Raw genomic sequence first — 57,671 nt, forward strand, 5'->3', positions numbered from 1 at the left:
CGAGTGACTCTGCGCCGAAAATGTACCGGGGCTAAACGTGCCGCCGAAGCTGCGGGATGACCGTTGGTCATCGGTAGGGGAGCGTTCTAAGGGCAGAGAAGCCAGACCGGAAGGACTGGTGGAGCGCTTAGAAGTGAGAATGCCGGTATGAGTAGCGAAAACAGAGGTGAGAATCCTCTGCGCCGAAAGCCTAAGGGTTCCTGAGGAAGGTTCGTCCGCTCAGGGTTAGTCGGGACCTAAGCCGAGGCCGAAAGGCGTAGGTGATGGACAACAGGTTGAGATTCCTGTACCACCTTCTTCCCGTTTGAGCGATGGGGGGACGCAGGAGGATAGGGTGAGCAGGCGGCTGGAAGAGCCTGTCCAAGCCGTGAGGCTGATCTGCAGGCAAATCCGCGGATCATAAGGCCAAGCGGTGACGGCGACGGAGTGATCCGGAAGTCCCCGATTTCACACTGCCAAGAAAAGCCTCTAGCGAGGGAAGAGGTGCCCGTACCGCAAACCGACACAGGTAGGCGAGGAGAGAATCCTAAGGCGCGCGGGAGAACTCTCGTTAAGGAACTCGGCAAAATGACCCCGTAACTTCGGGAGAAGGGGTGCTCTTTGGGGTGAAGAGCCCTGAAGAGCCGCAGTGAAAAGGCCCAAGCGACTGTTTATCAAAAACACAGGTCTCTGCGAAGCCGAAAGGCGACGTATAGGGGCTGACACCTGCCCGGTGCTGGAAGGTTAAGGGGAGCGCTTAGCGGAAGCGAAGGTGCGAACCGAAGCCCCAGTAAACGGCGGCCGTAACTATAACGGTCCTAAGGTAGCGAAATTCCTTGTCGGGTAAGTTCCGACCCGCACGAAAGGTGTAACGACTTGGGCGCTGTCTCAACGAGAGACCCGGTGAAATTATACTACCTGTGAAGATGCAGGTTACCCGCGACAGGACGGAAAGACCCCGTGGAGCTTTACTGCAGCCTGATATGGAATTTTGGTATCGCTTGTACAGGATAGGTGGGAGCCTGGGAAGCCGGAGCGCCAGCTTCGGTGGAGGCGGCGGTGGGATACCACCCTGGCGGTATTGAAATTCTAACCCGCACCCCTTAGCGGGGTGGGAGACAGTGTCAGGTGGGCAGTTTGACTGGGGCGGTCGCCTCCCAAAAGGTAACGGAGGCGCCCAAAGGTTCCCTCAGAATGGTTGGAAATCATTCGGAGAGTGCAAAGGCACAAGGGAGCTTGACTGCGAGACGGACAGGTCGAGCAGGGACGAAAGTCGGGCTTAGTGATCCGGTGGTTCCGCATGGAAGGGCCATCGCTCAACGGATAAAAGCTACCCCGGGGATAACAGGCTGATCTCCCCCAAGAGTCCACATCGACGGGGAGGTTTGGCACCTCGATGTCGGCTCATCGCATCCTGGGGCTGTAGTCGGTCCCAAGGGTTGGGCTGTTCGCCCATTAAAGCGGTACGCGAGCTGGGTTCAGAACGTCGTGAGACAGTTCGGTCCCTATCCGTCGCGGGCGGAGGAAATTTGAGAGGAGCTGTCCTTAGTACGAGAGGACCGGGATGGACGCACCGCTGGTGTACCAGTTGTCCCGCCAGGGGCACCGCTGGGTAGCTATGTGCGGACGGGATAAGCGCTGAAAGCATCTAAGCGTGAAGCCCCCTCAAGATGAGATTTCCCACCGCGTTAGGCGGGTAAGATCCCTCGAAGATGACGAGGTCGATAGGTCCGAGGTGGAAGCGTGGCGACACGTGGAGCTGACGGATACTAATCGATCGAGGGCTTAACCTAGTGAGAAAAGTGAAAGCGCCGCGATTAGCTCTCGAAGCCAAATGTTCTTCACCCGCAGGGGTGCTTGCACCCCGAGGGGGAAGGTTATTTGGCAGAAGAGAGCTAGGCGCTGGAACTGGACAAAGAAAAGCGCAGGCGAGCGGCTTCTTCCAACGGTTATCTAGTTTTGAGGGAATGAAAAAGTCTTGACAACAGGTCAACTTTCCTTATAATAAGACTTGTCCATTGTTGCCTAGTGGCTATGGCGGAGGGGGAAACACCCGTTCCCATCCCGAACACGGAAGTTAAGCCCTCCAGCGCCGATGGTAGTTGGGGCCAGCGCCCCTGCAAGAGTAGGTCGCTGCTAGGCAATGTTTCATTATTCTGCAATAGTTCAGCGACGAGCTTCACATCTTCGAATTCGCTACGAGTTGCCTCGACGCATCTCGCTCCCTTGAATTAGCTGGCAGAGGAAGAGGCAACGAGCACATTGGGAAGATGTGCATGACATATAGTTATTCATCATTCCGCAATAGCTCAGCGGTAGAGCAACCGGCTGTTAACCGGTAGGTCGTAGGTTCGAATCCTACTTGCGGAGCCATTCTTACGCTTCCATAGCTCAGTAGGTAGAGCACTTCCATGGTAAGGAAGAGGTCACCGGTTCGAGCCCGGTTGGAAGCTCCATTTATTTTCCGGCCCGTTGGTCAAGTGGTTAAGACACCGCCCTTTCACGGCGGTAACACGGGTTCGAATCCCGTACGGGTCACTCCATTTCGGCCAGTCGTCCTTTCAAGGGTGATTGGCCGAAATGAAAAGTGTATACTTCCCTGATTGCTGAGATATAATAGCAATTGAATACAGCGTTTCTTTCTCATCGCGTTGGGCTATAGCCAAGCGGTAAGGCAACGGACTTTGACTCCGTGATGCGCTGGTTCGAATCCAGCTAGCCCAGCCATTATTTTTTTGTACATAAAAATGGTCATGAGCCATTAGCTCAGTGACGAGCGTTACATCGTCGAATAGGCATCGAGTTGCCCCGACGCATCTGCTTCCTTGAACAGGCTGGCAGAGGAAGGGGCAGCATACTTAGAGTCTTATCCTAACTATGAGCCATTAGCTCAGTAACGAGCGCTACATCTTCGAGTTTGCTTCGAGTTGCCTCGACGCACTTGGCATCTTTGAATCGGCTGGGAGAGGAAGAGGCAGGTAGAGCTAGGTAGTACCTAGAGTGTATACTCAACCATGAGCCATTAGCTCAGTAGGTAGAGCAACGAGCTTTGCATCATCGAGTTCGCTGCGAGTTGTCCCGACGCATCTTGCTTCCTTGAATATGCTTGTAGAGGAAGGGACATCACTATCCTAGAGTGTTATCCAACTCATGAGCCATTAGCTCAGTAGGTAGAGCATCTGACTTTTAATCAGAGGGTCGGAGGTTCGAGTCCTCCATGGCTCACCATAGCGCGGAAGTAGTTCAGTGGTAGAACACCACCTTGCCAAGGTGGGGGTCGCGGGTTCGAGTCCCGTCTTCCGCTTGGGGCGGGGCCTTAGCTCAGCTGGGAGAGCGCCTGCTTTGCACGCAGGAGGTCATCGGTTCGATCCCGATAGGCTCCATCAAGAGCAGACTGCTTGACAACCAAAAGCAGCCTGCTCTTTTTTGTTATATCGGTATAAATATTCAAAATTTTGTCAAGTTGAGTCATCCCCTTTCTTTCCTCTACAATAAAGACGTAACAGGAACCGGAAAGGAGTGGGAGACAGCATGAAGTCAATTTCAATTATCGGGGTTCCGATGGATTTAGGGCAGACACGCCGCGGCGTTGATATGGGGCCGAGCGCAATGCGTTATGCAGGCGTCATCGAACGTCTGGAACGTCTTCATTACGATATTGAAGATTTGGGAGATATTCCGATTGGAAAAGCAGAGCGGTTGCACGAGCAAGGAGATTCACGGTTGCGCAATTTGAAAGCGGTTGCGGAGGCGAATGAGAAACTCGCGGCGGCGGTTGACCAAGTCGTTCAGCGGGGGCGCTTCCCACTTGTGCTGGGCGGCGACCATAGCATCGCCATTGGCACGCTCGCCGGGGTGGCGAAACATTATGAGCGGCTTGGAGTGATCTGGTATGACGCGCACGGCGACGTCAACACCGCGGAAACGTCGCCGTCTGGAAACATTCATGGCATGCCGCTGGCGGCGAGCCTCGGGTTTGGCCATCCGGCGCTGACGCAAATCGGCGGATACAGCCCCAAAATCAAGCCGGAACATGTCGTGTTGATCGGCGTCCGTTCCCTTGATGAAGGGGAGAAGAAGTTTATTCGCGAAAAAGGAATCAAAATTTACACGATGCATGAGGTTGATCGGCTCGGAATGACAAGGGTGATGGAAGAAACGATCGCCTATTTAAAAGAACGAACGGATGGCGTTCATTTGTCGCTTGACTTGGATGGCCTTGACCCAAGCGACGCACCGGGAGTCGGAACGCCTGTCATTGGAGGATTGACATACCGCGAAAGCCATTTGGCGATGGAGATGCTGGCCGAGGCACAAATCATCACTTCAGCGGAATTTGTCGAAGTGAACCCGATCTTGGATGAGCGGAACAAAACAGCATCAGTGGCTGTAGCGCTGATGGGGTCGTTGTTTGGTGAAAAACTCATTTAATGCATGTGGGCAAAGAGGGTTGGTTGCGGGATTCACGGATATGATGATGATTTGTTCCCGCTGTTTGTGAAAGAGGGGCTGCCATTTGTTTGGCGTCCCCTCTTTTTCAGTTGTATGATACAATAAATATGTTGCATGAAACTTTTCTTGATCGAGCGCCGTAATATACGGTAAGCCGTGAGGCGGGGGTATTGTATTTTATGGATCTATTTATTAAAAAGAGAATTAAGGCGATCCAAAAAGGGGATCAAAACGCATACGCGGATCTTGTCGATTTGTATAAGGACAAGATTTACCGTCTTTGCTATCGAATGTTGGGCAATCGGCATGAGGCGGAAGATGCGGCGCAGGAGGCGTTCATCCGCGCCTACATCCATATTGATACGTACAATCCTGAAATGAAGTTTTCCACTTGGCTGTACCGAATCGCGACGAACTTGACGATCGATAAATTGCGGAAACGGAAGCCGGACGTGTATTTAGATGAAGAGGTCGGAGGCACGGACGGGTTGACGATGCAGGCTCAGCTTCCTTCCCGCGAAACATCCCCGGAGGAGGCAGTGGAAAGCCTGGAGCTGCAAGAGACGGTGCAGCGAGCGATTGAGCAGTTGCCAGAAAAGTATCGAAGCGTGATCGTGTTGAAATATATGGAAGATTTGTCGTTGCAAGAAATCAGCGAGATTTTAGGGTTGCCGGTCGGCACGGTGAAAACGCGGCTGCATCGCGGCCGCGAAGCGTTGCGCAGGCAATTGGGTCATTTATAAGAGGGTGGGAGACTATGGAATGTCCGAAAGAAATCGTGTTGCTCATGCACAGCTATTTTGATGGAGATCTCCAGCCAGAAGGAGAGCAGCAGCTGAAAGAACATTTGCGTTCGTGCGCTGCGTGCGCTGCCCATTTTCACGAGCTGAAAAAGACGGTTGCGTTCCTCCAATATGCCGCCCACGTTGCGGCGCCGCCGTCGTTTGCAGCCAAGGTTATGGAGGCGATGCCGAAAGAGAGAAAGACCGCGCGGCTGCGCCGTTTTCTGCATCATCATCCGCTGCTTACGGCTGCCTCGTTGTTTTTCGCGCTTACTTTCGGCAGCTTAGCCTCTTCATGGGGGAAAGAGGCGCGTTTTCCGTCTCAGCTGATGAACATGTCATCATCCGCGATCATACTGTCATCGTGCCGAAAGGAGAAACGGTCAAAGGAGATATTGTCGTCCGCAATGGCTCGATTCGGATTGAAGGAACGGTTGATGGGGACGTGACTGTGATCCATGGAAAGAAATATATGGCGTCCGCCGGGCAAGTGACAGGGGAAGTGGAGGAAATTAATCAAGTGTTTGAATGGATTTGGTATAATATTAAAGAAAGGTTCAATCGTGCGCTCCAATCGATTGAATGATGGCAGCCATCGTTCGATGGCTTTTTCCGTGGCCATCAACAGATTGGAATTAGAGATAAAGGAAGTGTGAAGATGTCCTTCGAAGAGCTCCCCATCGTGTCATATTTGTTAAAAGTGGTTGATATCCTTGTCGTTTGGTATGTGATTTACAAGTTGATCATGATGATTCGCGGGACGAAGGCCATTCAGTTGTTAAAAGGCATTTTTTTAATTATTTTGGTTCGTTTCGTGAGCAATTACCTCGGATTGACGACGTTGCAATGGCTGATGGATCAGGCGATCATTTGGGGATTTCTCGCGATCATCATCATTTTTCAACCAGAATTGCGGCGCGCCCTTGAGCAGCTCGGCCGCGGACGGCTGTTCACCCGCAATACGGTCAATGAAGAGGAAGAGCGGATGCGAATGGTGGAAGCCATTGTCAAAGCGACCGAGTATATGGCGAAGCGACGCATCGGCGCGCTGATTTCCATTGAGAGGGAAACCGGAATGAACGATTATGTCGAAACCGGCATTATGTTAAACGCTCATGTATCGCCGGAACTGCTCATTAATATTTTCATTCCGAACACGCCGCTTCATGATGGGGCGGTCATTATTCAAAAAAACCAAATCGCTGCGGCGGCCTGTTATTTGCCATTATCGGAAAGTCCGTTTATTTCGAAAGAGCTCGGAACACGCCATCGGGCGGCGCTCGGCATCAGCGAAGTGACGGACAGCGTCACCGTCGTCGTGTCGGAAGAGACGGGAGCAGTATCGTTGACGAAAAACGGCGAGCTGTACCGCGATTTAACGATCGATGAGTTTCGGGAGCTGTTAACGGGGAACTTGCTCCTGCGACGAAGGCGCCTGCTTCTTCCCGTTGGCAGTGGAGGGGGAAGAAACATGGATAAGTTGATGGACCATCCTTGGTTTATTCGCGTTGTCTCCTTATTGCTGGCGATTATGCTGTATATGTCGGCCAATGTCGGGGCGAAAACTGGTGAGACGCGCAACACGTTTGGCCAGGAAGATACGGAAACGTTGGTCGATATTCCGGTGGTCGCTTACTATGATGAAAACAACTTGGTCGTATCTGGCGTCCCGAAATACGTGAACGTTACGCTCCAAGGACCCGCCAGCATTGTCAAGCCGACGGCTCTACAACGAAATTTCGAGGTGTATGTCGATTTAACGGAATTGCCATTAGGGACATACACGGTGCCGATCAAATACAGGGACATCTCCGACAAGTTGAAAGTGACGATTCAGCCTTCCTCGGCCAAAGTGACGATTCGTGAAAAAGTGTCGAAACAGTTTCCGGTCGGTGTTGAATTTTTCAATCGAAACAAAATGCCGGATGGCTATTCCGTTGGAGAACCGACGGTGAAACCAGATGCCGTGACGATTACCGGGGCGAAGGAACGAATCGACGAGATTGCCTTTGTCAAAGCCATCGTCGACTTAGATGGGGCGACGGAAACGCTGACGAGAGAAGCGCGCGTTCGAGTGTACGATCGACGGGGAAATGAGTTGGATATTGAGCCAGAGCCATCGTCGGTGGAAGTAACCGTGCCGGTGAAAAGCCCGAGCAAGACGGTGCCGGTTCAAGTGCAGACAACCGGAGAGCTGCCGGATGGTGTGCATCTTGTCAGCGTCACGCCGGAGCCGGATCGGGTGACGATTTATGGACCGAAGGAAGTGTTGAATCATATTGACAAGCTGGAAGGATTGACCGTTGATTTGGACGACATTACTGATGATGCGACGGTAGAGCTCGACGTTCCGCTTCCCGATGGCGCCAAAAGCGTCAACCCAGACAAAATCAAGGTGCATATTGATGTGGAAAAAGACGTCACGCAAACGTGGAAAGACGTGCCGATCGCTGTCGTCGGCTTGCCGGATTCATACAAAGCTGAATTTGTCAAACCGCTTGAAGGCAAAATTACGGTCCGCCTTGTCGGTCCGCCCGATGTCGTCCGCGGGTTGACAAAAGACGATATTCGTTTGTATGTCGATGTCGGTGGACTTGACACCGGCGAACATCAAGTTCCCATTCAATGGAACCACCCTGAACAAGTCCAATGGCAGCCGTCGGTGGAAACGGCGATGGTCCAGATTAGCGAAAAAGCGGCTGCACAATAAACTGCATAGTAAGGAGAGAGTGAACGAATGGGCAAATATTTTGGCACTGATGGTGTACGAGGAGTCGCAAATCGTGAATTGACGCCAGAGTTGGCGTTTCAAATCGGCCGCTGCGGCGGATACGTGCTGACCAAAAGCGCTGAGCGCCCGAAAGTACTGATCGGGCGCGACACCCGCATTTCCGGCCATATGTTGGAAGGGGCCCTTGTCGCGGGGCTTTTGTCGATCGGGGCGGAAGTGATGCGCCTTGGCGTCATTTCCACGCCAGGTGTCGCCTATTTGACGAAGGCGCTTGGAGCGCAGGCCGGCATCATGATTTCTGCCTCCCACAACCCGGTGCAAGATAACGGCATTAAATTTTTCGGCCCGGACGGGTTCAAGCTGTCGGATGAGCAGGAAGCCGAGATAGAAGCGCTCATCGACAGCGCGGAGGATATGCTGCCGCGGCCGATCGGGGCTGGACTTGGACAAGTCAACGACTATTTTGAAGGCGGGCAAAAATACTTGCAGTATTTAAAACAAACGATCGATGAAGAAGACTTTTCCGGGATGAAAATTGCTCTCGACTGCGCGCACGGGGCGACGTCATCGCTGGCGACCTACCTATTTGCCGATTTGGATGCGGATGTCGTGACGATGGGGGCGTCGCCCAATGGGCTCAACATTAACGAAGGGGTCGGTTCCACCCATCCGGAAGCGTTAGCGGCGTTTGTCAAAGAAAAAGGAGCTGATGTCGGGCTCGCCTTTGACGGGGACGGCGACCGTCTCATCGCTGTCGATGAGAACGGCAACATCGTCGATGGCGACCAGATTATGTACATTTGCGCCAAATATTTAAAAGAAACCGGCCGCCTCAAGCACCAAACCGTCGTCTCGACCGTCATGAGCAACCTTGGGTTTTACAAGGCGCTGGAGGCTCAAGGGATTAAAAGTGTGCAAACAGCAGTCGGCGACCGCTATGTCGTCGAAGAAATGAAGAAGAACGGCTATAATCTCGGCGGCGAGCAGTCCGGACATATCATCTTCCTCGACTACAACACGACGGGGGACGGAATGTTGACGGCGCTCCAGCTTGTCAACATCATGAAAATCAAAGGCAAGCCGCTTTCCGAATTGGCGGGGGAAATGAAAAAATACCCGCAGCTGCTTGTGAACGTCCGGGTGGCCGATAAGGAAAAAGCAATGGAAAACGAACAAGTGAAAAACGTGATCCAGGAAGTGGAGGCAGAGATGAACGGCAACGGCCGCGTTCTTGTCCGCCCATCGGGGACTGAGCCGCTTGTGCGCATTATGGCGGAGGCCCAAACCGAGGAAGCGTGCCGCGCCTACGTTGAGCGGATCGCGGATGTTGTCCGCCGTGAAATGGGAGCGGAATAACCGATTGCTTGGACAACCACCCTATGCATAGACGGAACGTTCCCTTTCGTTTATGCATAGGGTATTTATATAAATAGTTGACGCCGCTGGGAATGTCCTGTAATATTAACGTTGTTGCCTTTTTCTTGAAAGGAGGCGATGGAAGGGCGAAGAGCGGAACATGGTAAAGTGATGGCTTGTCGCAACCGTAGGCATGGCCAACAAAGCAACAAGGTGATTGGTTGTTGCATCGGTTTTAACGATCACAAAGCGCCTGGACTAAGCGTTGGACGGAAGAACGCTTAGTTGACGAGGAGGAGGTTTATCGAGGTTTTCGGCGGATGCCTCCCGGCTGGAGCGATGACAGCCGCAAGTCCTCTCTTAAAACAAAGGGGTGACCCTTTGCACAAAGGGGAGGATGTCATCGCGCGAATATAGACAGGGAGTCTGCCGCCCGTGGATCGGCGAGACCCCGAACATGTTCTTTGACAACTGAACAGGAAAGACGGTTCTCGTTAGCGGCAGCCTCCAAGATGAAAAGGAGGAACATTTGCCATGTGCGGCATTGTTGGCTATATCGGTTATCAAGATGTGAAGGAAATTTTATTGCGCGGATTGGAAAAACTCGAGTATCGCGGCTACGATTCAGCGGGGATCGCCGTATTGAACGAAAGCGGCGTGCATGTGTTTAAGGAAAAAGGACGGATCGCCGATTTGCGCCGCATCGTCGACCCGAACGTCAACGCGACGGTCGGCATTGGCCATACACGCTGGGCGACGCACGGGGCGCCAAGCCGATTGAACGCCCACCCGCATCAAAGCGCTTCCGGCCGTTTTACGCTCGTGCATAACGGTGTCATTGAAAACTATGAAATGGTCAAGCGCGACTACTTGGCCGATGTCACATTCCAAAGCGATACGGACACGGAAGTGATCGTCCAGCTCGTGGAGAAGTTCGTCAACGACGGACTGGCAACGAAAGAGGCGTTCCGAAAAACGCTCTCGCTGCTAAAAGGATCGTACGCCATCGCCATGATCGATGCACAAGACGAAAACACGATCTATGCGGCGAAAAACAAAAGCCCGCTTCTTGTCGGATTGGGCGATGGGTTTAACGTCGTGGCGAGCGATGCGATGGCGATGCTCCAAGTGACGAATCGATTCGTCGAACTGATGGATGGGGAGCTCGTCATCGTCACGAGCGAGAACGTCACGATTCAAACGCTAAACGGTGAAACAGTCGAACGGAAGCCGTTTACGGCCGAACTCGATGCGAGCGACATTGAAAAAGGGACGTATCCGCATTATATGCTGAAAGAAATTGATGAGCAGCCGTTCGTCATCCGCCGCATCATTCAAAAATACCAAGACGAAAACGGCGGATTGACGATCGACCAAGCGATCATCAACGAAGTGCTGAACGCCGACCGCCTGTACATTGTCGCGTGCGGAACGAGCTACCACGCAGGTCTCGTCGGCAAGCAGTTGATCGAATCGTGGGCGAAAATTCCGGTGGAAGTGCATATTGCCAGCGAATTTTCGTACAACATGCCGCTGTTGTCGGAAAAGCCGCTCTTCATCTTTATCTCGCAAAGCGGCGAAACGGCCGACAGCCGCGCCGTGCTCGTGCAAACGAACAAACTCGGCCATAAAGCGATTACGATCACGAACGTCCCAGGTTCGACGCTGTCGCGGGAAGCCGATTATACGCTTCTGTTGCACGCCGGCCCGGAAATCGCCGTTGCCTCGACAAAGGCATATACGGCGCAAATTGCTGTGCTTGCGATTTTGGCCGCCGCGGCGGCGAAAGCGAAAGGCTTTGAGCTGGACTTTGACTTGACGAAAGAGCTCGCCATCGTCGCCAATGTGATGGAAATGCTGTGTGATGCGAAAGAAGAAATGGAGAAAATCGCAAGCGACTACTTGACGCTGACGCGCAACTGCTTCTTCATCGGCCGCGCCGTTGACTACTATGTCTGCCTAGAAGGCGCGCTGAAACTGAAGGAGATCTCTTACATCCAAGCGGAAGGGTTCGCCGGCGGCGAGCTGAAACACGGCACGATCGCCTTGATTGAGGACGGCACGCCGGTGATTGCCCTCGCCACCCAAGAGCACGTCAACTTAAGCATTCGCGGCAACGTAAAAGAAGTCGTCGCCCGCGGCGCGAACCCGTGCGTCATCTCGATGCGCGGCCTGGAAGGCGACGGCGACCGCTTCATCATCCCGGCTGTCCATCCGGATCTTACGCCGCTTGTGTCCGTCGTGCCGTTGCAGCTGATCGCATACTATGCCGCCTTGCACCGCGGCTGCGACGTCGACAAACCGCGCAACTTGGCGAAGAGCGTGACGGTGGAGTGAGCGGTTCGTTGGTCGGAAAGGCTGTTGTTCGTGAAAAATAAAGTTGTATACTGAACAAAGCGGGGGTGTCCCAAAAGGATCGGGACACCCTCTTTCGTTTCTATATATACACACCGACCGCTTCTTCCGCACTATATTTTGTGTCTATCCTGAAAATACCCGAATGCCAAAATGTGCAAGGTTGTAGAATTCAACATAGAGGCATTTTCATCCTTCTGATGGTGACAAAATGTTTTGTCATGGGAGTCTATCCTGAAGACAGACAGCCTTTTGGGTCAGCCCCCATAGCCATCAAGTTAAGAAAACAGGAATAAATATATGCCTGATTTGGCCATCCTTTTGAAGACCTCATAATGTCTTAGAAAGGGTGGTTTTTTTGAAGACGTCCTTATCTCTCCAAGAAGAATGGCATTGTTTTTTAGACGGATTAAGAAGCGTGTTATCGTGCGAAGAACTTGAACATATGGCCCGAGATCATCAATTTATTCAACGAAAGGGGAAATTACGCGCCCATGATTTCGTGGCACTTTGCACATTTCTCCAGGAAGGAGGCGGTCAAAAATCATTGGTGCAGCTTTGCAGTGCTCTAGCTCTCAAGCAAAACACCTCTCTGAGTGCGGAAGGGCTCAATCAACGGTTTAATGAAAAAGCGGTGAGTTTCCTCAAAGCGGTGTTTGAAAAACTGCTCATTCATCAGACTCAGGAAGCCCGTCACTTATGTCAAAGACATTCGCTGTTTCGCCGGATTCGCATTCTCGATTCCACGTCGTTTCAATTGCCTCCTGAAATCCGGGGGATTTACGAGGGATGTACGGGGCCTGGGGTGAAAATTCAGCTAGAATATGAATGGCTAGAAGGGAAGTTTCTCCATGTGGACGTCGAAGATGCCCGTCATCACGACGCCGCCTACGGAGCGTCCCTTCTATCGAGCATCCAAGAGGGAGACCTTTGTTTGAAAGACTTAGGCTATTTTTCGCTTGAGGGATTGCAAGCCATTCATGACGCCGGAGCCTTTTATATTTCACGGCTCAAACACAATGTAGGGATTTACCAAAAAGAAGGGGACCGATTTCGAAAATGGGAACCAGAGGATTTCCTTGCGGTGCTACAACCCGGAGAAACCATGGAACTGGAACATGCGTATGTCAGTGGAAAGAAAGTTCATCAACCGCGGCTCATTGTGTATCGGCTGACAGAAGAACAGGAGCGACAGAAAGAAGGACAATGGAAACAGAAGGCGAAACGAAAAGGGGCCGCGTACGTGACGCGACGCCCCCACCCAATATATGTATATATCACCAATATTCCAGCGATTTATACCTCTTTGCACGAAATTCATACGCTGTATTCTCTTCGCTGGCAAATTGAAGTGGTATTTAAGACATGGAAATCCCTGTTTCACATTCATCGATTCAAACCGATGAAAGGGGCTCGCTTTCAGTGCCACCTGTATGGAACGTTGATTGCCTTATTGATCAGCTCCACTGTCATGTTTAAAATGCGGGAATGGCTCTATCGAAAACAGAAAAAGGAATTGAGCGAATATAAGGCGATGAGTATGATCAAGGAGTTCGGCATGGATTTCTTTCAAGCCTTATGGTGTTCTGAGGCGTTAGTTGTCCAACTCCTTTTAAAACTGTGTGACATCATCGCTCAACACGGAAAAAAATCAAGGCGTTATACAAAAAAGAGCGCTTTAGACATTATCGAGAGTTTGGTAATCATGCCGGTGTCGTAAGAAATTCCCGCCTCATACCATGAAAAAAACCTTCTATAGGGAAGGTGTATTTGGCATGCCTATCTTTATATATTCTCACGGTCACAGCCTCCAAAGATGAAAAGTGAAGCCTTGGAGCTACTCGCTCCAAGGCTTCACTTGATGGCTATGGGGTCAGCCCCTTTTATTGTTTTTTCACTCACATTTCGCACCCTTCCGACGAAAATCGGGAGGATTTTTTGTTCCGATATCGAATGAATCCTTGACACACAAGGAACGTAAAGGAGGGTTTTTATGAAGGATATCCGAATGACGGTGGTCCTTACGTTGTTGTTGCTATTGGTGCTAGTTGGCTGTGCCAAACCGAAAGTGGAGCAAACGGTAAAATTAGGTGGTGCGGTCAAAACGATCGGTGACCTAGTGGTGCTAAACGGAAACAGCAATTTGCCAAAAGGCGCCGTCGTGCAAATTGTGATGAAAGAAATCGAGGGGGGCAAACAGGTACTCGAGGAAAAAGTAAACGTTGGGGAAGACGGAAGTTATTCATGGAGCGCGAAAAGACCGGAGCGAGCTAAGGAATATGAGCTGGATGTGATGTTTTTGCCAGAATTGCAGCCGAAGCACGTAAAAGAGAAGTATGGCGAAAAGGGAGAGCTTATCAAAAAAGACTCGTCGGGCAGGGTAGAATATCAAACAGACGGACAAACCTATGTAGGAATTAAAATGTATGACCGCATCTTGAAAATAGGCGATGGAATGGGAGGACAGCAATCCATGTTAGCAGAAACATTGCCTCCACCGCCACCATCTTATTAACATGCAAGCACTGGCAGCTTACAGATGAAAGGAACATGTAGCAATCGTTTGCCTGTGCTCTGAGGGAGGGATCGGCCTTATGAAGAAATGGAAGCTCGCCTTGACGGTGCTGGCGGATTTGTTGCTTACCATTTTCACGATTATGGCGATTATCGCGTTTGCGCAAAGCTATTCCTTGTTCCCGAGCCCGCAAATGATCACGGTATTTTGGCAGCAATTTCAGCAGCTGTTTTGGAGCTTTTTTTCTATTCGTGATATAACGGTTTCGCTCTCGCAATGGCACAATGCTCCCCTGCTCTCAACGATGATGGAGCCGTATGCCTATTCCCTTGTTATTTTATGGGGGGCGCTGGCTGTTTCCTTCCTTATAGCCGTTACGGGAGCCTACATCTGCTTTTTGCTTCCGCGTCCGCTGCAAAAAATGGTTAAAGGAATCGCGTTTTTTCTTGAGTCGATCCCCGATGTTATTTTTATTTTTTCTACGCAACTGTTTGTCATCTGGGTGTTTAAAAAGACAGATTTGCTTATTGTCAATCCTGTTGCCGGTTTTGACAATGTATACGTGCTGCCGATTGTCATGATTTCCATTTTGCCTTCCATTCTGCTGTTCCAAATGACATTTCTTGCGTTTACGGAGGAAAAAGACAAGCCATACGTCGAATATGCGCTAGCGAAAGGATTGTCAAAAACGGCAGTGCTATGGCGCCATATGTTCCGCAACGCGCTGATCACCGTGTTTTCTAACGTCCAATATTTGTTTTGGTTTATGCTGTCGAACTTGTTAGTGGCGGAATATTTGTTTAATATGCACGGATTGTTCCGGTTTTTGTATGAGCAGCTCCATACGCCGGAAGTAGTGGCTATCGGTCTTGCCATGCTGTTTTTGCCGTTTTACATCATTGATGTGGCCGGGAAACGAGTGATTGCTTATTTGACGGGAATCGAGAGGGGGTAGCGTGATGCGCGCATTCCGTAACGTTTATTTTACGACAGGGTTTATCATCGCGGCCGGTCTATTGCTGGCCAGTTTTTTCTATTCTTATTGGCTGAAAGACATCATTCCACAGCCGCCGAAGCAGATCTACAATGAGGCTGGGCGGCTCGTTGACGTTCCTCCGTACCCGCCGAGCTGGGCCCATCCGTTTGGCGTCGATCGCCAAGGCGAAGATGTGTTTTGGAAAGTCATCGATGGGGCGAAATATACGATTTTCACCGCATTGGCGGTCAGTTTGCTGCGGCTGGCGTTCGGAACGGTCGGCGGAATCATGTATGCTTTTTATTTACAGAAATTTCGGTTTATTGCCGAGTCCATCGTCCGCGCCTTTCGGTTTGTGCCGGCGATCTTTTTAACGATGCTCTTTTTTGCTTTCATTCCATTGGAGGAGCAAGGAGCTGGAATGGGAGTGTTGATCAAACAACTATTGGTGCTTGCGGCTGTTGCGCTTCCGCCGTTAATGCTGGTCATCGGCAATGATATCGCTGTCTTTTTGCAAAATGAATTTGTCGTTTCTTCCCGGCTGATGGGAGCTGATAACGTTTGGCTCATCCGCAAGCACGTTCTCCCGTATATGCGGCCGCGGCTGTTTTTGCTGTTTACCCAGCAGACGGTGCAGTCGCTCTTGCTGCTTGTGCATCTCGGGGCGTTTCAAATATTGCTAGGAGGCGTAAAAGTTATACATGATTCCGATGGATTGGGCCCTCCGGAGAAGGTGGCGCTCTCCCTTTCGAACGAATGGTCCGGCTTGATCGGTCTTTCCTATCGGGAAATGATGCTTGACCAATGGATTGTTGTCGGGCCTTGTGTTGCTTTTATCGTTGCCATTTTTGCCTTTAAATTAATGGGAAAAGGGTTAGAGCAAGTGATCGCTGGAAAAGGAAAACGGAAGCAGCGGAAAAAACAGCGGAGTTCATCGGGAAAAACCGCTTCTTTTCCGCCGCAGCAGGGCGATTTTGAATTGGTCCTTTATAGATAGGCTATCCGAAAAATACATTAGGGGGGATGGAGTTGCGTGATCGCATCGACTTCTTATGCAAGACCATTTTGGCGGCCAAAACAGCGGGCCGATTGGTCCTTGGGATTGATGGACTAAGCCGATCGGGCAAAACGACATTCGCCAATCAGCTGAGTCAAACGTTGCGGGAGCAAGGCGTCTCGGTGTGCGTTTTTCACATGGATGATCATATTGTCGAGCGAGCCAAACGTTATCATACGGGAAACGAGGAATGGTTTGAATATTATTATTTACAGTGGGATGTGGAGTGGCTAACGCATCAGTTGTTCCGTCAACTCAAAGCATCCCACCAGTTGACCCTGCCGTTTTATGATCATGAGACCGATACGCACTCCAAGCGAACGGTTTACCTCTCTGATTCGGACATGATCATGATTGAAGGTGTCTTTCTGCAAAGGAAAGAATGGAGGCCATTTTTTGATTTCGTCGTCTATTTGGATTGTCCGCGGGAGATTCGCTTTGCCCGTGAAAACGATCAAGTGAAACAAAACATCCAAAAGTTCATCAACCGGTATTGGAAAGCAGAAGACTATTATTTGGAAACCGAAGAGCCGATTAAACGGGCGGATGTTGTTTTCGATATGACCTCATGATCGGGAATCTTTGGTAGGGTTTGTTCCTTTGCGAGGATGACGATGTTGGAAAAGAAAACATCGAATCGATCATCGATAATTTCATACAATTTGTTGAATAATCAACGAATTGTCTTGATCTAACCATTGAAAGTGCCCTCTTTCTTTTATAATGATAGACAGGTGTTGATGAAATTTATGGATTGAAGGAGGGTATCCTATTATGATTTCCGCGAAAGCACGGGCTGTCGATGAAAAACGAGTAATTGGGGGGAGTGCGGTTAAATAGCAGAATCAGGCCTGACGGGCCGAACGGCGGCTTTTTCCGGGATGGAAAGCGAATCGATTGGTAATGGGCGGCGTGGAAGTGAATACGGTGTGCCTGTTGTCTCAATAGGTATGGTCGGGCGTTCCCATGTGGGGACGCCTTTTCTTTTTGTTGTTTTGCAGAAAAAATTTAATTTAAATCAACAATTATTTATTGATAAACGATAAGACATTCATTACAATAAAGTCGAAAACGAGTCAGTGAGGTGTTTCGATGAAACGGGAAACGTTGTTTTTGAAGGCGTCTTTAGTGTTGATCGGCCTTCCGGTTTTGGCATTGTGCGTATTTTTGGTGCCTGCGCTTGCGAAGGTGGCTGCCAAGCTCGTGCCGACATTCCCTTCGATCAAGTATTTTGTTTATGTTGTGTTTGAGGCGTCCGCGCTGCCGTTCTACTTCGCTTTGTATCAGGCGTTCCGGTTGTTAGTGTATATTGACCGAAACGACGCGTTTTCCGAGGCGTCGGTGAAAGCGTTAAAGACGATCAAACATTGCGCCGTCGCCATCAGCGGGCTGCATTTGCTTGTCTTGCCGCTGTTTTACTTGTTCGCCGAGAAAGACGACGCTCCGGGTGTCATTTTCGTCGGTCTGATTGTGCCGTTTGCGTCGCTTGTCATCGCTGTGTTCGCCGCGGTTTTGCAAAAGCTGCTGCAGCAGGCGATTGAAATCAAACAAGAAAATGAGTTGACCATTTGAGGTGGATGACATGCCGATTATCGTGAATCTTGATGTCATGTTGGCGAAGCGGAAGATGAGCGTCACCGAGCTGTCGGAGAGAGTCGGGATCACGATGGCGAATTTGTCGATCTTGAAAAACGGGAAGGCGAAGGCGATCCGTTTCTCGACGCTCGAAGCCATTTGCAAGGCGCTCGATTGCCAGCCCGGGGACATTTTGGAGTATCGAAGTGATGAAGGGGAGTCAAATCCGTGAGTAGGGAGGAGACGGCTTGAAAGGGGAAAAACACGAGGCAGCGGTGAACGAATACCCACTGCTTTGCCTCATGATCGTCCGGGGGCGCCAGTTTGGCAGAACATCGCGGCTCATCAAAGCGTTTGTGCAGCTTGTTCGCTTCGGTTGGGCGCAGGCGCAATCTTGCGTGTTTCCAGTGGTCATTTTTGCCTCATTGGCGCTGACGAAGATCGCGCCGCTTCCGCTATTGCCGCGGTATGATTGGCTGCTTGTTATTTGCCTGCTCATGCAATGGTGGATGGTGCGGTCAGGGATGGAAACGCGGGATGAACTCAAAGTGATCACCTTGTTCCACGTCATTGGACTTGCGCTCGAGCTGTTTAAAGTGCGTATGGGTTCGTGGTCGTATCCGGAAGAGGGGTATACGAAAATCTTTGGCGTGCCCTTGTACAGCGGTTTTATGTATGCGAGCGTCGCCAGCTATCTTTGCCAGGCGTGGCGAAGGCTGAAGGTGGAGTTGGTGCAATGGCCGCCGTTTTGGATGGTCGTTCCTCTCGCTTCGGCGATTTACTTGAATTTTTTCACCCACCATTATTGGGTGGACGTTCGTTGGTGGCTCTCAAGCCTCGTCATGCTTGTCTTTTGGCGGTCATGGGTGACGTATGAGGTCGGGGGAGTCCGCTACCGGATGCCGCTTGTTTTGTCGTTTTTGCTGATCGGGTTTTTCATCTGGATCGCGGAAAACATCGCCACCTTTTTTGGCGCTTGGCAATATCCAAACCAGGCGAAGGCGTGGAGCCTTGTTCATCTTGGGAAGGTGAGTTCATGGTGTTTGCTCGTTATTGTCAGTTTTCTCATCGTGGCGACGTTAAAGCAGGTGAAGGGGAGATCTCATCTTGGATGAATAAACGGTTTTGCGGCAAGCGGGGGCGAGCAACCTGTCGCAAGCCGAGCAGCAATGGGAATGGGCCCGTTGCTGCTCGGCTGTTTCTTTGATGAGCCGCCCGCTCCTCACGGAAGCTGTGCCTTGATTTCTTCAATTTGCGCGAGGTGGCGCTGTTCATGATAGCCGACAAATTCCACCCATTGCTTCAAATTCAGTGGCCCAAAAATGGGATGCGGGAACGATTTGGCTTCCAAGTCAGCCGGATTGGCTTGCTCCGTGATTTGGCGCAACCGCTGCCGCGATTGATGCAATTTTTCTTCCAGTTCGTGTCGAGTGAAAAAGCGGTTGTCCGGGCGGGCGAAATCAGGCGCCTCCACTTTTTTGGAACGGTCAACGGTCAAGTGGATCGGTTTCTCCTCAACCGGCTGGCTCTCGCCATGCTTTAATGTATGGGCGATCATAGCTGCGATCGATGTTTCAATTAAGTACAGGTGTTCGAGCACTTGGGCGATCGTCCAACTCCCTTTCGCCGCCCGGGTGTTCAGCTGTTCGTCCGACAGCCCGGAAACGCTTTTGATCAGCTGTTGGCGCACTTGCTCATGATGATCCATCATTTCCCCTCATTTCGGTATGGATTTGGAATTGGTTTCATCATACTACACGGTCGGCCGCACCGTAAAGCTGTTTCGTGTTCGCAGTGATGACGGCTTTGACTTGTTCGATATCTCGGCCATAGTGTGCCGCCACGGCTCGCGCGGAGTCCAACAGCCATAACGGGGTCGTCAGTTTTCCGGCAAACGGGCCTGCAAACGGCCATGGGCCATCCGTTTCAAGGAGCAGCTGCTCGATGGGAACGAGGGATAACAGCTGCTTGTCGCGCTCGCGGTAGCACACTTCCGGCGTGACGGAGATGTAGTAGCCGCATTGGACGATTTGTTTGACCACGGCAGGCTCGGCCTTCAGCCAGTGGAAATGGGCTTGTCGGACGCCAGCTTGCTGCAAGATGGCCAAGGCGGTTTCGGCGCGGTCGTAGACGGCGTGAAGAACGAGCGGCAAGGAGGCATCCGCGGCGATGGCCGCGATTTCGGTTAATCGTTCTTGATACGCGGGCAGCTTGGCGCATGCTTCCGCTGAATAGTATGGCAGCCCGACTTCGCCGATGGCGGCGAGCAGCGGCCGCTCTTGCTTGACAAGCTCTGTCCATTCGTTCCAATCACTTTCGCTTGGCAGCGGTTGCTCTGGATGAAAACCGATGGCGGCGTAGATGAAGGAAGGGAATCGCTGTTTCAACTCGAGCGTTCGGTGGCTTGAGCGCAAATCGGTGGAGACGGCGACGACGCCGATGATGCCCGCTTCTTGCCAACGGTTGATTTGTTCATCGATGTCCGTGTACTGGTCGAGATGAAGATGAGCGTCGATCATCCACAGCGACCTCCCCTGTCCTTTTGGCCGTACGATCGCCAACTGCAGCTTATCCCCATTCCTTATCAATCTGGTACTTGCGGATGCGGTATTGCAAGTTTTGTCGGCTCAAACCAAGCGCTTTGGCCGTTTTTGTGATGTTGAAGCCGTGATGCTGCAGCGCCTTGCGGATGTAGTAAATTTCGACTTCTTCCATGTATTTGTCAAGAGGCAAAATGTCTTCCGTATCAAATAAAAAGTCCGTTTTCGTTTCGTCGGGCGCCAGCTTGGCTCGAAAAGGGGCAGGCAGATGGGCGAGGGTGATGGTTTGTTCTTGTTCCATCGTCGCCATCGTTTCCAACATGACGGCCTCAAGCTCGCGCACGTTGCCGGGCCAGCTGTAAGCAAGAAACGCCTCTTGCACGTCATCGCCGAGTCCTTCGACATGTAGGCCATAGCGCTCGTTGCCTTGACGGATGAAATGGATAGCGAGCGGCAAAATGTCCTCTTTCCGTTCGCGCAACGGCGGCAGGACGATGCAGTGGACGGCAATTTGGTAGTAAAGCGATTTGAGCAATTCCCCGTTTTGGACCGCGTCAATCGGGTCGCCGCTTGTCGAGGCGATAAGGCGAACGTCCGCACGAACCGGTTTTTGGCCATGGGCGCGGACAAACTGTTTTTCTTGCAGGAAACGGGCAAGTTTTTGTTGAAGCGGCAGGCTTAACGAGTCAATATCGTCAAGCAGGACGGTGCCGCCGTCCGCTTGTTCAAACAAGCCGGGCTGGATCTCGCCGTCTTCTTCGCTGCCAAACAGCATCGTTTCCATCCAATCGTCCGGAAGCGACAAACACGTTTGCGCAAAAAACGGCTTCGCTCGCCGTTCGCTTTCATGGTGAATGCAGGAAGCGAGCAAGTCTTTTCCTGTCCCTTTCTCCCCAATGAGCAGCACGGACGCTTCGGAGCGGGCGGCATGACGAGCAAGGCGGATGGCCTTTTGCATGGCTTCGCTTTGGCCGATGACGTCGGCAAACGTGCGACCGGCTTCACCGCGTTGGTGGTGCTCTTGGATCAGCTTGCGGAATTTGGTGATGTCTTTGGCGATTTCCACGGCGCCGATGATGCGCCCGTCTTTTTGCAGCGGGTGTGTTTGATTGACCGTTGTCACGGCTTGTCCTTTGTTATTGAAATACGTTTGCTGCTTGTTCAGAATGCTTTCACCGGTGCGCAGCGCTTCAAGCAATGTGCTCGGCTGCTCCGGGTTGAAGCGGAAGACGTCCAAAATGTTTTTATCGAGTACGTCCTCGATGTTCATACCCTCTATGTCCCGCATTTTCCGGTTGTAAATGACGGTTTTCCCATGTTGATCGACGGCATGGACGCCAAGGTCGATCAGTTCGAGAATTTGCTCATACATCGATAAAAGCGTTTCCATATTATCCCGGTTCACGATCAGCACCTCTCTTTTTTGTATTATAGCATAAGGTGGATGGGAGACAGGAAGGGAAAGAAAGGTGTGAAAAAATTTTTTGCTAAATATATTGAAAATAGAAAAAAACAACTTCATAATAAAGTTGTGATACACGAAAAATTGAAAAATAATTTTGCATAAAAGGGGGTTCTGTTTGTTTGATAAAAATGTAAGCGGTTGCGAAATCGATCATAGAGAGGGGAGAGTTTTCGGATGCAACCCGTGCAAGAACTGAAACGAGAGCTAAAAAGCAGGCATTTATTTATGATCGCGCTAGGTGGAGTGATCGGCACCGGTTTGTTTTTAGGATCGGGTTATACGATTCATGAGGCGGGGCCAGGCGGGGCCGTCGTTGCGTATCTTTTTGGCGGATTGGTCATGTATTTGACCATGCTTTCGTTGGGAGAATTGGCCGTGAGGATTCCTGATGCCGGGTCGTATCAGACGTATGCGACAAAATTCATCTCGCCGGCAGTGGGGTATTGCATCGGTTGGCTGTCATGGCTGAACTGGTCGGTGACGGTCGGCATCGAGCTTCTCACCGTCAGCATCCTCATGAAACGATGGTTTCCCGATGTGCCGACATGGGTGTTTTGCGCCGTCTTCGCTTTGCTCTTGTTTTTGATCAATGCGTTGTCTGTCAAAGGATTTGGCGAGGTGGAGTTTTGGTTTTCGAGCATCAAGGTGCTGACGGTGATCGCGTTTATTGTTCTTGGTCTGGCGGCGATGTTTGGCGTCATCCAGATGAAAAATGGGCAGCCCGCTCCGTTTTTCTCGAATTTTACTGATCATGGCGGATTGTTTCCAAACGGGTTTTGGGCGATTTTTACGACGATGATCCTGGTGAACTTTTCGTTCCAAGGGACGGAATTGGTCGGCGTGGCGGCAGGGGAAAGCCGCGAGCCGGAAAAAACAGTGCCGGTTGCGTTGCGCAACACCGTATGGCGCATTTTGATCTTCTTTATTTTGGCCATTTTTGTGCTGGCTGGCTTGTTTCCGTGGGAGAAAGCCGGCGTTGTGGAAAGCCCGTTTGTTGAGGTGTTTGACAACATTGGCATTCCGTATGCAGCCGATATCATGAATTTTGTCATCATTACGGCGGTGCTGTCGGTGGCCAACTCGGGCTTATATGCGACATCGCGCGTCCTCTGGTCGATGTCGCGCCAAGGCATGGTCAGTCCGTTTTTCAGCAAGCTATCGAAACGCGGCGTGCCCATCAATGCGCTTATTGCCAGCATTGCCATCGGCTGCTTGTCTCTGTTGTGCAGCGTGTATGCGGAAGATACGGTGTACGTCTGGCTGACGGCGATCGCCGGTTTTGGCGCCGTCACGGTGTGGGCTTCCATCGCGCTGTCAAGCTATTTCGGCCGGAAAGCGTTTTTGCGCGAAGGCGGCGATGTGCGCGATCTGAAATACCGGACGCCGTTGTATCCGTTCGTGCCGCTGGCCGCGTTTGCGCTGAATATGGCGACGATCATCGGACTGGCGTTTATTCCAGATCAACGGATCGCTCTTTACTGCGGCATTCCGTTTTTGCTCGCTTGCTACGGGTACTACCACCTTGTGGCGAAAAAACGGGTTCAGCCCCTAGCCGCAGAAAAAGGGGAGCTCAAGGCCGTCAAGTAAAAACCATTGAAAAAAGCCATAATCATTTGCATAATATAACTATGAAACCGTTTTATAACGAAAAATTTTTTTGCCTTTAAAAGGAGGATGACGAAATGGTGCAGCCGTACAGACACGAACCGCTCACCGACTTTACCGTAGAAGCAAACCGTGAAGCGTTTTTAGCGGCGCTCAAAAAAGTGGAATCGGAGCTTGGGCGCGATTATCCGCTTGTGATCGGCGGCGAGCGGGTGATGACGGAAGACAAAATCATTTCGATCAATCCGGCGAACAAAACGGAAGTGGTCGGCCGGGTGGCGAAAGCGAACAAAGAGCTGGCGGAGCGGGCGATGAAAACCGCTGATGAGGCGTTTCGCACTTGGAGCCGGATGAGCCCGGAAGCGCGGGCCGATATTTTGTTCCGGGCGGCGGCGATCGTGCGCCGGCGCAAGCACGAGTTTTCCGCTTGGCTGGTGAAAGAAGCGGGCAAACCGTGGCGTGAAGCGGACGCCGATACCGCGGAAGCGATCGACTTTATGGAATATTACGGCCGGCAAATGTTGAAGTTGAAAGACGGCATTCCGGTTGAGAGCCGTCCAGGGGAAACGAACCGGTTCTTCTACATTCCGCTTGGAGTCGGGGTTGTCATTTCGCCGTGGAACTTCCCGTTTGCCATTATGGCGGGAACAACCGTTGCTTCGCTTGTGACCGGCAATACGGTGCTGTTGAAACCCGCGAGCGCGACGCCGGTCGTGGCGTATAAATTTGTGGAAGTGTTGGAAGAAGCGGGGCTTCCGGCTGGTGTGTTGAACTATATTCCGGGCAGCGGGGCTGAAGTCGGAGATTATCTCGTCGACCATCCGCGCACACGATTTATCAGCTTCACCGGATCGCGCGATGTCGGCATCCGCATTTATGAGCGGGCAGCGAAAGTGCATCCGGGGCAAATTTGGCTGAAGCGCGTCATCGCGGAAATGGGAGGCAAAGACGCCATCGTCGTCGATAAAGAAGCGGACCTCGAACTGGCGGCGCAATCGATTGTCGCATCGGCGTTTGGATTCTCGGGGCAAAAATGCTCAGCGTGCTCGCGCGCGATCGTGGTTCAAGATGTCTACGACCAAGTGCTAAACCGCGTCGTCGAGCTGACGAAGCAGCTCAACGTCGGCGATCCGGCGGAGCAAGCGACGTTTATGGGCCCGGTCATCGACCAAGGGGCGTACAACAAAATTATGGAGTACATCGAAATCGGCAAACAAGAAGGCCGTCTCATGACCGGCGGGGAAGGAGACGATTCGAAAGGGTTCTTCATCCAGCCGACCGTGTTTGCGGATGTCGACCCGAACGCGCGCATCATGCAGGAGGAAATTTTCGGACCGGTCGTGGCGTTTGCCAAAGCGCGCGACTTTGACCATGCGCTTGAGATTGCGAACAACACCGAATACGGTCTGACAGGAGCCGTCATTTCGCGCAATCGGGCGAATCTCGAAAAAGCGCGGCACGAGTTCCATGTTGGCAATTTGTACTTCAACCGCGGCTGCACAGGGGCGATTGTCGGGTATCAGCCGTTTGGCGGCTTTAACATGTCAGGCACCGACTCGAAAGCGGGCGGTCCGGACTATTTGATTCTCCATATGCAAGCGAAAACGGTGTCGGAAATGTTTTAAACCAAAAAAAGGGCGGCGGCGTCCGCCCTTTTATAGCGAAGAAACGCAGATAAGGAAAGGAGCGGTTGATGATGGCTACGAAGTCCGAACAGCTGATCGAACAAACGGAACGATATGGAGCGCGAAATTATCATCCATTGCCGATCGTCATTTCCGAAGCGGAAGGGGTATGGGTGAAAGATCCAGAGGGCAACCGTTATATGGACATGTTAAGCGCTTATTCGGCCGTCAACCAAGGACATCGACATCCGAAAATTGTGGAGGCGTTAAAGCGGCAAGCTGATCGCGTCACGCTCACATCGCGCGCCTTCCATAACGACCAGCTCGGCCCGTGGTATGAAAAAGTGTGCCTGCTGACGAAAAAAGAGATGGTGCTGCCGATGAACACCGGCGCCGAGGCGGTGGAAACGGCGCTCAAGGCGGCGCGCCGCTGGGCGTATGATGTAAAAGGCGTTCCGGACAACAAAGCGGAAATCATCGTTTGTGAAGGCAATTTCCACGGCCGGACGCTCGCCGCGGTGTCGTTGTCGTCCGAACCGGCTTATAAACGAGGTTTTGGGCCGCTTTTGCCCGGGGTGAAAATCATCCCGTACGGCGACATCGAAGCGTTGAAAGCGGCGATTACACCGAATACGGCGGCGTTTCTTGTCGAACCGATCCAAGGAGAAGCCGGCATCCGCATCCCACCGCAAGGCTTTTTAAAAGCGGCTTATGACGTGTGCAAAGAAAACAACGTGTTGTTCATTGCGGATGAAATTCAAACAGGTTTGGGACGGACTGGAAAGTTATTTGCCTGCGACTGGGAAGATGTTGTGCCTGATATGTATATTTTAGGGAAAGCCCTCGGCGGCGGGGTGTTCCCGATTTCGTGCGTCGTCGCCAACCGCGACATTTTGTCGGTGTTTGAACCCGGCTCGCACGGATCGACGTTCGGCGGCAATCCGCTCGCCTGCGCGGTGTCGATCGCGGCGCTTGAGGTGATTGAAGAAGAGCGGCTGGCGGAGCGGTCGCTTGAGCTTGGCGAATATTTTTTGGCGAAGTTAAAGCAAATCGAAAACAAAGACATCAAAGAAATCCGCGGCCGCGGCTTGTTTATCGGCGTCGAGCTGCATGTGCCGGCGCGTCCGTACTGTGAGGCGCTGAAAGAGCAAGGATTGCTTTGCAAGGAAACGCATGAGACGGTCATTCGTTTCGCACCGCCGCTCATCATTACGAAAGAGGAATTGGATTGGGCGTTTGAACGGATTGCGAATGTCTTGTCCCGTCCATAAATCGAGTCAAAGAGGCGAATGAGACGATGGAAGAAAATATGTTTCTCTCCACCCAGCGTGTGATCAAAGCGGCGCTGGCCAAACTCGGCTACGGTGAGGAGATGTATGAGCTGCTCAAAGAACCATTGCGCGTCCTTACCGTACGCATTCCCGTCCGTATGGATGACGGAACGGTGAAAGTGTTTACCGGCTACCGCGCCCAGCATAGCGATGCCGTAGGGCCGACCAAGGGAGGCATTCGTTTTCATCCGGATGTCACCGAGGAAGAAGTGAAGGCGCTGTCGATGTGGATGACGATCAAAGCCGGAATTGTCGGTTTGCCGTATGGCGGCGGCAAAGGTGGCATCGTCTGCGACCCGCGGAACATGTCGATGGGTGAGCTGGAGCGGCTCAGCCGCGGCTATGTGCGGGCGATCAGCCAGATCGTGGGGCCATCCAAAGATATCCCGGCGCCGGACGTGTTTACCAACTCGCAAATCATGGCGTGGATGATGGATGAGTATAGCCGCATCCGCGAATTTGATTCGCCTGGCTTTATCACCGGCAAGCCGCTTGTGCTCGGCGGCTCCCAAGGTCGGGAAAAAGCGACGGCGCTCGGTGTCACGATTTGCATCGAAGAAGCAGCGAAAAAAGCAGGAATTGAGTTGCAGGGGGCGCGGGTCATTATTCAAGGATTCGGCAATGCAGGCAGCTTTTTGGCCAAGTTTTTGCATGAAGCTGGAGCTCGCGTCATTGGCATTTCCGATGCGTATGGCGCGTTGTATGACCCGAACGGACTGGATATTCCGTATTTGTTGGATCGCCGCGACAGTTTTGGCACGGTGACAACGCTGTTTGAGAATGTCATCACCAATCAAGAGCTGCTGGAAAAAGAGTGTGATATTTTAGTTCCGGCCGCGGTAGCGAATCAAATTACGCGTGACAATGCCGCGAATATTCGCGCTAAAATTGTGGTCGAGGCGGCCAACGGCCCGACGACGCTGGAAGCGACCAAAATCTTGACGGAGCGGGGCGTGCTATTGGTGCCTGATGTGCTGGCGAGCGCTGGCGGGGTGACGGTTTCCTATTTTGAATGGGTGCAAAACAACCAAGGCTATTATTGGACGGAAGAGGAAGTCGTCGAGAAGTTGAAAGAGAAATTGACGAGCGCGTTTCATCGCGTCTATGAATTGGCGGAATCGCGCCGTGTGGATATGCGCATGGCGGCGTACATGATCGGGCTGCGCCAAACAGCAGAAGCAGCTCGCTATCGTGGTTGGGTATAATCATGGAAGGGTTGTTGCAAGGGGGCGCGCCGTCCATCCTCATCTGCTTGGGGGTGGGCGGCCTTTCGTTTGCGGGACGCCGATGAAGCCGGTGATATCGAAGGGAGAGCGAAAGCAAGCTGCTTTTCTTTTTTGCAAAGGATCTTTTTTTGTACTACCATATCATATACATACATTAATGAGGAAAGAGACATGCATACATACAATGAGCCGGGCGGAAGGGAGAGAATGGCGCCATGCAGGCGTGGATCACGAATGTAATGGAACAATTCGGCTATATCGGCATTTTTCTGATCATCGCGCTGGAAAACATTTTTCCACCGATTCCGTCGGAAGTCATTTTGCCGTTTGGCGGGTTTATGACGACGTACACGTCTTTGACGGTGCCCGGCGTCATTGCGGCGGCGACCGCCGGTTCGGTTGCCGGGGCATTGGTGCTGTACGGAATTGGCCGGCTGTTGTCGGTTGAACGGCTCGAGCGGATCGTCGACCGTTGGGGGAGATGGCTGCGGGTGAAGCCGGAAGACATCGCCAAGGCGAACCGGACGTTTCACCGTTATGGGGTATGGGCCGTCTTTCTTGGCCGCATGATTCCGTTGGTGCGCAGCTTGATTTCCATCCCGGCGGGCATGGCGAAGATGAATATCGGACTGTTTGTCTGGCTGTCCGTGCTCGGCACATTGATTTGGAATACGGCGCTCGTTTCGATCGGCGCAGCGCTTGGCCAGTCGTGGGGGAAAGTGTCTGAGGTGATTGGGATGTATGCCGAGGTGGTGTATGTCATCATCGGCCTGATCATCACCGTTGCCGCTATCCGCTTATGGAAAAGACGCCGGATGTCCTGATGCCGGCGCCTTTTTGGAAGGTAAGAAAGTGTTTACGATTAGGTGGAGCACTGTTTAGCTCCAAGCGCCATCGGCTCGAATCGCTCCGCCCCACACTGCGGCGGCGACATCCTCCTCGGTGGGGCTTGTGCGATCTTCGCTGATAGGGGGCGCTTTGCGCTTTTCTTACGGCCTTGGTGGTCAACTGTGATGATGAAATGACCGCTGCCGCCGTTGACCGGAAGCGGATCGGTCAGCGTTTTAGCAACAAGTAAATGAAATACGGCGCGCCGATCAAGGAGACGATGACGCCGGCCGGAAGCGGCTCGGCGAGAACGTTGCGCCCGATCGTGTCAGCCGCAAGCAGCAACCATCCGCCAATAAGCATGGAGGCCGGAATGACACGCTCATGCCGCGGGCCAACGATCAACTTGGCGATATGCGGCGCCATTAAGCCGATAAAGGAGATGCCCCCGGTTACGGAGACGGCGGTGGAAGCGACGGCGACGGCCGCTGCCATCAGCACGAGCCGCTCGCGGCGGACGTGGACGCCGACGCCAATTGAGACGGCGTCGCCCAAATGTAAAATATTGAGGCTCTTGGCTCGGTACAATGCCGCCAATGCGCCGGCCGCCAGCCACGGCAGCACGGCCCAAATAAATGGCCAATCATCCCCCCAGATGTTGCCGGCGAGCCATTTGGCAATGAAATCGACTTTTGTCCGGTCGGTGGAAGAAATAAGCACGATCATCAGCCCGGAGAGCGCCATCGACACCCCGACGCCGGTGAGTACAAATGACACAGGCTGGAGTCCTGCTGTTCTGTTATAGGAAATGGCATAAATGACGGCGGCCGTCAACAAGCCACTCACGAACGCAACAAGCGGAATGGCGTACACAAAGGTGCCGGCGTCGATCGGGAAAAATAAAAAGAATAAGGCCACGCCCGCTCCAGCCCCAGCGTTGATTCCGAGCACGCCTGGGTCGGCCAAGTCATTGCGGGTAATGCTTTGCAAAATCGCACCCGACAAAGCAAGCGCCATCCCCGCTAGCAAGGTGATCACGATGCGCGGCAAGCGAAGAGAAAACAAGATGAACTTTTCTTGCATCGAGCCGTCCCCTAACAGCGTCGGAATGATGCGGTCATACGAGAGCGGTGCTTCGCCTGTGCCCAATGCCACTGCAACCGTGGCGAGAATGAGCAAAGCGAGCCATCCTAACACTGATGTCATGCGTGTTCTCATTCCCATCCCCTCCCTTTTCTCCGCACGACGAATAGGAAAAAGGGCAGGCCGATGACCGCAATGATGGCGGCTACCGGTGTTTCAAATGGCGCGTAAATCGTGCGCGCGGCCGTGTCAGCCATGACCATGGCGCTAGCGCCGATGGCGGCGGATAGAGGGATGACAAAGCGATAATCGGCCCCGGCGATTGCCCTTACGAGGTGGGGAATCATCAGGCCGATAAAGGTAATGTTGCCGGCAATGGACACCGAGGCCCCCGTCAACAAAAACACGACGAAAAACAACCAAGCCTTGACGACGGACGTTTTCTGCCCAACCCCGACAGCCACATCTTCGCTTAGACTCAAAATGGTCAATTGGCGTGAAAACGCAACGGCGATGCCTAAACCAATAAGAACGAGCGGGATCATCACCGTCAGCTGTTTCCAGGAGACACCAGCGACTCCGCCTGACGTCCACATTGACACGTCTTTGGAAATATGGAAATAAAGCCCAATTCCTTCGGCGATGGCGAACAAAAGCGCCGAGACCGCTGAACCGGCCAAGACGATGCGAAGCGGTGAAAACCCTCCTTTGCGGGCGGCGCCGATGCCAAAGACCATCCCCGCCCCTGCAGCAGAACCGGCCAAGCAAGCGAAGGTGATGGCGATATAGCCGGCTGAAGGGAAAAAGGCAAGGGTGGCGGCCAGCGCCGCGTTCGCTCCCGCCGTGAGGCCAAGAAGCCCCGGATCAGCGAGCGGATTGCGCGTCATTCCTTGCATGATCGCTCCGGCGACGGCGAGGCCAGCGCCGACAGCTGCTGCCGCTGTCTCGCGCGGAATGCGCAATTCTCGGATGAGATCAAACGTCTTGCCCTCCTGATCGGAAAACAGGGCTTGCCATACGTCACGCCAAGTGGTGTCCGCTACGCCGATGGCCATGGAGCTGAACCAAACGGCGGCCAAGATGAGGACGGATAGCGGAAAGGTGTAGCGAAACGGCAAACGGCGCTGCATCTCTTCCATCGTCTCTCTCCTCCTTGTTGTGTATACGAAACAGACGGGACATCCATGGTTGGACGTCCCGTCGTCAAGGTCATTGACCTAAAAAGTGCTTTTTAAAGAAATCGAGCTGGTACTCGAGTGTGATCGGGTCGTTAAAGTAGAATGCTTTTGAATCCGCGACAAACATGCGGCCGTTTTTCACCGCAGGGATGTTTTTGAATGTGTTCGTTTCCATGAAAGAAGTGTCGCTGTCGCCTTCCGTGTACTTGCAGAAGATGAGATAGTCGCCGACAAATTGCGGCAGCGCTTCAAGCGAAACGGCGTAATACCCTGGTTTTAGCGCGTGCTCTTCAACCGCTTTCGGCATTTTCAGTTTCATTTCTTGATATAAAATTTCCGTGCCGCGTCCCCAGTTTTGTCCATACACGTACAGCTGTTTGCCGAAATTCTCGGCAACGGTCACCGTCGCGTTTTCGCCGATTTTCGCCCGAATTTGCTTTCCAGCTTCCTGTGCCCGTTGTTGGAAGTCTTTGATCCATTTTTTTGCTTCGTCTTCTTTATTGACGAGCTTGGCGTATTGCAAGATTAAATCGCGGTAGTTGTATTTTTCATATGTAAAGGTGATCGTCGGCGCGATTTTGTTCAATTTGTCGATATTTTTCGTTGTCGATAATCCGACAATTAAGTCCGGTTTTAATGAAATGATTTTTTCAATATCATCTTCGCTGACCGTTTCGGCATCTTTCAGCTTGTCCTGCAGAACGGGACTTGCTTTGGACCAGGCATCCGCTCCGACCACCGGCACTCCAAACGCCACGATATAAGGAGCTCCCCATAGAGCGACAATTCGTTTCGGATGGGCGGGAATTTCGACTGGGCCGTTTTCCGATTGGAAGGTGACCGTCTCCTTTTCATTTTTGGAAGATGACGCGTTGTCCTCTTTTTTTCCGTTATTGGTGTTGCCGCATGCGCTTAGCACAAGCGCGAACATCAGCAGCAGTGCAAGCCATGTTTTCCTCATGATGAATTAAGCCTCCTTGAGCAATTGATAAGTGAAGCAAATTGGTTTGTTCGTCCGCGGGTCGCGGCCGATGTCGGCGTCGATGCCAAACACGTCGCGGAGCACTTCGCGGCAGATAACGTCTTCGCTCCGCCCGGACTTGATGATGGCTCCTGCTTTCATGGCGATGATATAGTCGGCAAAGCGGGCCGCCTGGTTGATGTCATGAAGCACCATGACGATCGTCCGCCCTTCTTCTTGGTTCAGCCGTTCAAGCAGCTCGAGCACCTCAAGCTGATGGGCGATGTCCAAATACGTCGTCGGCTCGTCTAAAAAGATGATGTCGGTCTCTTGGGCGAGCGCCATGGCGATCCAGACGCGCTGCCGCTGTCCGCCCGAGAGCGCATCGACCGGCCGGTGCTTTAAGTCGGCCGTTTTGGTGACGTCAAGCGCCCAGTCAATCGCTTCATAATCCCGCTTTGTCAGCCGTCCGAATCCTTTTTGATACGGAAAGCGGCCGTACGAGACGAGTTCCCCGACGGTCAGTCCGCTTGTCGCTTCCGGCGTCTGCGGCAAAATGGCCATTTTTTTCGCCAGCTCTTTCGTCGGTTGCTGGGAAATCGCTTGGCCGTCTAAAATGACCGCGCCCGATTGCGGGGAAATGATGCGCGTCAACGTCTTGAGCAGCGTCGACTTGCCGCATCCGTTCGGCCCGATAATGGCGGTGATTTGCCGGTCGGGAATGCGGACGGACAAATGTTTGAAAATCGTCCGGTCATCGTAGCGGACGGTGAGCTCCTCGGCATACAAGCGAACCATGCGGCCACCTCCTTTTGGACTAAGAAAATGAAAATCACTATCATTAACAATCTTTATTATAACGAAATTCTTAAAAAAGACAATGAATTTTCTCATCGAAAAAACAAGTTTTATGATGGAAAAAAGAAGGAGAACAGGACGGACAAGGTATGCGGCCGCCACAGCCCCGCTGTTAAGAGAACCCCGGACTATATTTCGCAGGCCTATCGCTGCATCCCACGCTGCAACCTGACCGACATACGGCCGGTGCGGCCTCAGAAAGCCCGGCCCTTTGCCCCGCAGTTGTCCGGCGCCATGCTGTTGCGAAAACGCAACGATTCCGGCTGTCTGAATGGCAAAAACACAACACATTCTGCAGGTTTGTTGCGTTTTTGCAACAAGTCGTTGTTGTTTTGCAACGGAAGGTTTGATACGATGGAGAATGGAGATGTATTTTTTCTGAATAATACGACACTTGATTTGTTGGCACGCAGTTTGCTTTTCCAAACAAAGTGAAGGCGAGACAGGGGATGGGGATGACGATAGAAGACATCATGTGGAAAACAACCGCTGCTGTTTGGGAAAGCGATTCCCTTGAGCAGGCGGCCCGCACGTTGGCCAAGCAAGGGATGGCTGGGGCCATCGCATGCGACAGCGAAGGAGAAATGGTCGGGGTGGTGGCGGCCGAGGACGTGCTGTTTGGCCTCGCCCAGGGGCGCAAAACGGTTCGTGAGGTGATGCGGCCGCCGCAGCCGCTTCCGGCTCATGCGCGCCTTGAGGAGATCGCGTTTGGCGGCAGTCCGCTCCGCGCCGTTGTTGATGAGAGCGGCCGCCTGGCCGGTCTATTGACAAAAGAGCAGTATTTGGCGGCGCAGGCAAAGGCGTCCCGCCTTCGCTTAAAACAGCTGGAAGCCATGTTCAACGCCGCCCATAACGGCATTTTGTCGATCGATGCAAAAGGGCGCATTACCTCGATCAATCCGGCGGCGGAACGGATGGCGCGGACGACGAAGGAAGAGGCGCTCGGCCGATTGTTGACCGATATCGTCGTTCCATCCGGCCTGCTCGATGTCGTGCACACCGGTCAAGGATGTACGGAAAAGTACCGCGTCGGCAAGCGCGTCTATATTACGAACCGGTCGCCGATTATCGACGGTGGGAAGGTCGTCGGTGCTGTCGGGGTGTTTCAAGACATTTCTGAGATTGAATTTATCTCCAACGAACTTGAGACCGTCAAGCGCATCGTCAATGAGCTGCAAACGGTGATGGAGGCATCCAGCGACGGCATCGCTATCACGGACCGCAGTGGAATGATCACGCGGCGAAACAAAAAATGGGATGCGCTGTTTCTAGGAACGGAGCAAGAGCGGGTGACCGCCCCGCTTGACCGGGTCGTTCGACAGGCGCTTGATGGACGTCAGCTCTGTTCGATGCTTCATCAGGGGACGGAAACGGGAAACATTTGGATCGTTTCCGCGGTGCCGATCATCGAGGAGGACGGAGAGATCGAGCGGGTTGTCGTGTATGTCAAAGACATGACCGAGATGGAGCAGCTTCGCGCCGAACTTGAGGAGACGAAACGGCTCCTTCATACGTTAAGCCGGCAGGAAGGCGATGACCTTATTTACCGGGCGCCGGCGATGGCGCGCGTTGTCGCCATTGCCCGCCAGGCAGCGGCCGTGGATGTCACCGTGCTTTTGACCGGAGAGTCGGGCGCTGGAAAGGAAGAGCTGGCGAACTTCATCTGGAAGCAGAGCGCGCGCAGCGGCCGTCCGTTTGTGAAAGTGAACTGCGGGGCGATTCCCGAGACGCTGATGGAGTCCGAGCTGTTCGGCTATGAGCCGGGGGCGTTCACCGGAGCGGCGAAGAAAGGGAAAAAAGGCTATTTCGAGCAGGCGGATGGCGGGACGATTTTTCTCGATGAAATCAGTGAAATTCCCCTTCACTTGCAAGTAAAGCTCCTTCGCGTGTTGCAGTCGATGGAAATCATGAGGTTGGGGCGGAGGCGCCGAAGCGGATCGATGTGCGTGTCATCGCCGCGACGAACAAGCCGCTTGAGGAGCTTGTCGCCGCTGGGCGGTTTCGCGCTGATTTGTTTTACCGGCTGAACGTGATGCCGATTGCCATTCCGCCGCTGCGCGACCGGAAGGAAGACATCCCGCTGTTGGTTGACCATTACCGAAAGCGGTTTGCCAAAAAGTATCAAAAGCAGCTCGTGTTCACCGACAGGGCGCTTGCGATGATGATGGACTACCATTGGCCTGGGAACGTCCGCGAGCTCGTCAACGCCATTGAGCGCATGTTTGTGACCTCGGTTTCGCCAGTCGTTGACGAAGATCATGTGGCGAAATGGCTTCATCTTGAGCCGCCGTCGGCTGCCAATCCGGTGTCATCAGGCGAAATCATCCCGCTCAAACAAGCGGTGGCGGACGTCGAGCGCCAGCTCATCATCAAAGCGCTTCATCATGCGCGCACGTATCGGCGGGCGGCGAAGCTGTTGGGCGTCGATGCGTCAACCCTTGTGCGCAAGGCGCAAAAATATGGAATCCAATCATCGGGAGGGGAAGAGGATGGATTTTACGTTGCCAGCCGAGATTGAATTTTTAAAAGAAAACGTCCGCAAATTTGTGAAAGAAGTCGTGGAACCGGTGGCCATGGACATTGAAGAAAACGACCACATTCCAGAAGATATTATTGAAAAATCGAAAGCCATGGGGCTGTTCGGCTTAAGCATCCCAGAAGAATACGGCGGCCTTGGCTTGTCGATGGTCGGCAAATGCGCTATTTACGAGGAACTCGGCAAAACGCATAACGGCTATACGACGCTAATTGGCGCCCATACAGGCATTGGCACGGTCGGCATTGTGGAGCTCGGCACGGAAGAACAAAAGCGGCGCTACTTGCCGAAAATGGCGACAGGGGAATGGATCGGCGCCTTCGCCTTAACCGAGCCGAGCGCCGGCTCGAACGCCGCCGCGATCAAAACGACCGCCGTCCGCAAAGGCGACCGCTACATCATCAACGGCTCGAAACATTACATCACCAACGCTGTCGACGCCCACGTGTTTACGGTGATGGCCGTCACCGATCCGTCAAAAGGCCCGAAAGGCATTACCTCGTTTATCGTGGAAAAAGATTTCCCCGGCTTTATCGTCGGAAAAGTCGAGCGGAAAATGGGGCTGCGCGGATCGCATTCAGCCGAGCTGTTTTTTGACAACTTGGAAGTGCCGGTCGAAAACGTGCTCGGAAAAGAAGGCGAGGGGTATGTCAACGCCTTGAAAATTTTAGCGAACGGCCGTGCTGGTCTTGCTGCGCGCAACCTCGGCTCGTGCATCCGTCTGCTCGAGTATTGCATGGAATACGCTGAACAGCGCGAGCAGTTCGGCAAGCCGATCATCGAGCAGCAAGCGATCCAGCATATGCTGGCGGAAATGAGCATGTTGATCGAAGTGCTGCGCTCAACCGTTTACCGCGTCGCCTGGATGGTCGACCAAAAGATGCGCGTCGTCAAAGAAGCGGCCATCGCCAAACTGTTCGGCTCGGAGGTGTACAACAAAATCGCTGACATGGCCGTGCAAATCCACGGCGGCCTCGGCTACATGAAAGATTACCCGATCGAACGTTACTTCCGCGATGCCCGCATTACGAAAATTTACGAAGGCACCTCGGAAATCCAGCGCAACATCATTGCGAGCGAACTGCGGAAAGAATACGGAAAAGTGCGGGTCTGACCGAAACGCCGTCTGCTGACAGCAGGCGGTGTTTTTTCACCGTTATTGTCGGAAAATGTCATTCGCTTTTCGTTGACGAAAGGAAAAGAAGATTGCTAGAATGAGAGAAAATGAGTGACTATTCATAACGCTCCAGTCATTTGTGCAATCTTCCTCTTAGATGACGACCTACCTTTCGTAACAAGGCCTTTCTTGTAAGCCCTTACATAAATGAACTTGCCCCATGATCATCGATGGAGAAGCATCATATCCAGTGAGTTCGAGAAAAAATAGAAAAGGAGTGGTGACCGTGCGGCGGGCCGAGCCGTTGGTTACAACAGGCAGCCGCGGGCTGCAGGAAGATTCGTTCCCGTTTCGGCTTTATCAAAAGGCCAAGCGGTTGGAAGCGGCGGCCCACGATTCGATGTTCGGCCCCGATCACCATGCCGACATCATGAATTTCACCGCCCACCAACTGGCAGCGAGGATGGAAGTGTTGAAAAAAGCGCAGGAGAAACCGTTTGACGAGCTGTTTGGACTCGAAGAAAGCGAACATGTCGGGTGAGAGGGAGGCTAGGCCGAAAAACGGCTTTCTATACGTTGAACAGGCAGACGCCAACCGGCAATGATGACCGGCTGTTCGACGCCAATGGAAATCGATAGATGTCTATATTGAAGCCGGCAAGCAAGAAGGGGCGACGCTTGTCTGCGGCGGCCATGAAGTGGATGTGCCCGGCTGTGAGGGAGGCCATTTTGTCGCACCGACGATTTTCACGAATGTCACGAATGACATGACAATCGCCCAAGAAGAGATTTTCGGCCCAGTGCTGTCGGTCATCCGCTATCATGACGTGGAAGAGGCAGTGGCGATGGCCAACGACACGATCTACGGGCTGGCGGCCGGCGTCTGGACGCGCGACGTCAACAAGGCGTACGCCATCGCCGGGCGCCTGCAGGCTGGGGTCGTCTGGATCAATGATTGGCATATGCTTCGCAATGACGCGCCGTTTGGCGGCTACAAACAAAGCGGCATCGGGCGCGAGATGGGCAAATATTCGCTTGATGCTTACACGCAGCTGAAGCATGTGCACACATCAATGGTGCCGGAGCTTGAAAAGCGGAAATGGTATCAAGTGCTGTTTTCCCGCCTGCACGCTATGATGAAAAAGTAAAGGGGACGAAGGAACATGACGACGTTAGCGAACTTTTGGCTGCGCACCGCCATTTACACCGGATCGAACGCCCGCGCGCTCGTGCCGGACTTGTTCCGCGGGCTGGGTGCTAAGCGGGTGCTATTGCTTTCCGACCGAGGACTCGAGCAGGCTGGGGTCGTGGAGAAAGTGGCCGATCTGTTTCGGCTGACAACGCGCGGCGTTGGACCGGAGCTGGCCGGCATCTTTTTAGATATTCGCCAAGATGCGGAGAGCGAATGCGTCAATGAAGCGGTGCGCTATGCGCGCGAGATGGGAGCGGACGCCTTGTTGGCGGTCGGCGGCGGCAGCGTGCTCGATACGGCCAAAGGGGTGAAATACGCCCTGTTTAAAGGGTTGCGCGACATTAAAGAGGCGATTCCCGGCGGGCTGCGGTACGAGTCGTTTCCGCAAGCGCAATTCATGCCGATCCCGCACATCGCCATCCCGACGACGGCCGGCACGGGGTCGGAAGTGTCGCCGATTGCGGTCATCTATAACGAAGAGCTGCGCTTGAAAACGAACATCATCAATCCGTTTATCAATGCCGACGTCGCTGTCTTGGACCCGGATTTAACCGTCGGGCTGCCGCCGAAGGTGACGGCGTTTACCGGCATGGACGCGCTCACCCATGCCATTGAAGCGCTCGCCTCGCCGACGGCGACCGCCATGACCGATGCGTGCGCCTTGCAGGCGATCCGCCTGATCCGCGACTACTTGCCGATAGCGGTCCGCGACGGCGGAAACATCCGCGCCCGCTTGGAGATGCTGCAGGCGAGCCTGCTCGGCATCACCGCGTTCAGCTTTGCCTTAAACGCCATTCCGGTGCACAATTTCGCCCATGCGTACGGCGCAATGTTCCGCATTCCTCACGGCTTGGCGAACGCCGTCTTTTTGCCGGTCGTGATGGAAGCGATTCCGGAGTTGTACTTGCCGAAAGCGAAGCTGCTCGCTGAAGCGCTTGGCATTCACGATCACGGCCAAGGAGACGATGTGCTGTTGGCGAAGTCCATTGAACGAATCCGCCAGCTGCGCAACGACATTGGCTTGCCAAGGGATTTTGCTGACTACCCGATCACGGCGGAGCAATTTGCCGCCACCATCCCGGCGGTTGCCTCCGATCCGGCCGCAGTCAGCTTCCCGATGCCGCCGGAATTGATTCAAGCCATCGGCGAGCGCGTCGTCAAGCTGACAGTGGAAAAAGGACAAGGCAAGTAGAAACAGGTGTCCCGTTCGGTATGCGGGACACCTGTTTTCGTGCCGGCTGTTCAGCCGCGCGGCCGTCCGATGACCGCATCTAACGACCAAAGCCGGCTGCCGTTCAGCCACAAATATACGGACATCGCAAGCAAGGCGAGGTTGAATTCATAGCCCGTTTCCCGTCCGTTGCCAAGCAAACCGGCGTCGGCTTTGGCGGTGGCGATGGCTCCGATCATGATGATGGCAAACGCCGCCGCAATCGGCCGTGTGCCAAGGCCAAGCATCATCGCCCAGCCGCCGGCAAGCTCCACCATCGTCACGATGTAGGCGAGCCAGCCGGGAAGGCCCATAGCAACAAACGAATCCGTTGCCGCCTCAAGCCCCCGTTGCCATTTCACCCACCCATGGGCGAAAAAGATGAATCCGGTGACAATCCGCAATAGAAAAGCGCCTAGTTCGTGAGAATGCATCGGTTTTTGTCCTCCTTGTCCCAACAGCATGGTAGTACAATGTATGCGGGCGGGTCCGCCCCCATGCCTTTCGTTAGCCATTTGACCAGCGATGGGCTACAATGGAGGGGAAGCGCGTCAAAAGTAGAGGAGGATGGCCATGAAAATTGAAGTATGGTCCGATTTTGTCTGCCCGTTTTGCTATATCGGCAAACGTCGCTTGGAACAGGCGCTTGAGCCATTTCCGCACCGGGAAAACGTTGAAATCGTATTCCGCAGCTTTGAACTCGATCCAAACGCACCAAACGAGACCCCGTTGACGATTCACGAAATCATCGCCAACAAATACGGCATTTCAATCGAGGAAGCGAAGCGGGCTAATGCCGATATCGGCAGGCAGGCGGAAGCGGTCGGATTGACATTCCGCTTTGAGACGATGAAGCCGACGAATACGTTTGACGCCCACCGCTTGGCGCAATATGCCAAGGAAAAAGGGAAGCTGAACGACATGGTGGAACGGCTGTTTTATGCATATTTCACGGAGTCGAAGCGAATCAGCGACCGCAATGTGCTGCTTGCGATCGCCGAAGCAGTCGGGCTTGACCGGACGGAAGCGGAAGAAGTGTTGGCCAGCGGCCGCTACACACAAGAGGTGCGCCGCGATGAAGAAGAAGCGGCGGCGTTGGGCATCCGCGGTGTGCCGTTTTTTGTTTTCAACGGGAAGTATGCGATTTCCGGCGCCCAGCCGGTTGACGTGTTCCGGCGGGCGCTGGAGAAGGTATGGGAGGAAGAACAATCGCGGCCGCTGCAGCTTCTCGGTGAAGAGGGGCGGGCGTGTGGAGACGATGATTGCCGATTCAATTGAATCGATATGGAATGGTTGGGTAGAGGCGGTCTCAAAAGATCGTCTCTCTTTGAGAGATTCAATAGATAGATCGTGTCGCCGCAGTGATTTGTTCCTGCCTTCTTGCAAGAAAGAAAGGGTGTCCCGTTGCGTTGGGGACACCCTCTTTGATGATGAAGTTGTCATCCGATTAGGAAGTATGGTACATTTAATGATAATGAAAATCGTTTTTAAATCAGATGCGGAGGGAACAGTGATGGCCGATTTGTACGATGTCACCATTATCGGCGGCGGACCAGCGGGATTGTATGCATCGTTTTACAGCGGGCTGCGTCAAATGAAGACGAAGTTGATCGAGTACCAGCCGCAGTTGGGCGGCAAGTTGCATGTCTACCCGGAAAAGTTTATTTGGGATGTCGGAGGGCATGCGCCCATTACAGGAGAACAATTGATGAACCAATTGATCAAGCAGGCGCTGTTATTTGACCCAACAATCGTTTTGAATGAAAAAGTCACGGCCATCCTACGCCAACCGGACGGCACATTTTTGCTGCAAACCGCTTCAGGAGCGCAACATTGGTCCAAAACGGTCATTGTAGCAGTCGGAAGCGGCATCATCAAACCGAAAAAGCTGGACATCGAAGGGGCGGAAACATTTGAGGTGACGAATTTGCATTATACCGTCAAATCGCTCCAGCGATTTAAAGGGAAAACCGTGATCATTTCCGGCGGCGGCAATTCGGCGGTCGATTGGGCAAACGAGCTCGTGCCGATCGCCAAAACCGTTTATGTCACCTACCGAAACGAAGAGTTCAAAGGCCATGAAGCGCAAGTTTCACAGCTGCTTCACAGCGGGGCGGTTTGTTATTTTCATACATCGATTACGAAACTGATTGCTGATGCCCGCCATCATGCCATTGAGCAGGTCGAGCTGACCAACCATGCGACCGGTGAGGTCGTCCATCTGCCCGTGGATGAGGTGATCGTCAGCCATGGTTATGAAATTGACACTTCGCTTCTGAAAAACAGCCCTTTGCATATCGAAATGGTGGATGACTACTATATCGCGGGCAATGCGAACAGCGAGACTTCGGTGCCGGGGCTGTATGCGGCGGGCGACATTTTAAAGTATGACGGCAAACTTCATCTGATCGCCGGAGCTTTCCAAGACGCCGCCAATGCAGTCAACAGTGCCAAGCGGTTCATTGATCCATCAGCGGAACGATTTGCCATGGTCTCCTCTCATAACGAGCGGTTTCAAGAGAAAAATCAAGCGATCATCGAGCAGTTGATCAAGGGGGTATAGGGAGCAGGGTGAAATACCTTGCAATGAATTTCTTTTTCAGGTTTGGCAGACAAAAATAAGAAAGGGGTGTCCCGTTTCTGTCTGGGATCCCCCTTCGTTAGTTTTAACCGCGTTTGACAAAAAGCGGTAAGTCCGTATGCCCCATGCCGCGGACGTAGACGAACAGCTGGCCTTTATGATGAATTTCGTGATCCATTGCCATTTGCAACAACTGCTTGGCTGGAATTTGAATGCCGAAAATCGATGTTAAATCGAGCGTCCGGTCGAAGTCGTCATCGCTCATCGATTCGATGAGCTGCCTCGTTTTTTCCGTATATGTTTCCGCCAGCTTGGCCAAATTCGTCTCCGGTTCCTCGATTTTTTGCCGGAACAGCGATGGATCGCCGTGTTTTGCCGTATTAGCGAAATTGTAGAAGCTGAACAGCATATGCGTCGCCAGCTGCTTCGCTGTCATCGAGGTCGGCGTCGGTTTGTACTCATAATGCGCCTCGTCGATTTTGTGGATCAGTTCCAGCGTGACACGGCGGTGCGAAAGGAAATATTGCACCCATTGTTGTGCGCGGGACATGGCCATTCCTCCCTTTGGTTATGGACTTCTATTTTCTATTTTACCATAAAGGCTCTTCACCAAAAGTTGTACTTGATTTTTTCTGAACATACCCTATTTACGCTTGTGAGGGAAAATCAACAAGTCCGTGATTTTTGCACATCTTTGTGCAGGAAACCGTATTGCTTGTCAAGTACATGTTGTGGTGAAGAGCCAAAAAGAAAAACGATTTTGTCCTTGACAAAATCGTTTTTCAACAGTCTGGGGTATAAATATTTATACCTTATTGTTTTGCTGATACAGTTGTACGATTTGTTCCTCCTGTTCGCTAATGATGACTTTTGGAACAGGCGTCGGTTTTTTGTTTTGATCGATGGCGACCATCGTCAAAAAGCATGTAGTGGTCAAGTGATGTTCGCCTGTAAATAAATCTTCTGTTTCGACTTTGACGAATACCTTCATGGATGTGCGTCCAGTCGAGTAGACGAATGCTTCGAGTTTTAAAATATCGCCTACTTTCGCGGACGAAATGAAATCAACTTTGTCGATCGAAACGGTGACGACCGCTTTTCGTGCATGGCGCATGGCGGATATTGCTGCAATTTCATCAATATACGCTAAAACGGTGCCGCCAAAAATCGTGCCAAGATGGTTCGTATCAGAAGGCAAAACGAGCCGCATTTGAATCGTTTTTGATTGCTCGACGCTCACTTCCATGACTTCATCCCTCCGTAAGCCAAAAGTCGCTCCCGGTATTCGTGTGCGGCTTCCACCATCGCTTTGAGTGCGGCAATTGCTTCTTTTTCTTTTCGCGTTTTTAATCCGCAATCGGGATTGACCCAAAATTGTTCTGGACGAAGGACGCGAAGCGCTCGCTCGATTTGTTCGCTTATTTCTTTTTTTGTCGGAATGCGTGGGCTGTGAATGTCATAAACCCCTAAGCCGATTTCTTTTTTGTACTCATATGTTTCAAATGCAGCAATAAGCTCACCATGGCTTCGCGATGATTCAATGGAAATGACGTCGGCATCAAGTTTATCGATGACATGCATCATCTGTTCAAACTGTGAATAGCACATATGGGTATGAATTTGCGTTTCCTCTTTCACTGATGAGGTAGCAAGACGAAACGCCATAACGGCATCTTCCCAATAGGATGCGTGTTTTTCCTTTTTCAATGGCAATCCTTCCCGCAATGCTGGTTCATCGACTTGAATGATGCGTATGCCTTTCGCTTCCAAGCGCAACACTTCTTCACGAATGGCCAAGGCGAGCTGTGTCAGCACATGTTTTCGTGGAATGTCGTCGCGAACGAACGACCAGTTTAACATGGTTACAGGGCCTGTCAGCATGCCTTTGACAGGTTTATGGGTCAGCGACTGGGCATATACCGTTTCTTCTACGGTCATCGGTTGTTGGTAGGACACATGGCTAAAAATAATGGGCGGGCGAACACAACGTGATCCATACGATTGTACCCAGCCGTTTGTCGTGCATGCCATGCCTTGCAGCTTTTCACCGAAAAATTCTACCATATCTGTGCGCTCAAATTCCCCATGGACAAGCACGTCGAGCTGCAGTTGCTCTTGAATGTCGATCCATTTTGCGATTTCTTTCTTTATAAAGGACTTATATTGATGATCGTTCCATTCCCCTTTTTTCCACTTCATCCGAGCTCGGCGCACGTCGCTCGTCTGCGGGAAGCTGCCGATTGTCGTTGTCGGCAACAGCGGGAGTTGCAAATGTGATTGTTGTATCTTTCGTCGTTTGCTGTAAGGTGTTCGGCTTACCGGAACGGCTGTGATCTCGTTTATTTGTTCTTGTTGTTTGCGGAACTTGGCTAAATTACTGTTTGTTTGTTCGTCGTATTGGATTAGCTTGTCGATTGTTGTGTTTCCTTTCATATATTCTGTCAGCATACGTATTTCATCTAATTTTTCATCGGCAAATGATAAAGCCCCAGCGAGCTCCGGCGGCAGTGAATGTTCGTGTTTTGTCGTGACAGGGACGTGCAGTAAGCTGCAAGACGGTTGAATGATCAGTTGTTCAGCAACGTTTGCTAGATGGTGAAGGAGCGTCGCTTTTTGGGCAAGCGAACTTTTCCATACATTGCGGCCATCTACAATCCCAGCAACTAATATTTTATCTTTCGGAAATCCATAGGTGTTTATGTTTTTCATGTTTTCGCCATTATCATGTACAAAGTCAAGCCCAATGCCTGCGACAGGTAAAGCAACGATTTCACGATAATGCGACACGCTATCAAAATATGTTTGTAAAATAAGGTTTATATTTGGTACACCGCGATGAAAAACTTCATATACATCACGAAATGCATCGACGATGTCATCGTCTATATCTTGGACGAGAATCGGTTCATCGATTTGGACGAATGACACGCCCGCTTCGCTTAGTTGTTTGAATAATTCTACATAAACAGGAACTAATCGTGCGAGATGTTTGCGCCACTCGTGTCGATCGTATTGCTTAGAAAGCAAAAGAAACGTAATCGGTCCAAGCAACACAGGTTTTGTTTCTAAATCGAATGTTTCTTTTACAAGGTTGTATTCTTTCAATAGGCGATTCTCCACTAATCTTGGCTTTGTTTGTCCAATTTCAGGCACGATGTAATGGTAATTTGTATTAAACCATTTCGTCATTTCAAGCGCATGTTGCCCATTTGTCCCGCGTGCCATCGCAAAATATTGCTCAAGTGTATCGTCTATTTGTTGAAATTGCTCTGGAATATATCCAAACATGAATGCTGTATCTAATACGTGATCGTATAAAGAAAAATCTCCAATTGGAATGAGATCGATTCCTTTCTCCATCTGTTTACGAATCGAATCAAGTCGAATCGCTTCCATCATTTTGGTGCATTGTTCTTTGGTGATCTGCCCATTCCAAAACGATTCTAACGTCTTTTTCCATTCTCTTTTCTCCCCAATGCGTGGATACCCTACATTTGAACTGCGGATGAACATGTGGAAGCACCTCCAGTTATTTGATCCCAATCAAGCAAAAAACCCTCTTCCAACGGAAGGAGGGTATAACTAGCTTGTATTGAGATACGTGAAGTGCCTCAATATCATATGTCCTCACTCCTCCCTATGACGCGTAGGTCGAAAGTGCATACAACAGGCAGGTCTCCTGACTTAGCTTCATCGCTGTTTATCTCCTTCCCATTTCAAATGAAACAGTGGATTGTGATAAACAGCTCTGCATCACAGTGGCGCGACCGTGTTGGATTTTCACCAAACTTCCCTTTTAAGGTTCACCGCATGTGTGAACCACCTGTTGCGTGAACTGATTATTTGGTTGTATAACTCACATTTCGCACCCTTCCGACGAAAATCGGGAGGATTTTTTGTTCCGATGTCGAATGAATCCTTGACACACAAGGAATGTAAAGGAGTTTTTCTCTCATGAATGTGAAAGTCAAAGGGATCTGTCGTAATGATTATTTGAATATAATAAGTGTTCTAGTCAAAAAGCTGGACATCCCCCGCTTGATTGACCATCTTGTCCCCGTCGATCCACAGTGCCAAACACGAGTCAGCGATGCCGTTCAGGCCATCCTTTACAATCTATTTGACGGCCGGCAAGCCCTGGTTCACTTAGAACGATGGGCTCAGGAGATCGATTTAGAGAAACTCATCCGTCCCGGTCTCCAACCTTCCTGGTTGAACGACGATGCCTTGGCTCGTCATCTCGATCGCTTGTATGAGGCCGATATTCACAAGGTCATCAGCACTTGCTTGATTCATATTTATCGCAAAGAAGGCCTTTCCCTCCGAGTCTTTCATGCCGATACGACGGACAAGACGGTTTACGGAGCCTATGAATCGGCCTCGTTGGAGGCTCTGCAGATCACACATGGCTACAACCGCCATCATCGTTGGCAAAAACAGATCGGCTTTGGACTGGTCGGCAACGAGGACGGCATCCCGTTTTACGGCGATGTGCACGACGGCAATCGATCGGATAAGGCGTGGAATCCTGAGGTGCTGTCGCGGATCCACGAACAGTTTAAACAAGCCAAGATCGACGATGAGTGGATTTACGTGGCCGATTCCGCCGCGATGACAAAAGACACCTTGGCGCAGACCAAAGCCGCCCGTGCCTTTTTGATCACCAGAGGCCCTTCATCGCTCCGGATCGTGAAACAGGCGCTCGCGGAGGCCGATTCGCCTCACATCCCGTGGAGCAAACCCTTTACCCTAGCGGAGAGAAACGGCGCTACGTATCGGGTATGGGAAACGGCCTCGACCTATGAAGGCCACTCGGTTCGGCTGATCGTCGTCGAATCGAGCGCCCTCGACCAGCGCAAAGGAAAGACGCTCGAAAAAGAGCGGGTCAAAGAAGCGGAGCTTCTTTGTGAGGAACAAGTCCGTTGGGAGCGCCACCCCTTCTCCTGCCGCGAAGACGCCGAACAAGCCTTGACGTCCCTCAAGGCGTCCCTTCGCCCTCGGTTTCATCGAGTGGAGGCCGCGGTCGAAGAGATCGTGCGTCCGAAAAAACGGCGCGGACGGCCGAAAAAAGGGGCGGAGCCCGAGACGGAGACGCTGTACACCCTTCGCCTAAACGTCGAATTCGACCAACCGGCATGGGAACAGGCAAGACGGAAAGCGTCCCGGTTTGTCCTCGTCACGACCGTTCCGAAGGAATGGAAGGGCCAACAAATGGATGCCCAAGAGATCTTGAAGCTGTATAAAGGGCAAATCTCGGTGGAAATGAACTTCGCGTTTTTGAAAGATCCGTTTTTCACCGATGAGATTTACGTCAAAAAACCGGAACGGGTCGCCGTATTGGGCTATTTGTTTCTGTTGGCCCTAGCGATTTACCGCGTTTTTCAGCGCCGGGTGCGCCAGTTCATCACACCCGAACGTCCGTTAAAGGGTGCGGGAGGCCGCAAGTTGACACGGCCAACGGGACAGGCGATTTTTCAGCTGTTTCAATATGTGAACGTCATCCTGCTGGAGCTGCCAGACGGGCGCATCCAACGCGCACTCGATCGCCCCCTCAACCCGGACCAGCGAAGGATTCTGCAGGGATTGGGCATGGATGAGAGCATCTACGTGTAACGTGATACGGAACGACCAGCGATGGTAAAAAAAGGATTGCCATCGCTCGTTGTGTTGGTCAAAAAGTTATTCTGAAAAACTAAATAAAAAATCCTTCGTTTTGACCTTGTTAGGGTGCGAAATGTGAGGTATAAAATTTAGAATAAAAGAATTTTTGGCTCTTCACCACAACATGTACTTGACAAGCAATACGGTTTCCTGCACAAAGATGTGCAAAAATCACTGATTTGTTGATTTTCCCTCACAAGCGTAAATGGGGTATGTTCAGAAAAAATCAAGTACAACTTTTGGTGAAGAGCCGAATTTTTTGTTTTTTTCAACTGAAATGTTTTTGTGAAGGGGTTTTAAGAGGTATAACGGCATAGTAAGCAGGGATATTTTTTGAGTTAATATTAGTATTTTATGTAAAAATATGTTTTTGTGAAAATGCAGGACTGACGTGTGATTTTCATCCCCGGGTGGAGGGCAAAGTGCGCTGCCCATGGAACTTTTCTGCGAAAACAAAACACCGTTTCTTGTACATTCTTTCAGAAAGCCTTTTCCCTCTTTTCTGAAGAGTGTGCTAAATTTTTTGTGAATTGTTTCGGAGGCTCTTCACCAAAAGTTGTACATGATTTTTTCTGAACATACCCCATTTACGCTTGTAAGGGAAAATCAACAAATCAGTGATTTTTTCAAATCTTTGTGCAGGAAGCTGTATTGCTTGTCAAGTACATGTTGTGGTGAGGAGCCGTTTCGGGCGGAAATTTCCATTTGTTTCAAAGATGGGGAGGAAATTTGATCAAGTTTCACGACTTTGTCATTGACATTCAAATGTATATGGATGGTGGGAAAGACGAGGAGGAGATCCAGATGGATAAGTCGATGAGACACGACATCGCACTGTTTCGGTACAGGATGATCGCTCCGTTGGTGAATGGGCACCTCGACCTGCCTTCCGTTTTGCCTATTCGATCGAGCTTGGCTCTGTTCCCATGTCTTGATCCGACAGCTACTCTTGGCAACACCGGACGCATCCCAGCGTCGACTCGGTTCGGCCTGCTCTTGCTTTGGTTCATTTCCTCTGTGGCAACGGAAAAAATCGCCCTTATTCATTACAGAAATCTTGTGCTCCTCTCCCCCTTAAAGGAGTGGGAGGAAGCGCAATATGGTATAATTTTCTTGACGATTGGAATGCGCCAAGCCTGTTCCGTCCGTCTCTATCCGACAAAAGAACAGGAACCGTATATCCGGAGCATCATAGGATGTTGCCGATTTGTGTACAATCATTTTCTCACTCGCTGGACAGAAGGCCGCCTTGAAGGCATATGTTTGTGTGCACGAATGGTCCACGTTGAAAGAATAGTTCCTCCGGTTTTGGAAAGATGAAAGTAAACCATGAAAATCATGCACGCGAGGTAGTGGACAGGCGTCATGATGAAAAGGGGTGGGTAAAGATGGAACATCACTCTTCGTCCCATGTTCCGCGCATAAAAGTGCTCATCGCCGATGACAATCCTTTTGTCCGCGAAGGGCTGCGGATCATCTTAAGCACGTATGACGAGTTTGATGTCGCCGCGACTGTAGGCGATGGGAAAGAGGCAGTGGAATATTGTCGACATCATGAAGTTGATGTCGCGTTATTGGATGTGCGCATGCCGAACATGAATGGAGTGGAAGCGACAAAGCTTCTATGCGAGCAGACGAAGACAAAGCCGCTCATCTTGACGACGTTTGATGATGATGAATACATTCTAGACGCCATTCAATACGGTGCAAAAGGATATTTTTTAAAAAATACGGACCCGGAACGAATCCGCGAAGCGATCAAAGCGGTGTATCACGGCCAAGTGGTGATGCAGGAGATGGTGATGGACAAAATTAAGTCCAACTTAAAAGAAGAAGCAGAAGCAGCGCCGAAAATCGATAAAAGCCTGTTTACGGAACGAGAGTTGGACATTATGGCGCTCATTGCGAAGGGGCTTTCGAATAAAGAGATTGCCAAACAGCTCTTTCTCTCCGAGGGAACGGTGGCCAATTACATCACCTCGATTTTGGACAAAACCGGACTGCAACATCGAACGCAAATTGCTGTTTATTACTTGACGGGAAAAATCGGCTGAGGGGACGTTATGGAATCGCTGCTGATCATTTACAAGCTGATTGTATGGGGCTATGCGGCATTCGATTACATTTCATCGAAACAGCAAACGGGAGCGGGCTTTGTTCTCGTCTCTCTGATCTATTTTTGTCTTCAGCTGTTTGCCCTGATCGTTCGGCATATGAGGTGGAAAAAGGGAGCGGCGTTTGGTTCCGTTGTTCTTCTCGTTCTAGCCGCCGTCTTTGTGGAGCCGTTATGGGCGTTGTTGCTGCCTCTCAATGGGTATGAGCTGGCCTCCGTGTATATCCACCGAGTTTGGGGATCGGGGCGGTGTTGTTGACGCCGATGATTGGGCTTCGTCCGTTGGAGGCGAAATTATACGGTTTGGTGGCCTTGTTCAGTCTTGCGAGTGTGACGGCAGTCAAGCGGCATATCGAGCGGATCGAACAACAAGAAGATCGTCTCGACGAGATGCGCCATGATTTGCATCGGCTGACAAGAAGGATCAGCGAATATCATCAATACATCAAGCAGTCGGAATATACGTTGCAGTTGGAAGAACGGAACCGTCTGTCGCAGCGCATCCATGATCAAATCGGCCACTCGCTCGCGGGAGCGCTCATTCAGATGGAGGCGGCCAAACGGTTGATGGATGGGGACCGCGACAAGGCGAAACAACTGTTGGAAAACGCCATCCATATTTCCAAAGAAGGCATGGAACAAATCCGGATGACCTTAAAACAGATCAAGCCACCGCTCGAGCAAATCGGGCTGAATCGGGTGAAATTATTCATTGAAGAATTTTCCGCCCAACATCATCTCCCGGTTCCGCTCGTATGCAAAGGGGATTTGGATGTAATTACACCAATCCAATGGAAAGTGATTTATGAGAACATTGCTGAAGCGTTGACGAATGCGAGCAAATACGCTGAGGCCACGGCCATTGCCGTTGAAATTCACGTGTTGAATCGAGTCATCAAGGTGGAAGTGAAAGATAACGGGAAAGGTGCGGCCAAGATCAAGAAAGGACTTGGGATCATCGGCATGGAGGAGCGGGCGGCCTCTGTTCATGGCACGGTCATTGTCGATGGAACGAACGGTTTCTCTGTCACGACGTTGCTTCCGATTCATGAGTAAATCGTGAATTTTCTCATGTCAACGAGATGAATTCCTGCACTTACAGGAGTTCATCTTTTTTTCTATAATCCATAATACCAAGCATGGAAAGAAGGTGGAACGATGAACATGTTAGAGATCAAACAAGTGACCAAAAAATTTGGTGACTTCATCGCTGTCGATCATATGTCTCTTACGGTTGCCGAAGGGGAAATTTTTGGATTCCTCGGAGCCAATGGAGCAGGAAAAAGCACAACCATCAATATGATTGCCGGGCTGTTGCGCCCGAACGCGGGAGAAATCAAGATTCTCGGCAAGGACATCGCCAAGCATCGCCAGTTTGCCAAACGGCATATCGGCATTGTTCCCCAAGAGATCGCCATCTATGAAAATTTAACGGCGTATGAAAATGTTGAATTTTTTGCCGGGTTGTATGGACTGCGCGGCGCACAGTTGCGCCAGCGGGTGGAAGAGGCGCTCGAGTTTGTCGGTTTAAGCGATAAGCGCAAAAGTTATCCGAAACATTTCTCAGGAGGGATGAAGCGGAGGCTCAATATCGCCTGCGCTCTTGCCCATCGGCCGAAGCTCATCATTATGGATGAACCAACTGTCGGCATCGATCCGCAGTCGCGAAATTATATTTTGGCTTCGGTCAAAAAGCTCAATGAGATGGGATGTACGATCATTTATACAAGCCACTATATGGAGGAAGTGGAGGAGATTTGCACACGGATCGCGATCATTGATCATGGAAAGATCATCGCCGAGGGGACAAAGGAACAGCTGGAAGCGATTATCACCGATACAAAAGATATTTGGCTGGAAATTAGGGGGATGGATCGGCTCAACAAGCAACATCTTCAAGACATTCCCGGGGTCAAGGCGGTGCAATGTGAAGAAAATATGATCAAAATCAGTTCGGATATCAGTGTCAATAATTTAAACGAAATTGTGCAATGCCTGATCCATGACGGCGTCGAAATTCGTTCGCTGGAAGACAAATCACCGAATTTGGAAACGGTCTTTCTGGCGCTGACGGGGAGAAATTTGCGGGATTAGAGGTTTGAAGTGTCATCATGCGAAGGAGGTGCTTCTTTTGAATATTTTTCGCATTGCAGCCAAGGAAATCAAAAGTGATTTTCGTGATGTCCGGACGCTGTTTTTTATGATGCTGTTTCCGATCGTACTGATATTCATCTTAGGAACAGCCCTTTCCAACGCGTTTCACTGGACGATTTCCGTCGATGATGTACATGTCTTGTACAACGATCAACAAGCAGGGCCGTTGTCGCCGTATATTCAAACGATGATCCAAGCCGCGAAGAAAGCCCACATCGATTTTCAAAAGGCATCCGACCATATAAAAGGAACGAAAGCGGTGCAGGAAGGAAAAGCGGATGGATACATCGAGATCAGCCCGCATGGAGTGGAGTTGTACACCAATGAGCGCAACAAGATCAAAGGAAGCATTGTAGAGGGGGTGATGGCCGCGTTTGTCGGCCGATATCAGCTGGCGATGGCCGTTTCCGAGGTGAAGCCTGGTTTTGTTCCATCCAATACACGTGTGCATGATGAGTATATTCAAGAACGGTCGCTGCATTCCAAGCGCAAACCGGGAGCGATGGATTATTATGCGGTGGCGATGACAACGATGATTGCGTTGTACAGCGCATTGCCGGGCAGTGCGTTGCTGCGGGGGGAGCGGACGCGGAAGACGGCTGACCGCCTTTTGGCTGCTCCTGTTCGCAAAAGCGAGATTTTTATTGGAAAGCTGGCCGGGAACGTAGCGGCGAATTTTCTTTGTGTTGTGGTCGTCATGTTGTTCAGCCAATGGGTGCTTCATGCCGATTGGGGGCATCACGTCAGCCTCGTATGGCTGCTTCTGTTGACCGAGGTGGTATTGGCCATCAGCTTTGGTCTAGGGATGAGCTATATGGCAAGGACGGAAGGAGCGGCGCGAACGATTGCGATGGTGATCATTCAGCTGTCTACCTTTTTCGGCGGCGCTTATTTTCCGATCGATGAAACAGCATGGTATGCTCATTTGTCTCCGCTTTCTTGGATGAATGACACGATTTTCAAAATCGTGTACGCGAACGATTTGTCAAGCGTCGTTCCTACTATGCTGCTGAATATCGGTATAGCGGCGCTGTTTTTAGTGGTGGCCGTCGTGTCGGTTGCGAGACGGGAGGGATTATAAGGTGAATGACGTCATCTGGTTGGTGAAATATACGTTAAAGCGGACGTTTCGTCGGAAAATGAATTTTTTGCTCTATTTCGGCACCCCTTTGGCCGCGATTCTGTTGTCCTTGTTTGCTTACGGAGGTTCCCCGGCCAAGGATGTGCGCATCGGGGTGGTCAATGAGGATCATGGGCGGGTTGCCGATGATGCGATCCGTTTTCTGAACAATATTGATCATCTATCCGTGAAAAGCGTAAAGTTGTCAGCGGTGGACGACCAAATCACCTCGCAAAAGGTGGATGGCGTGCTGATTTTCCCCCAAGGGTTTTCCGAAAGCGTTCAGCACGGCCAGCCCCGGCCGATCGAACTTGTCTCGCTCAAGGGAGCGGAAATCACGATGTTCATCAAGTCGTACTTGCATGAATACATCGATCATCTGGCGACATTGGGGCGATTGGCCAATGGGGATCGCGATCTCTTTTGGAAGATGTATGAACGGTATCAACAAGCGCCGTTCCGCTTGTCCGTTCACTCGCTGTCCGACACAGCCAAACAAAAAGGGGTCACGTATCAAACGATCGGGTATTTGGTCTTGATTATGTTGCTGTCAGCGGGAAATTTGACGGAGATCATCATCAAAGAAAAAGAAGAGCGCACCTATTCTCGTTTATTAACGACGCCGATTCAGGCGAGAACGTATGTGTTATCGAATATCGTGGTGAATTTGTTGATTATGACGGCACAAATCATCGTGACAATCGCGGCCATGAAGAACATCTTTCATATTGATCCTAATATTCCGATGTGGCAAATGGCCCTGGTGCTCCTGCTTTTCTCTTTATCCGCAATCGGCTTGTCTTTGATTACCGTGATGTTTGCGAACAGCTCCGCTTCCGCAGGGGCGCTGCAGCCCTTAGTCACGGTGCCGACGTGCATGCTGGCCGGCTGTTTTTGGCCGGTCGAGCTGATGCCGAAATTTTTGCAAAAAGCGGCGTATTTTATACCGCAGCGGTGGGCGCTCGATTGTTTGGTAAAGCTGCAGGAGGGGCGCTCTTTCGGAAGTTTGTATTGGCATCTGTTGATTCTTCTCGCCTTTGCGCTGACCTTTTTCCTTCTGGCTGTTTACAAGTTCAGTCGAAGCCAAGAGAGTGGACAGTTTGTATAATGCCCAGCGGTCTATGTTTTCTTGTACGGCTGTGTGGGGGGCTTTCATCATATCGAACAAGTCGATCAGCGGAAATGTCAGGTGCAGTCGTTTTTTTGACTGCGCCTTATTTGTTGGCCTTGGGGAAGTATCTATGGCATTTTGGAGTGCCACGCTTATGCTAATAGTGCCATATTCCGAAACGACGAAGGATGTGAAAGGAGAAGAAAGATGGTTAAAATTTTTCTCGATCCAGGTCACGGTGGGAACGATACCGGCGCGGTCGGCAACGGGTTGTTGGAAAAAGACATTACGTTGTTTATCGCTCTTGAAATCAACCGTCTGCTGCAAAATGAGTATGAAGGAGTTTCCGTGCAGCTAAGCCGGACAAAAGATGAAACGGTGTCACTTGATGAGCGGACAGACCGGGCCAATCAATGGGGGGCGGATTTATACGTCGCGATTCACGTGAATGCCGGTGGCGGCACGGGGTATGAAGATTATATTTATGATCGGCTCGATGACGATTCGGCAACAGCCCGCATTCGTGATGCCATTCATGAAGAAGTCGTCAAAGCTACGGGATTTCGCGATCGTGGGAAAAAGAAAGCGAATTTTCATGTGCTGCGGGAGACCGCGATGCCAGCCGTGCTCACGGAGAACGGATTTATTGACCGGGAAGAGGATGCGAGAAAACTGAATGATACCCGTTTTTTGCGCATGGTCGCCCGCGGGCATGTGAACGGGTTGGAGCGGGCGCTTGGGCTGCGGAAGAAACCGAATGCTCCGAACGATCCTCCGCCAAGCAGGCCGGACGAAGGAGGGGGACAGGCGCCAAGTGGGAGTGATTTGACGCGCGTCATCGTGGATGGGACGCAAGTCGGGGCATTTGCGGAGAAGGAAAATGTGCTGCGCCAAGTGGAGCGTTATTTAGGAAAAGCAAAATACATTGTGTTGGAGCGGATTGGAATGTAAATAAGAAAGGCTTGCCTAGTTTTCGCTGGGCGAGCTTTTTGTTTGTTTGTCTTGGTGAGCTCGCCGCTTCTTTCGCGATCTTTCCCTCATATGAGTATAGCAAAACACGCAAGGAGGGGAAGAATGTGTTCACCTATTCGATCGTGCAGCTCGCTCGCCGCCATGCAGGGCGGCTTGACCGTCCGCTTCGTCATGCGCTCGTCAACATGTACCAGCCGATGATGCGCATGCCGTGCATTTTTCAGGGTTGGGTGGAGCGATGGCTGAGGAAATGGCGGACGATTTCCGTCTTGGTTGAAGTCGAAAATGCTGAAGGGATGGAGGCAGTGGCCAAGGCGGAACGCGATCATTTCCGTATGAAAGTACGCCACCATTTTCGCCATGTTCCCTTCTACAGCGCACGGGTGACGCCGGCAGCGATTGAGCAGCTGCTCGAGCATCCGAAAGTGAAAAAAGTGTACCTCAATCGGCAGGTCAAGGCGCTGTTAAACAATGCAGTCCCATCGGCCAATGCCAAACATGTGGCTGTCAACGGAACGGAGTTAAGCGGAAAAGGAGTGACGATCGCCATTGTCGACACAGGCATTTACCCGCACCCGGATTTGGAGGGGAGGATTGCTGCCTTTGTCGATTTTGTCAATGGGCGCACAACCCCGTATGATGACAACGGCCACGGTACGCATTGCGCCGGCGATGCGGCCGGAAACGGGCGCATGTCGGACGGGCTGTATGCCGGCCCGGCGTATGAGGCAAACCTCATCGGCGTTAAAGTGCTTAATCGTTCAGGGAGCGGGACGTTGGAAACGATTATGCGCGGCATTGAATGGTGCATGGATTACAATAAGAAAAACTCGACTAAGCGAATCCATATTATTTCCTTATCGCTTGGAGGGGAGCCGCAGCCGTTTCCGATAGAAAATGATGATCCGCTCGTGCAAGTCGCGGAGCGGGCGTGGGATCAGGGCATTGTCGTCTGTGCGGCGGCAGGGAATGAAGGGCCGAATTATGGGACGATTTCAAGCCCGGGCATTAGCGACCGCATCATTACCGTCGGTGCTCTTGACGATCATGATACGGCGGCAACGCGCGCCGACGATGAGGTGGCGTCGTTTTCGAGCCGAGGGCCGACCGAGTATGGGGTGACAAAACCGGATCTCGTCGTTCCCGGGGTCAACATTATATCGCTTCGCGCCCCGCGTTCATTTCTTGACAAGATGAATAAGCAAAGCCGGGTCGGTGACCATTATATATCGATGTCCGGTACATCGATGGCGACGCCGATTTGCGCCGGCATTGTCGCGTTGATGCTTCAGGCCAAACCAAATGCAACGCCGGATGAAATCAAGCAGGCGTTAAAAGACGGCGCCGATTTGTGGAAAGGGCGCGACCCGAACGTATATGGGGCGGGTTACGTGAATGCGAAGCGGGCCATTGAGCAACTGCTGCAGCGCTAGAAAAAAGAGGGAGGCGATCATTGATCGCTTCCCTCTTCACGGTTATTGTAATCATATTTTGACGGATCGACCGGCTTGAAGCCTTTCGGTGTATAGAACCGGAGCAAATCGCCGTAGACGACTTTATCCGATAGGTCAAGCTTCGTACGGACGATTTGTTCGAGCCGCTGAATTTCCGGCGTGCTTTCAAGAGGTTCGCCTGTTTTCGTGTCATAGTACTTGCCGTTGACCGCTGTCACCTTCGGCGTGACAAAGTCGCCGTTGCGGAACGGAACGATTTCTTGATGTTCAGGTGACAGCAAATCCGTTCCAAAATGGACGTAATTTTTTGTATCAATGCCCAGCAGGTGCAAGACCGTCGGCAACAAATCGATTTGGCCGCCAAACTCGTGCATGACGCCGCCTTTTATGCCCGGCACGTGGATGAACAGCGGCACCCGCTGCAATTGCGCATGTTCATACGGCGTAATTTCTTTTCCTAAAATTTGCGCCATGGCTTTGTTATGGTTTTCGGAAATGCCGTAATGGTCGCCGTACAAAATGATGACCGAGCGGTCGTACAGACCCGATTTTTTCAAGTAGTCAAAGAACTCTTTCACTGCTTCGTCCAAATAGCGTGCCGTTTGGAAATACCGGTCGACCGAGCCGTCGCCTGTCGTCGCCGGCGGGATCGTCGCATCTTCCTCGCTGATCGGGTACGGGAAGTGGTTCGACAGCGTAATAAATTTCACATAGAACGGTTCTTTTAATGTTTCTAACAGCGGGATCGACTCCCGGAAAAACGGTTTGTCTTTCAGGCCGTAGTTCAACACGTCCTCATCGTTCATATCGTAGTAGCTGGCGTCAAAGAAATGGTCAAAGCCGAACGACTTGTAAATTTCATCGCGGTTCCAGAACGTTTTGTAGTTGCCGTGGAAGACGGCGCTTGTATAGCCGTATTGGTGCAAAATGGCCGGAGCCGCCTGATACGTGTTTTGTCCTTTCGTCGTAAAGACAGCGCCTTGCGGCAAGCCAAACAGCGAGTTTTCGAGCATAAACTCCGCATCCGACGTTTTCCCTTGTCCTGTTTGATGGAAGAAGTTATCGAAATAGAACGTGTTCGGATCGCGGGTGAGCGAGTTTAAGAACGGGGTGACTTCTTCACCGTTCAACTTATAGTTAATCACAAAGTTTTGCAGCGACTCTAAATGAATGTAAATGACGTTTTTCCCTTTCGCCACGCCGAAATATTTCGGGTTCGGTTTGGCATACGTCGCCTGCACATAGTTCAGCACAGTCGTGATGTCGCTTTTGTTTGCGAACGCCCGCTGCGTCGATGATTTCATGCTTTGGAACGCATCGTAAATCAAATAGTTGTACACGCCTAAATATTTGACGATATAGTTGCGGTCAAACGTTCTTGTCAAGAGCTGCGGGCGGTCGGTCTCAGCGAGCGCCAAGTTGATGCTGAACATAAGAATGGCCGAAGCGAAAATGGCGCCTTTTTTGAATCGGCCGGCCTGCACTTCCGGGAGCGAGAATCGCTTCGAGAAAACGATCACCGCCAAAATGATCGTATCCAAGAAATAGAACACGTCATACCAGCGAAGCAACTCCCAAATGCTTCTGCCGAGATCGCCGAAGTTTTTCGTTTGCGTCAACGTCGGGAATGTAATAAAATCGCTGAAAAAACGATAATAAACGATATTGGCGTATAGAATGAACGATAAGATGAAATTAATAATAATGAGCCATTTGTACACACGCGTTTCCTTGGCCAACAGCGCCAACCCAAGGAAGAATACCGCCGAGCTGATCGGGTTGATGAACAATAAAAACTCCTGCATGGAGTTGCTGATGCCAAGGTTAAATTCCGCTAAATAGGCGGCGTACGTCTTCAACCAAAATAAGAGCACGGCAAAAATAAAAAAGCCGATGTATTGGTTAGGGAGAGAACGACATTTTTTCAACCATTTTTCCCAAATTGCCTTCACGTCCTCTTCTCCTCCTTTGC

Annotated in this window: 45 protein-coding genes, 7 tRNA genes, 2 rRNA genes, 5 pseudogenes and 1 riboswitch (1 of these 60 cut by a window edge); of the genes and pseudogenes, 47 read left to right on the forward strand and 12 right to left on the reverse strand. The window is 51.6% G+C overall.

Going from position 1 to position 57,671, the window contains the following annotated elements; translation table 11 throughout:
- The 24 genes and pseudogenes from A0V43_RS16215 to A0V43_RS16325 form a co-directional block, all read left to right on the forward strand.
- Positions 1-1,772, forward strand: a 23S ribosomal RNA gene (locus tag A0V43_RS16215); it begins 1,157 nt to the left of the window's first position.
- A 231-nt stretch (positions 1,773-2,003) separates the two neighbouring features.
- A 5S ribosomal RNA gene (gene rrf / locus A0V43_RS16220) occupies positions 2,004-2,121 on the forward strand.
- 156 nt (positions 2,122-2,277) lie between these two features.
- Positions 2,278-2,352: transfer RNA gene (locus tag A0V43_RS16225), tRNA-Asn, on the forward strand.
- 7 nt (positions 2,353-2,359) lie between these two features.
- A tRNA-Thr gene (locus A0V43_RS16230) sits at positions 2,360-2,435 on the forward strand.
- A gap of 10 nt (positions 2,436-2,445) precedes the next feature.
- Positions 2,446-2,517 (forward strand) — tRNA-Glu (locus A0V43_RS16235).
- Between the two features lie 114 nt (positions 2,518-2,631).
- Positions 2,632-2,706: transfer RNA gene (locus tag A0V43_RS16240), tRNA-Gln, on the forward strand.
- A 425-nt stretch (positions 2,707-3,131) separates the two neighbouring features.
- Positions 3,132-3,207, forward strand: a tRNA-Lys gene (locus A0V43_RS16245).
- A gap of 4 nt (positions 3,208-3,211) precedes the next feature.
- Positions 3,212-3,283, forward strand: a tRNA-Gly gene (locus A0V43_RS16250).
- Between the two features lie 6 nt (positions 3,284-3,289).
- Positions 3,290-3,362, forward strand: a tRNA-Ala gene (locus tag A0V43_RS16255).
- A gap of 148 nt (positions 3,363-3,510) precedes the next feature.
- Positions 3,511-4,410, forward strand: coding sequence for an arginase (rocF, locus tag A0V43_RS16260; RefSeq protein WP_063193554.1), 900 nt, complete (start codon positions 3,511-3,513; stop codon positions 4,408-4,410).
- Positions 4,411-4,610: 200 nt separating this feature from the next.
- Entirely contained in the window at positions 4,611-5,174 is a 564-nt protein-coding gene (sigW, locus tag A0V43_RS16265) for an RNA polymerase sigma factor SigW (RefSeq protein WP_020279758.1), read from the forward strand.
- A 14-nt stretch (positions 5,175-5,188) separates the two neighbouring features.
- Positions 5,189-5,799: pseudogene (rsiW, locus tag A0V43_RS16270) on the forward strand (anti-sigma-W factor RsiW).
- 72 nt (positions 5,800-5,871) lie between these two features.
- Positions 5,872-6,692, forward strand: a pseudogene (gene cdaA, locus A0V43_RS19465) (diadenylate cyclase CdaA).
- Positions 6,685-7,923: a CdaR family protein gene (locus A0V43_RS16275; protein ID WP_015373736.1), complete on the forward strand. Its 1,239-nt coding sequence runs from the start codon at positions 6,685-6,687 to the stop codon at positions 7,921-7,923. Before cdaA ends, A0V43_RS16275 begins: the two are co-directional and overlap by 8 nt.
- Positions 7,924-7,950: 27 nt before the next feature.
- Positions 7,951-9,300, forward strand: a complete 1,350-nt coding sequence (glmM, locus tag A0V43_RS16280) for a phosphoglucosamine mutase (RefSeq protein ID WP_020754911.1) — start codon at positions 7,951-7,953, stop codon at positions 9,298-9,300.
- 534 nt (positions 9,301-9,834) lie between these two features.
- On the forward strand, positions 9,835-11,637 hold the full coding sequence (gene glmS, locus A0V43_RS16285; protein WP_063193555.1) for a glutamine--fructose-6-phosphate transaminase (isomerizing): 1,803 nt from the start codon (positions 9,835-9,837) through the stop codon (positions 11,635-11,637).
- Positions 11,638-12,013: 376 nt separating this feature from the next.
- A complete protein-coding gene (locus A0V43_RS16290; RefSeq protein WP_063193556.1) occupies positions 12,014-13,375 on the forward strand; it encodes an IS4 family transposase in 1,362 nt (453 codons plus the stop codon).
- 273 nt (positions 13,376-13,648) lie between these two features.
- Positions 13,649-14,170 (forward strand): hypothetical protein, encoded by a 522-nt coding sequence (locus tag A0V43_RS16295; RefSeq protein WP_047817667.1) that lies wholly within the window; start codon positions 13,649-13,651, stop codon positions 14,168-14,170.
- A 79-nt stretch (positions 14,171-14,249) separates the two neighbouring features.
- A complete protein-coding gene (locus A0V43_RS16300; RefSeq protein ID WP_063193557.1) occupies positions 14,250-15,125 on the forward strand; it encodes an ABC transporter permease subunit in 876 nt (291 codons plus the stop codon).
- 4 nt (positions 15,126-15,129) lie between these two features.
- On the forward strand, positions 15,130-16,143 hold the full coding sequence (locus A0V43_RS16305) for an ABC transporter permease (RefSeq protein WP_063193558.1): 1,014 nt from the start codon (positions 15,130-15,132) through the stop codon (positions 16,141-16,143).
- Positions 16,144-16,169: 26 nt separating this feature from the next.
- Positions 16,170-16,775 carry a kinase gene (locus A0V43_RS16310; RefSeq protein ID WP_236930846.1) on the forward strand — a complete coding sequence of 202 codons (606 nt, stop codon included), beginning with the start codon at positions 16,170-16,172 and terminating at the stop codon, positions 16,773-16,775.
- Between the two features lie 520 nt (positions 16,776-17,295).
- Complete coding sequence (locus A0V43_RS16315; protein WP_020754679.1) at positions 17,296-17,775, forward strand: DUF2975 domain-containing protein; 480 nt, start codon at positions 17,296-17,298, stop codon at positions 17,773-17,775.
- 10 nt (positions 17,776-17,785) lie between these two features.
- Positions 17,786-18,010, forward strand: a complete 225-nt coding sequence (locus A0V43_RS16320) for a helix-turn-helix domain-containing protein (protein ID WP_013144000.1) — start codon at positions 17,786-17,788, stop codon at positions 18,008-18,010.
- A gap of 16 nt (positions 18,011-18,026) precedes the next feature.
- Positions 18,027-18,893, forward strand: a complete 867-nt coding sequence (locus tag A0V43_RS16325; protein WP_206501567.1) for a DUF817 domain-containing protein — start codon at positions 18,027-18,029, stop codon at positions 18,891-18,893.
- A gap of 107 nt (positions 18,894-19,000) precedes the next feature.
- Here the strand turns inward: A0V43_RS16325 and A0V43_RS16330 are convergent, their stop codons facing one another.
- From A0V43_RS16330 to A0V43_RS16340, 3 genes are read right to left on the reverse strand one after another with little or no spacing between them, the layout of a single operon-like run.
- Positions 19,001-19,489: a DinB family protein gene (locus A0V43_RS16330; RefSeq protein WP_063193559.1), complete on the reverse strand. Its 489-nt coding sequence runs from the start codon at positions 19,487-19,489 to the stop codon at positions 19,001-19,003.
- Positions 19,490-19,526: 37 nt separating this feature from the next.
- A complete protein-coding gene (locus tag A0V43_RS16335; protein WP_063193560.1) occupies positions 19,527-20,297 on the reverse strand; it encodes a TatD family hydrolase in 771 nt (256 codons plus the stop codon).
- Between the two features lie 49 nt (positions 20,298-20,346).
- The gene (locus A0V43_RS16340; protein WP_063193893.1) at positions 20,347-21,723 is read right to left on the reverse strand and encodes a sigma-54 interaction domain-containing protein; all 1,377 of its coding nucleotides are present in this window, start codon (positions 21,721-21,723) and stop codon (positions 20,347-20,349) included.
- Positions 21,724-21,957: 234 nt separating this feature from the next.
- On the opposite strand from A0V43_RS16340, the gene A0V43_RS16345 reads away from it, so the two are divergent.
- The 5 genes from A0V43_RS16345 (at position 21,958) to A0V43_RS16365 (ending at position 28,394) form a co-directional block, all read left to right on the forward strand.
- Positions 21,958-23,370 (forward strand): amino acid permease, encoded by a 1,413-nt coding sequence (locus tag A0V43_RS16345; RefSeq protein ID WP_063193561.1) that lies wholly within the window; start codon positions 21,958-21,960, stop codon positions 23,368-23,370.
- Positions 23,371-23,465: 95 nt separating this feature from the next.
- The gene (gene pruA, locus A0V43_RS16350; protein WP_013144006.1) at positions 23,466-25,013 is read left to right on the forward strand and encodes an L-glutamate gamma-semialdehyde dehydrogenase; all 1,548 of its coding nucleotides are present in this window, start codon (positions 23,466-23,468) and stop codon (positions 25,011-25,013) included.
- Positions 25,014-25,084: 71 nt separating this feature from the next.
- Positions 25,085-26,284: an ornithine--oxo-acid transaminase gene (locus A0V43_RS16355; protein ID WP_063193562.1), complete on the forward strand. Its 1,200-nt coding sequence runs from the start codon at positions 25,085-25,087 to the stop codon at positions 26,282-26,284.
- A gap of 26 nt (positions 26,285-26,310) precedes the next feature.
- Positions 26,311-27,549 (forward strand): Glu/Leu/Phe/Val family dehydrogenase, encoded by a 1,239-nt coding sequence (locus tag A0V43_RS16360; RefSeq protein ID WP_013144008.1) that lies wholly within the window; start codon positions 26,311-26,313, stop codon positions 27,547-27,549.
- A gap of 236 nt (positions 27,550-27,785) precedes the next feature.
- Positions 27,786-28,394, forward strand: a complete 609-nt coding sequence (locus A0V43_RS16365) for a DedA family protein (protein WP_053414253.1) — start codon at positions 27,786-27,788, stop codon at positions 28,392-28,394.
- Positions 28,395-28,626: 232 nt separating this feature from the next.
- On the opposite strand, the gene A0V43_RS16370 is transcribed toward A0V43_RS16365, so the two are convergent.
- From A0V43_RS16370 to A0V43_RS16385, 4 genes are all read right to left on the reverse strand, one after another.
- Positions 28,627-29,616, reverse strand: coding sequence for a FecCD family ABC transporter permease (locus tag A0V43_RS16370; RefSeq protein ID WP_063193563.1), 990 nt, complete (start codon positions 29,614-29,616; stop codon positions 28,627-28,629).
- Positions 29,613-30,620, reverse strand: a complete 1,008-nt coding sequence (locus tag A0V43_RS16375; protein WP_020754693.1) for a FecCD family ABC transporter permease — start codon at positions 30,618-30,620, stop codon at positions 29,613-29,615. Before A0V43_RS16375 ends, A0V43_RS16370 begins: the two co-directional genes overlap by 4 nt.
- A gap of 70 nt (positions 30,621-30,690) precedes the next feature.
- The gene (locus A0V43_RS16380; RefSeq protein ID WP_020754694.1) at positions 30,691-31,620 is read right to left on the reverse strand and encodes an iron-hydroxamate ABC transporter substrate-binding protein; all 930 of its coding nucleotides are present in this window, start codon (positions 31,618-31,620) and stop codon (positions 30,691-30,693) included.
- A 6-nt stretch (positions 31,621-31,626) separates the two neighbouring features.
- A complete protein-coding gene (locus A0V43_RS16385; RefSeq protein WP_063193564.1) occupies positions 31,627-32,418 on the reverse strand; it encodes an ABC transporter ATP-binding protein in 792 nt (263 codons plus the stop codon).
- A gap of 27 nt (positions 32,419-32,445) precedes the next feature.
- Here A0V43_RS16385 and A0V43_RS20610 point away from each other — a divergent pair, with 27 nt between their 5' ends.
- The 6 genes and pseudogenes from A0V43_RS20610 to A0V43_RS16415 all read left to right on the forward strand — a co-directional run bounded on the left by A0V43_RS20610 (position 32,446) and on the right by A0V43_RS16415 (position 38,515).
- Positions 32,446-32,913 (forward strand): hypothetical protein, encoded by a 468-nt coding sequence (locus tag A0V43_RS20610; RefSeq protein WP_236930847.1) that lies wholly within the window; start codon positions 32,446-32,448, stop codon positions 32,911-32,913.
- 14 nt (positions 32,914-32,927) lie between these two features.
- Positions 32,928-34,996, forward strand: a pseudogene (locus A0V43_RS16395) (sigma 54-interacting transcriptional regulator).
- Positions 34,968-36,128, forward strand: a complete 1,161-nt coding sequence (locus tag A0V43_RS16400; protein WP_063193565.1) for an acyl-CoA dehydrogenase family protein — start codon at positions 34,968-34,970, stop codon at positions 36,126-36,128. The pseudogene A0V43_RS16395 and the gene A0V43_RS16400 overlap by 29 nt, the downstream one beginning before the upstream one ends.
- 253 nt (positions 36,129-36,381) lie before the next feature.
- On the forward strand, positions 36,382-36,672 hold the full coding sequence (locus A0V43_RS16405) for a hypothetical protein (protein ID WP_236930848.1): 291 nt from the start codon (positions 36,382-36,384) through the stop codon (positions 36,670-36,672).
- 106 nt (positions 36,673-36,778) lie between these two features.
- Positions 36,779-37,279, forward strand: coding sequence for an aldehyde dehydrogenase family protein (locus A0V43_RS16410; protein ID WP_236931038.1), 501 nt, complete (start codon positions 36,779-36,781; stop codon positions 37,277-37,279).
- A 15-nt stretch (positions 37,280-37,294) separates the two neighbouring features.
- Positions 37,295-38,515: an iron-containing alcohol dehydrogenase gene (locus tag A0V43_RS16415; protein WP_063193568.1), complete on the forward strand. Its 1,221-nt coding sequence runs from the start codon at positions 37,295-37,297 to the stop codon at positions 38,513-38,515.
- A 50-nt stretch (positions 38,516-38,565) separates the two neighbouring features.
- Here A0V43_RS16415 and A0V43_RS16420 read toward each other — a convergent pair whose 3' ends face one another.
- Complete coding sequence (locus A0V43_RS16420) at positions 38,566-38,967, reverse strand: DoxX family protein (protein ID WP_063193569.1); 402 nt, start codon at positions 38,965-38,967, stop codon at positions 38,566-38,568.
- A gap of 139 nt (positions 38,968-39,106) precedes the next feature.
- Here A0V43_RS16420 and A0V43_RS16425 point away from each other — a divergent pair, with 139 nt between their 5' ends.
- Together A0V43_RS16425 and A0V43_RS16430 are read left to right on the forward strand one after the other, a co-directional pair.
- Positions 39,107-39,811 carry a DsbA family oxidoreductase gene (locus A0V43_RS16425; protein WP_063193570.1) on the forward strand — a complete coding sequence of 235 codons (705 nt, stop codon included), beginning with the start codon at positions 39,107-39,109 and terminating at the stop codon, positions 39,809-39,811.
- 235 nt (positions 39,812-40,046) lie between these two features.
- Positions 40,047-41,096: an NAD(P)/FAD-dependent oxidoreductase gene (locus tag A0V43_RS16430; RefSeq protein ID WP_020754705.1), complete on the forward strand. Its 1,050-nt coding sequence runs from the start codon at positions 40,047-40,049 to the stop codon at positions 41,094-41,096.
- A gap of 103 nt (positions 41,097-41,199) precedes the next feature.
- Here the strand turns inward: A0V43_RS16430 and A0V43_RS16435 are convergent, their stop codons facing one another.
- The 3 genes from A0V43_RS16435 to metE all read right to left on the reverse strand — a co-directional run bounded on the left by A0V43_RS16435 (position 41,200) and on the right by metE (position 44,627).
- Positions 41,200-41,664, reverse strand: a complete 465-nt coding sequence (locus A0V43_RS16435; protein WP_063193571.1) for a DinB family protein — start codon at positions 41,662-41,664, stop codon at positions 41,200-41,202.
- A gap of 255 nt (positions 41,665-41,919) precedes the next feature.
- Positions 41,920-42,360, reverse strand: coding sequence for an acyl-CoA thioesterase (locus tag A0V43_RS16440; RefSeq protein ID WP_063193572.1), 441 nt, complete (start codon positions 42,358-42,360; stop codon positions 41,920-41,922).
- Positions 42,351-44,627, reverse strand: coding sequence for a 5-methyltetrahydropteroyltriglutamate--homocysteine S-methyltransferase (metE, locus tag A0V43_RS16445; protein ID WP_063193573.1), 2,277 nt, complete (start codon positions 44,625-44,627; stop codon positions 42,351-42,353). Before metE ends, A0V43_RS16440 begins: the two co-directional genes overlap by 10 nt.
- Positions 44,628-44,766: 139 nt before the next feature.
- A riboswitch (cobalamin riboswitch) is annotated at positions 44,767-44,956 on the reverse strand.
- Between the two features lie 112 nt (positions 44,957-45,068).
- Between metE and A0V43_RS16450 the strand changes: the two genes are divergently transcribed.
- From A0V43_RS16450 to A0V43_RS16490, 10 genes and pseudogenes are all read left to right on the forward strand, one after another.
- Complete coding sequence (locus A0V43_RS16450; RefSeq protein ID WP_063192544.1) at positions 45,069-46,727, forward strand: IS1634 family transposase; 1,659 nt, start codon at positions 45,069-45,071, stop codon at positions 46,725-46,727.
- An 852-nt stretch (positions 46,728-47,579) separates the two neighbouring features.
- Positions 47,580-47,657: pseudogene (locus tag A0V43_RS21070) on the forward strand (helix-turn-helix domain-containing protein); the annotation flags it as partial.
- Positions 47,640-48,095 (forward strand): helix-turn-helix domain-containing protein, encoded by a 456-nt coding sequence (locus A0V43_RS16455; protein WP_369770202.1) that lies wholly within the window; start codon positions 47,640-47,642, stop codon positions 48,093-48,095. The pseudogene A0V43_RS21070 and the gene A0V43_RS16455, both read left to right, overlap by 18 nt.
- Positions 48,096-48,163: 68 nt before the next feature.
- Positions 48,164-48,829 carry a response regulator gene (locus tag A0V43_RS16460; protein ID WP_063193574.1) on the forward strand — a complete coding sequence of 222 codons (666 nt, stop codon included), beginning with the start codon at positions 48,164-48,166 and terminating at the stop codon, positions 48,827-48,829.
- 9 nt (positions 48,830-48,838) lie between these two features.
- Positions 48,839-49,944: pseudogene (locus A0V43_RS16465) on the forward strand (sensor histidine kinase).
- A gap of 102 nt (positions 49,945-50,046) precedes the next feature.
- Positions 50,047-50,982, forward strand: coding sequence for an ABC transporter ATP-binding protein (locus tag A0V43_RS16470; RefSeq protein WP_063193575.1), 936 nt, complete (start codon positions 50,047-50,049; stop codon positions 50,980-50,982).
- Positions 50,983-51,019: 37 nt separating this feature from the next.
- Positions 51,020-52,123, forward strand: coding sequence for an ABC transporter permease (locus tag A0V43_RS16475; RefSeq protein WP_063193576.1), 1,104 nt, complete (start codon positions 51,020-51,022; stop codon positions 52,121-52,123).
- Between the two features lies 1 nt (position 52,124).
- Positions 52,125-53,270, forward strand: coding sequence for an ABC transporter permease (locus tag A0V43_RS16480; RefSeq protein WP_063193577.1), 1,146 nt, complete (start codon positions 52,125-52,127; stop codon positions 53,268-53,270).
- 210 nt (positions 53,271-53,480) lie between these two features.
- Positions 53,481-54,224: an N-acetylmuramoyl-L-alanine amidase family protein gene (locus A0V43_RS16485; protein ID WP_063193578.1), complete on the forward strand. Its 744-nt coding sequence runs from the start codon at positions 53,481-53,483 to the stop codon at positions 54,222-54,224.
- Positions 54,225-54,349: 125 nt separating this feature from the next.
- Entirely contained in the window at positions 54,350-55,678 is a 1,329-nt protein-coding gene (locus A0V43_RS16490; protein ID WP_063193579.1) for a S8 family serine peptidase, read from the forward strand.
- A 17-nt stretch (positions 55,679-55,695) separates the two neighbouring features.
- On the opposite strand, the gene A0V43_RS16495 is transcribed toward A0V43_RS16490, so the two are convergent.
- A complete protein-coding gene (locus A0V43_RS16495; RefSeq protein WP_063193580.1) occupies positions 55,696-57,651 on the reverse strand; it encodes a lipoteichoic acid synthase in 1,956 nt (651 codons plus the stop codon).
- Positions 57,652-57,671: the final 20 nt, after the last annotated feature.

Source organism: Geobacillus sp. JS12 (genome assembly GCF_001592395.1).
Taxonomy (GTDB): Bacteria; Bacillota; Bacilli; order Bacillales; family Anoxybacillaceae; genus Geobacillus; species Geobacillus zalihae.

Excerpts from the sequence above, each read along its gene's own strand:
- rocF (WP_063193554.1), top strand. The coding sequence starts at position 3,511 with ATGAAGTCAATTTCAATTATCGGGGTTCCGATGGATTTAGGGCAGACA.
- sigW (WP_020279758.1), top strand. The coding sequence starts at position 4,611 with ATGGATCTATTTATTAAAAAGAGAATTAAGGCGATCCAAAAAGGGGAT.
- A0V43_RS16275 (WP_015373736.1), top strand. The coding sequence starts at position 6,685 with ATGGATAAGTTGATGGACCATCCTTGGTTTATTCGCGTTGTCTCCTTA.
- glmM (WP_020754911.1), top strand. The coding sequence starts at position 7,951 with ATGGGCAAATATTTTGGCACTGATGGTGTACGAGGAGTCGCAAATCGT.
- glmS (WP_063193555.1), top strand. The coding sequence starts at position 9,835 with ATGTGCGGCATTGTTGGCTATATCGGTTATCAAGATGTGAAGGAAATT.
- A0V43_RS16295 (WP_047817667.1), top strand. The coding sequence starts at position 13,649 with ATGAAGGATATCCGAATGACGGTGGTCCTTACGTTGTTGTTGCTATTG.
- A0V43_RS16300 (WP_063193557.1), top strand. The coding sequence starts at position 14,250 with ATGAAGAAATGGAAGCTCGCCTTGACGGTGCTGGCGGATTTGTTGCTT.
- A0V43_RS16305 (WP_063193558.1), top strand. The coding sequence starts at position 15,130 with ATGCGCGCATTCCGTAACGTTTATTTTACGACAGGGTTTATCATCGCG.
- A0V43_RS16310 (WP_236930846.1), top strand. The coding sequence starts at position 16,170 with ATGGAGTTGCGTGATCGCATCGACTTCTTATGCAAGACCATTTTGGCG.
- A0V43_RS16315 (WP_020754679.1), top strand. The coding sequence starts at position 17,296 with ATGAAACGGGAAACGTTGTTTTTGAAGGCGTCTTTAGTGTTGATCGGC.
- A0V43_RS16320 (WP_013144000.1), top strand. The coding sequence starts at position 17,786 with ATGCCGATTATCGTGAATCTTGATGTCATGTTGGCGAAGCGGAAGATG.
- A0V43_RS16330 (WP_063193559.1), bottom strand. The coding sequence starts at position 19,489 with ATGATGGATCATCATGAGCAAGTGCGCCAACAGCTGATCAAAAGCGTT.
- A0V43_RS16335 (WP_063193560.1), bottom strand. The coding sequence starts at position 20,297 with ATGATCGACGCTCATCTTCATCTCGACCAGTACACGGACATCGATGAA.
- A0V43_RS16345 (WP_063193561.1), top strand. The coding sequence starts at position 21,958 with ATGCAACCCGTGCAAGAACTGAAACGAGAGCTAAAAAGCAGGCATTTA.
- pruA (WP_013144006.1), top strand. The coding sequence starts at position 23,466 with ATGGTGCAGCCGTACAGACACGAACCGCTCACCGACTTTACCGTAGAA.
- A0V43_RS16355 (WP_063193562.1), top strand. The coding sequence starts at position 25,085 with ATGGCTACGAAGTCCGAACAGCTGATCGAACAAACGGAACGATATGGA.
- A0V43_RS16360 (WP_013144008.1), top strand. The coding sequence starts at position 26,311 with ATGGAAGAAAATATGTTTCTCTCCACCCAGCGTGTGATCAAAGCGGCG.
- A0V43_RS16365 (WP_053414253.1), top strand. The coding sequence starts at position 27,786 with ATGCAGGCGTGGATCACGAATGTAATGGAACAATTCGGCTATATCGGC.
- A0V43_RS16370 (WP_063193563.1), bottom strand. The coding sequence starts at position 29,616 with ATGAGAACACGCATGACATCAGTGTTAGGATGGCTCGCTTTGCTCATT.
- A0V43_RS16375 (WP_020754693.1), bottom strand. The coding sequence starts at position 30,620 with ATGGAAGAGATGCAGCGCCGTTTGCCGTTTCGCTACACCTTTCCGCTA.
- A0V43_RS16380 (WP_020754694.1), bottom strand. The coding sequence starts at position 31,620 with ATGAGGAAAACATGGCTTGCACTGCTGCTGATGTTCGCGCTTGTGCTA.
- A0V43_RS16385 (WP_063193564.1), bottom strand. The coding sequence starts at position 32,418 with ATGGTTCGCTTGTATGCCGAGGAGCTCACCGTCCGCTACGATGACCGG.
- A0V43_RS20610 (WP_236930847.1), top strand. The coding sequence starts at position 32,446 with ATGAAAATCACTATCATTAACAATCTTTATTATAACGAAATTCTTAAA.
- A0V43_RS16400 (WP_063193565.1), top strand. The coding sequence starts at position 34,968 with ATGGATTTTACGTTGCCAGCCGAGATTGAATTTTTAAAAGAAAACGTC.
- A0V43_RS16415 (WP_063193568.1), top strand. The coding sequence starts at position 37,295 with ATGACGACGTTAGCGAACTTTTGGCTGCGCACCGCCATTTACACCGGA.
- A0V43_RS16420 (WP_063193569.1), bottom strand. The coding sequence starts at position 38,967 with ATGCATTCTCACGAACTAGGCGCTTTTCTATTGCGGATTGTCACCGGA.
- A0V43_RS16425 (WP_063193570.1), top strand. The coding sequence starts at position 39,107 with ATGAAAATTGAAGTATGGTCCGATTTTGTCTGCCCGTTTTGCTATATC.
- A0V43_RS16430 (WP_020754705.1), top strand. The coding sequence starts at position 40,047 with ATGGCCGATTTGTACGATGTCACCATTATCGGCGGCGGACCAGCGGGA.
- A0V43_RS16435 (WP_063193571.1), bottom strand. The coding sequence starts at position 41,664 with ATGTCCCGCGCACAACAATGGGTGCAATATTTCCTTTCGCACCGCCGT.
- A0V43_RS16440 (WP_063193572.1), bottom strand. The coding sequence starts at position 42,360 with ATGGAAGTGAGCGTCGAGCAATCAAAAACGATTCAAATGCGGCTCGTT.
- metE (WP_063193573.1), bottom strand. The coding sequence starts at position 44,627 with ATGTTCATCCGCAGTTCAAATGTAGGGTATCCACGCATTGGGGAGAAA.
- A0V43_RS16450 (WP_063192544.1), top strand. The coding sequence starts at position 45,069 with ATGAATGTGAAAGTCAAAGGGATCTGTCGTAATGATTATTTGAATATA.
- A0V43_RS16460 (WP_063193574.1), top strand. The coding sequence starts at position 48,164 with ATGGAACATCACTCTTCGTCCCATGTTCCGCGCATAAAAGTGCTCATC.
- A0V43_RS16470 (WP_063193575.1), top strand. The coding sequence starts at position 50,047 with ATGAACATGTTAGAGATCAAACAAGTGACCAAAAAATTTGGTGACTTC.
- A0V43_RS16485 (WP_063193578.1), top strand. The coding sequence starts at position 53,481 with ATGGTTAAAATTTTTCTCGATCCAGGTCACGGTGGGAACGATACCGGC.